Here is a 57,671-nt window from a genome sequence, read left to right as displayed (position 1 = left end):
AGCTCTATCTACAAATAAGCCTGGTGTCAAACCACTGCTGATTAACGGGAAGCCACTAAAAAGCGTCAATCAACTATATAACAAGCGTAAAGCTAAGTACCAAAGTCATCTCAAAGGCAACAGAAAAACTAGCCGGATATATTGAAGCATTAACCTATCACCGAAATCGTTTTGTTTCCAATTATCTGCATAACACCAGTAAGTTAGTGGTTGAATATTTAACCACAAATAATATTGGTACTGTAGTCATAGGAAAAAATGATAATTGGAAACAAGGTGCAAATATCGGCAAAAAAAACAACCAAAATTTTACTCAAATACCTCATGCTAAGTTAATTCAACAGATAACTTATAAGTGTCAACTGGTTGGGGTAAAAGTCATTGAAACAGCAAGATTGTTACACCAGTAAAACATCTGCTATTGACCTAGAAAAACCAATTAAACATGAAAACTATGTAGGTAAACGAGTCAAACGTGGTTTATTCAGGAGTGGAACTGGTATAGTCATTAATGCTGATGTTAATGGCAGTCTTCAAATTATTAGAAAGAAATTCCCAGAGGCATTTACTGCCGAGGGAATAGTGAGCTGTGCCGTACAGCCAGTATTGGTCAATCCAATATCAAGATAAAAGCTGTTTCATTTTTCTACAGTTTTTTTCGTACGGTAAATGACTATGAAAATAACGGCGATCGCCACTATTTACGATCAAATTATCTAAACCTCCATAACGAGTTGCAGCACCTTCTAGCCAAGGAACTGCTTCACTCAATACTTTCTCACCTTGCTCTCCATTGCTAGCAAGCAAGTGAACAATTTGCTCCATCCATGTCGTACCAGATTTAGGATAGGCTACTACAAACGTATCCTGAACGCCGACTCTAAAATCCTTAAGCGCATCCATTTCCTTCTGGGTAATGAACGCAGGAAAGACAATTAGACCTTCTGGGTTTTTACCATCCTTAACCAGTGCTTGCTTATATTGTGCCATGTGTTAAATCCTACTACTTGTTACCAAATCCCAACAACTTTGGGTAGTTGATATAACTAATCTTACCGTGACGTTAGCGTTTGCGATAGCATGACCATAGGAAAGCTTTGCGCCAGCAAACTACACCTGCGTGTTTAGCTAGCAGCGTTTTTTGCTGGTTATTTGGATGTAGTTCCGTTTTGAATCCAAGTAGCATAGATAGAGATTATCATAGATTATACCAGATTATAGCCAACAGTTACTAGCCCCAAACGGGTCGAATTGGTTAAGGCTGAGACGTTTTGATAATTTGATAATTTTATTTATTGGCGGGACTTTGTTACACAAAAGAGGATGAGACGGTATAAATAGCATCAAGAATAGTACAAATTAGTAGATACTCGTGAAGTCCAATAAGAAAAACTTCTGTAAGCTAGAGTTGTAAAAGTCACGAACAAAATCATTTGTTTTAACATTATCTTAAATCTTAAAACAAAGGAACTAGAGTGCCAATGGTGAATTTGATAATTCAGTACAGCCTCACATATAAAATTGGTATTATATAAAGTCTCATTAATTAGAGATAATAAAAATGTGTTCTCTGATAAATTTCTCCCTATTCCCTATTCCCTATTCCCTAGTTCCCTAAAATTTTCATTGTCGATGTTTAAAGAGACATGATATTATAATAAATTGGCTAGTTATTGACTAAAATGGGCTACCGTGCATGAACCGAAAAGCGTTAGTAGTGGGTATCAATCATTATCCTTTGCTGAAAGATAGCTCTGCTCAACCCCGAAATTTGATTAAACCAGCAGCAGATGCAGAGGCGATCGCTCAACTATTAGAAACCTATGGCAATTTTCAAGTGCAGCGCTTTCCAGGAGCTAATATACAAGGTTCTTGGCAAGTAGATCCTCATCCTAAGATTAAAAACTGTGAAATAAATGCTTTGAAAGAGGCTATTTCTAAATTATTTAATCCTCTAGATAATGTTCCTGAAACTGCTTTATTGTTTTTTGTGGGAAATAGTTTATTAGATGAACAAGGAGGGGTACAAGAAGGATTTTTAGCAACCAGTGATACGAACCCTCAAAAAGGAAAATGGGGAATTTCACTACATTGGTTAAGTCAACTATTACAAAAATCTCCTGTCAAACAACAAATAGTATGGTTAGACTGTTACCATCAGGAAAAACAAATTGATTTCTTACAAACAAATCTTAGTAATATAGAATCAACTTATAATGATAGGTGTTATATTTTTGTTTCTCAAGAAGCAGAAGTTTATACAACACAAATAAATTCAGAGCATAGCTTTCTCACAAATTGTTTATTAGAAGCATTAGAACCAGAAAATTATTCAAATGTTTGTGTCACAAATTATAATTTAATAGACTATATCAATCGACAACTAAGTCTTTCTAATCTACATCCAGTATTTAATAATTCTGGTAATGAAATTATTTTGACAGGGGAAAAAGAAGCTACAGCAAATCCAGATTTTACAGCCGGAGTTTGCCCTTATAAAGGATTAGCTGCATTTGAGTTTAACGATAAAGATTCTAAATATTTTTATGGTCGGAAAACTTTGACAAATGTACTTTTAGAAAAGGTTCGTTCTCGGAATTTTTTAGCAGTGGTTGGAGCCAGTGGAATTGGTAAATCAAGTGTAGTAAAAGCAGGGTTATTATATCAACTTAAACTAGGACAAAGATTGTCTGGGAGTAACACTTGGCCAATATTAATTATTAGACCAGGAGAACATCCTTTAAAAAATTTAGCAGCAGCGTTTGTAGATTATCAACTACAGACATTGTTAACGCCGACAACAGAAGAAACAACAACTCCAGAGGAAGAATCATTACAACTTTACACTACTCAAGAATTATCATCAACTTCTCCGCAGCATGAACAAAAAAAGCAACCGCCAAAATCATCTATTCCTTATCCACCTCCACCACCAGCACCAGAAATAAGAGGAACTCGTAGGCGATCGCCAGAAAAAAGAAAGTCCGGTGCTACATTACCTCCTAAAATCAAAAATTCTCACCATGAAAACCTAGAGCAAGAGATAAAAAAGGGGGAAATTGAACGTATAATTTATTCGCCCATAGAAATTGAAGAATTAATAGATCGGGGTGCTAGTGGGTTTAGACAAGTATTGCAAAATACTCAAGCACCCAGAATAGTAATGGTAGTAGACCAGTTTGAGGAAGTTTTTACCCTGTGTTTAGACAAAATAGAGAGACAGCAATTTTTTGAATGTTTGATGGGAGCAATAGACAAAAATTATCAAGATAACTCTCATGCTAGTAAATTTCTGTTAATTATTACTATGGGGGCAGAATTTTTAGGTAAATGCTTTGAGCAGGAATATTCTGGGTTAGCTAGGCAAATTCAATCTCATTTAGTTACAGTAACACCGATGACTAGACTGGAGTTACAACAAGCGATCGCCGATCCAGTCAAACAAGTAGGTATAGAAATTCAGCCAGAATTAGTGGAGCAAATGATTGTAGATACAGAAAGTTACGGTAATTTACCATTATTACAATATACTCTAACGGAACTATGGCGACAGCGACGAATAGACCAATTTACTCTGAATCAATATATTAACTTAGGTGGTGTAAAAGGTTGTCTAGAAAAACAAGCTTATGCAACTTATCACTCCCTCAATGCTAGAGAGCGTCAGGTGGCCAAGCAGATATTTCTCAAACTTGTACAAATTAATGAAGATACAGTAGTAAGCTGCAAACGAGTATTAAAAACTGATTTAATTACCCCTCAACAATCATTAGCAGTTGTGAGTAAGATACTGAAAAAATTAGCAAAAGCCAGATTAATTATAACTACTAAATTCACAAACTATCAAAACACTAATCAAACAGTAACATTAGTAGAATTAGCCCATAATACTATTATTCATCATTGGTCTCAGTTAAGTTTTTGGGTAGAGTCAAACAGGGAGGCAATTAAACAAAAACCTGGTATGGAAGCTGATGCTCAAAGGTGGCTGAAAAAAGATAAATCAGACAAATACTTACTAAGTGGGCGCAAGTTAAGTTTAGCTGAAAGTTTATTAGAAAGTGATGCTGATAGTGCTTTTGTATCTGTATTAGCCAAAGAATTTCTCGAAAAAAGTATCAACCGCAAACGTTTTCAAAACAATTTTCGGTTCGGGAGTATAATAGGATTAATTTTAATTTTAGGTGGGTTAAGTGGATTTTCCTTGATTAATTGGCAAGTGGCAGAAAAGGATAAATTAAATTCCCAACTTAATGCTTTGAGCTTATCCGCAGAAAATCAGTTTACTGCTAACCAACGGTTTGATGCTTTACTTACTGCTATAAAAGCTGGCACAAAGTTACACAATACCTCAGAAGTATCAGCAGATGTCAGAATGCGAGTTTTAATTGCTTTGCGCAAAACTGTTTATGGTGTGAGTACGCGCAGAACTCTTGCAGAACATACACAACCTGTTAATAGCATCAGCGTGAGTAAAGATAGAAAAATAATTGCTTCTGCTAGTGATGATGGTACTGTGAAACTCTGGACTAACTCTGGTAAGGAATTAGCCACCTTAAGAGGACATCAAGGTGCTGTTTACAGTGTTGACTTTAGTCCTAACAGTAAAATGTTAGCTTCTGCTGGTGATGATGGTACTGTAAAACTCTGGAGTCAGAATGGTAAAATATTAGTAACCATGAAAGGACATAAAGGAGCAGTTAATAGTGTTAGTTTTAGTCCAGATGGAAAAGCGATCGCTTCTGGTGGGGTAGATGGAACGATTAAATTATGGAATCTTCAAGGGAAACTATTGAAGTCTATTCAAGCACATCAGGATAAAATATACAGCGTCAGCTATGGTAAAGTATTAGCCTCTGCTAGTGAAGACAAGACGGTGAAATTATGGAACTCTCAAGGCAAACAATTGGCTACTCTCCAAGGTTTTCAAGACAGAGTTTTGAGCGTGAGTGTGAGTCAGGATGGTAAAACTATTGCCACTGCTAGTTGGGATCATACTGTGAGAGTATGGGGTATAGATGGTCAAAAACTAGGTACTCTCAAAGGTCATAAAAGTCCAGTTGTCAGCGTTAACTTTAGTGCCGATGGCAAAACTATCGCTTCTGGAAGTTCTGATGGAACGATTAAACTCTGGACTCATTATGGTCGAGAAATAGCAACTCTCAAAGGTCATGGTACTTTGGTTAGTAGTCTCAGTTTGAGCAATGATAGATTAACTCTTGTTTCTGCTAGTGCTGACAACACAATCAAACTTTGGAATCTTCAAGAACGGAAATTGCCTACTCTCAAAGGACACACCAGTTATATCACAGCTATTAGTTTTAGCCCAGATGCTGAGATGATCGCTACTGGGGGTTACGACCGGAATGTGAAAATTTGGAGTCGAGATGGAGAGGAGTTAGCAAGTTTACAAGGGCATAAACGTGGTATTTATAGCTTGAGCTTTAGTCCGGATAGTCAAACTGTGGCTTCTGCAAGTGCTGATGGCATAGGAATAGTTTGGAATTTAGCAGGTTTAGGAAATGCGACTCTTTTCGGACATAAAGACCGGGTTTATAGTATTAGCTATAGTTCGGATGGTAAAATGTTGGCAACTGCTAGCTTAGATAAAACAATTAAATTGTGGAATATTCGCGGTCAACAACTATTGACTATTCCAGGGGGTATTGATGACCTGAGAACTGTGACTTTTAGACCAGATGGGAAGGCGATCGCTGCTGGTGGTGTTGGAGAAGAGAGCAAGGTTGTGCTGAAAATATGGAGCATAGAAGGTGAGGAACTAGCAAAGTTTGAAGGGTTGTGTAGTGTTGTGAAGAAGGTTAGTTTTAGTGCAAATGGAAAAATTCTTGCTGTAGCTTGTTCTGATAATACAGTTAAATTATTAACTCCTGAAGGTCAAGCGATCGCTACTCTCAGAGGACATCAAGGTCAAGTGAATAGTCTGAGCTTTATGCCTGATGGCAAAATCATCGCTAGTGGTAGTGATGACGGCACGGTAAAAATTTGGACTCTTGATGGTGAAGAGTTGGCGAGTCTAGCAGGTATTCGAGAAGGGGTAATGGATGTTAGCTTTAGTCCTGATGGTAAAATACTCGGTGCAGTTGGTAGAGACCGGGTAGCAATATTGTGGAACTTTGATTTAGATAATTTATTGGCGCGGGGTTGCGATATTGTTCACGACTATTTGCAGAATAGTCCCGATGTTAAAGAAAGCGATCAGCTTCTTTGTGAAGGGAGATAGTTATTCAACAATTAATAATTAATAATTAATAATTAATAATTAATTATTACCTCTCCTTGAAAAGAAGAGACTTTAAATTTTAATTATTCGGAATAAATCAAGATTGTATGATATGGAATCAAAAAAAATATTAATTGCTACTAAAACATACCCTTCAATTAGTCAAAAATATCAAGAAACTGTCTGTACAGCAGGAGTATTGCTGAGTGAAGATGAAAAGCCTCTTGAGTGGATTAGAATTTATCCTATTCGCTTTCGACAATTAGATTTTGATCGGCGCTATCCTAGATGGTCTATTATTAGGGCTTTAATTGAAAAAAATGATAAAGATTATAGACCAGAAAGTTTTCGTATAGATGATTCTTCTATAGAGGTTTTGAGAAAAATTAAAACAAGTAATAATTGGGAGGAACGAAAAAAACTTTTACTGCCACTACAATTTAAGTCAATTAAAGAAATAAAAAATCAAGATAAATCATTAGGAATAATCAAGCCGAAGATAATTAAAAAATATTTTTGTCAGGAAACTGAACGTAATTGGAAACCAAAACAGCAAGCTGTATTAGATCAGTTAGATTTGTTTGAAGCAACAGTATAACTTGAGAAAATACCTTATAAGTTTGGATATGAATTTATTGATGAAGATGGAGATAAACATCGCTATAGTATTAGTGACTGGGAAATTCAAGAGCTTTATCGAAAATGTCGAGATATAATCTTTAAGTTCGACTCAAATAGGAAAGGAAAAAGAGGCTGTAGAAAAAGTTAGAGGTTGAATTTATGAACAAGAAAGACCTATACTTTATAGTAGGTAATTTAAAAAACTACAAAAATTCTTTTATGATTCTAGGCGTAGTTTATCCTCCTATGATTACTCAATTAAGTTTGTTCTAAATAGAGAAAAAATAATGAATATTTCAGAGACATTTTCAAATAAATATATACTGACATTTGGCTACGGAAATCGTAAAGATTACAGTGAATTTTTAGAATATCTACAAAATTTTGATGTTAAGTGTGTGATTGATGCAAGGAAAAGTCCTCGTGCTTGGAGTCGTAGGTGGTATGGAGACAAAATAGAAAATCTTTGCCACTCCAAAAATATTCAATATATATCCAAAGTTTCTTTAGGAAATACATCAGGTAAGGCAAACTGGGTCTCACCTACTCCTGAAAAAGTAGATGCAGATTTGTCTGAAATTGCAGAAATTGTTGCTCAAGGAAATATTTTATTACTATGTGCTGAACTAGATCCAGCTAGATGTTAGATGTCATCGAGTTGAAGTTGCGAATTGTTTGAATAAATTAATTTCAGCTCAAGTAAAGCATTTGAAATAATTAGACCTTATATCATATCCGGTTGAATAGTTTAAATAATAGAGGAGTCAGGAGGGAAGAAGAGGGAGTTTTTTTGTCACTAATAGACATCTCCAAAAATCAAAAATATAGCAATGTGCGCTGGCATATTTACAAATTACAAAAACTGTCCAATAGCTAAAAGTCTTATATTATCTGTTTTTTATTCCTCCAGATGAGCTGTTGCCTGTTGCCTGTTGCCTGCGCACAGCGCTATAAAATCAATTTTTATCTATAAATTATCAATTATTTCTCCCTGTTCCCTTTGTTCTGGAGATGTCTAATACTATGGTGATGTTGAGTTAAGTGGTTTAAGGATAAAATCAAACTGTAGAATTAGTAGAGTTTGAAGATGGCTTTAACAATTTCCGATGAAGGGTTGGAAAATATTCAGGTTTCAGCTGAAGTTCGAGAAAAAGCTTTACAAAAAGCGAAAGAGAGGTATGTAATGGCTTTATTAGAAGTAGGAGAAATTAGTAGTGGCCGAGCTGCACAAATTCTTGGTGTAAATCGTTTTGAAATTATTGAAATGATGAATAAATGGGGGATTTCTATTTTTGATGATTCGCAAGATTTGGAGGAATTACGTCAAGAATTGGAAGAAGCCGAATTAATTTTAAATCAGCAGGTTTCTTAAATGATTATTGTTTCTGATACTACACCAATTAGTGAGCTAGCTAAGGTTAAACATCTTGATTTATTGCCCCAAATTTTTGTAAGCATTCAGCCGTCAGCTATCAGCTATCAGCTATGAATTATTAACTCATTATCTTGGAAGAGGGAGAGGACTGAACATGACAGGAAAACCGGGACATTATGACTTACAAATAGCTTCAATAGCGATCGCTAATAGCTAATAATTTAATATTAGTTACTCATAATGCTGCTGAATTTCAAATATAGCAATGTGCGCTGGCATATTTACAAATTACAAGAACTGTCCAATAGACATCTCCAGAAAAGAGGGAGTAGGGAGTAGGGAGTAGGGAGTAGGCGGAAAGAATTGATAATTTCTGTGGGATAATTGATTTTATTTTTTATTATTGGAGATGTCTAATAGCTAAAAGTCTTATACTATCGGTTTTTTATTCCCCCTGTTGCCAGATGAGCTGTTGCCTGCGCACAGCGCTATAATTACTAAATTAAATATAGAAGACTGGCAAGCTATTTGAAAGTTCATTGATGTGAGAAAAAGTGAGGGCGAATGCCATTCGCCCCTACATATGGCGTTTTCAAGGTGGATTTGCGTAAGTCCTGATGATATTATATTACCAGGACTTGTGTACGGACACTAAATCAAGTGAGGGCGAATGCCATTCGCCCCTACTAAGATTTATGGAAAAAATTGCCTAGTAATAAAAATCCACCAAAAGCAAATAATCCTAAAGTAGTTGTAGGTTCGGGTACTGATTCAATAGTTATCCGTGCGATCTGATAACCTGGAGCGGTGAAATCACCATTAGGTGCTGCTGCTAGAATATTACCACCTTCGAGAAAACCAGGATGAAAGGTGACAACTCCATTTTCATCAACACCTGTGTTAGGAGCGGCTTGAGCGAGAGCTGCAGTATTGCCTGGAATTTCGTCGTTGACCTCTGTACCTGCATCCCACACTCGATCGCCTGTAACAATAAAATCAGCACCCAAGAAGTTGCCATCTTCATCAAAAATTCTTATCCCTAGTGGGTTTTCGTTAGCAATAAAAGCATCGTTACTTGGTAAACCCATTGCTCCATAACTGAAATAACGACTGCTAGCTAGACTACCATCTAGAGTAAATGTCATAGAAGCGCGATCGCCAGCAGTAAGTACCTGAAATGGGCCGGTTGGGCCTAATATTGTAGCTTGAGTATCCCCTGCGCCACTATTAGCAAAAGCAGTGCTGATAGGTCCTGTATTAGCATCTTCTGCTAATGCTTCGAGATATGCGGGTGCTGGTTGGTTTAAGTCAAAAATGTCGAAGTTGCCATCGTGAAAACCTACCCATAATGGAGAGAAAAAGAAACCATTAGTGGGGGCAACATTTTCTACTGTAACTTTTAATCTTGCTGCTGTTGCTGTAGATGTCATAGCAAAGGTGGAAGTTACCGCTATTGCTGTAGCGATCGCTCCACGAATATTTAGCCAAGTCTTACTATTTATATTCATTATTTTTTCCCAATACAATTATTTATCTCTCCGTTAAGTTTCGGATGAGAGCTTAAATTAGATAATAGGAGCTAAATATTTTTTTGTCTTGCTAATTCTTGCGGTCTATATTATATTCTTGCTGAAAATTATCTTAATTCTCTAACCTTCTTAATTTCTCCAGGACTTACGCAAAGCCACTACATATAGTAAATTAAAACTATAGCACTATGGTATATATAGTATTTTTGTCATGAAAATGCGTAAGTCCTCTTCTTTTTATTATCATCTTTTATTATAGATAATTTTCAGCTTAAATCAGACTGTTTTCTGAATTTTAAAAAACTGACTGATTTAAGCTGAATACTGACACAAACTCTATTTGCCACAAATTTTCTGCTGCTAAATCAATATTTTTTAAGTAACGATTAATTTGATTGCTGACGCAAAGCTACGCTATCGTGGCTCACTTTTTCTAGATGGTAAGCAAGGTTTGTGAGAGTGTAATTTTTCTGACTACTTATTAAATAATGACAATATTTTATATAATTAAAGTTCATTCTCAAAGTGTTGACAAATAGTTTGCTTCATACTAATCTACTATAACAACTAAAGTAATTTAAGTTCGATTTTTAAGTTTTTTATATTTTGTTTTTCAAGCAATTGCCAATTATAGATAAACCTTTAAGGGTATGCACTATATATAGTATCTTTGCGTAAGTCCTGACCAAGAAAAATTAGGATTCAACTCAATTGCTTGATAGTACAGAGCGATGGCTTGCTCTAGCTTTCCTTGGCGTTTGAGTTGATTCGCTTCTAAAAAATATTTTGTATTAATAGTCATAATAATATACAGTAAATATTTTTGGTCTTTGAACAATGTTTAAGTTAGTTGTAATAGACTTAAAGAAATGTTAGCATTATCCATAATTAAAATCTAAAAATATTATATGAATAAAAGTACTGTAATTGATTTTTTAAATGTTACTCGTGCAGAAATTGATAAAGAAGCATTATGGGGTTTTGCTATAGATCATCCAAAAAAGGGAAATCAAGCTAAAACCTATACCATAGAAATTTCTGGGTGGGTATTAGGTAAGAAATCAAAAGTGGTAGCAGTTGAGGTTCTCAGTGAAGGCAGAGTTTTAGGACAAGTTCCTGTAAATATTGAACGTCTAGGTGTATCTAAACTTTATCCAGAAGTTTCATGGGCTAAAAGGTGTGGTTTCAATATAGAAGTTGGAGTCATAGGATTGCCATTACAGGGTGAAGTTCGTATTAGAGCAGTTCTTGAAAATAGAAGCACTGTACTATTGGGAATAATCCACTATCATCGCCAACCTCTACATTCTAATTATCAAGCTAAGTTACAACCTCTAGTATTTACATCTTCAGGGCGATCGGGAACTACATGGTTGATGCGAATCTTTTCAGAACATCCATCCATTATTGCTAGTGAATTTTATCCTTATGAGTTCCGAGTATCACAATATTGGATACAGATGTTGAATATTCTCTCACAGCCACGCAATCCTGATAAATTTCAGGGGACTTACTTTTATCAAGAATTTCAATCCATTGGACCTAATCCTTATCATGGGAAACTTAATGGCCATGCTGCCCATGATTGGCTAGGACGTGATTATCCAGAACAGTTTGCAGATTTTTGCCGACACAGCATAGATAATTTATATGAATACATGGGGCGCAATCAAGGAAAAATAGTCTCCGAACTTTCTCACAATACAGATAGTCAGCATCAGCAATTCTACTTTGTGGAGAAGTTTCTGCCAAACCCCCACCGAAAACTTTTATTGGAAGTGTATCCCCAAGCTAAAGAAATTGTTCTAGTTCGTGATTTTCGTGACATTTGTTGTTCGGCACTTGCTTTCAATACTAAGAGAGGATATATGTCTTTTGGTCGTCAACGAGTAGATAATGATATCGACTATATCAAAACTACAATTAAAAATACTGCTGCAAATCTACTAGAGATATGGCGAGAAAGAAAAGAAGAAGCACACCTAGTACGCTATGAAGATTTAATCTTAGCTCCTGAACAAACTTTAAGTGATATTTTTGTATATTTGAATTTAGATAATAGCAGTTCAACTATTTCTAAAATTTTGGAAAAAGCATCCAAAGATACGCCAAAGTTGAAACGTCATAGAACAACTGATAGTCCTGAAGAATCTATAGGACGTTGGCAAAAAGATTTAGAACCTTCTCTACAAGCTCTATCTACTGAAGTATGCAAAGAAGCTTTACAAGAATTTGGTTATAGTCTTACTGGTGAAGAAAAACTATCTCCTTTACCAAAAATTACTAAACCTGAAGTTAAATCTGAACCATCATTGAAACCAACTAATTCTAATTTGGTAAAATCTACAGAATCAGCACGAAATAAATTAGAACAAATGAAGTCTAAGATTCAAAATATTAAAGAATCTTTAGAGAAATCTTAAGTATTAACTTTGATAATTTAAAAAGTAGTTTAATATTTTTACTTGTAACTAAGGAGTGTTAATTAACTTAGTAGATAATCTTTGATGTACTACTTCTAGAGGAGCTGGAAAGTACAAATCTTCACTACTTTCTTGAACAAAGAAAAATCCTGAGTATTGATTGTGATACCATACTTTATTACTTTGTTTTCCTAGAGAATTTTTTAACTGCAGATATTCAGAATTAGAATAGTCCCAAGTTAAATGATATGATTTTGCCTTGATAGTTAGTACTGACTTCATATTTTTTTTTTCTTTGGCATATATATATGATGAACTGTCATGAAAAAAGATTTTATGTTTTTTCCTAAAAGCTATAAATTTTTTCCAATCTGAGGTTCTGAATGTCTTAAAAACCCACCCTGCAATGCGTTCTTTATAGAAATTATTTTCAGATTCTATAGGAACTTTCATAGCTTGTTTCTTGAGGTTAGGAGGTGCATTATTGTAGTGCAGTGGTGTACTCACAGAAAATACCTCTGGAAATTTTTCTAGAATAGTAATTTGCTCATCCAACCAACCCGAATCTGGAATTAAATCCCCATCAGTAACAGTTATATACTCATAATCTAGGTCTAGTAAATTACTATCAAAAGCAATTTCAAAAGCATTAGTACCTATATTTTCTTCAAAAATAAAATGATTTTTAACTAAACCTTTATCCCTATATGAATCTACAACTTTTCTAATCGCATCAGAATTCACACTATTATTTTCTATCACACTTACGTCTATTCTTTCTTTTTCTGGCAACAACCCCTCTAAACACCGTTCTAATATTTCATGAAAATAAAAACTTAGTAGTACACAATGAACTAATTTCTTATTTCTAGGTATTTCTAGTTGAGTTTGCTTAACTGGAAAACATGATAAGTGTTTTAACTTTGCCTCTATTTGTTGTAAAGACTTTCGATGATAGTGTAGAGATTGAGAATAACCTTCCAATTCTAATCTAATTTTTTCGAGATGGGGTGGTAATATTTCGTTTGACATATCTAATTTTGCTAAATATTAATAACAACAAATAAGAGTAATTAATCTCTAGAACATCCAGGCAAACATTAATTAATGACCAGACCTAACATAACTGACATACGATTTATCCAGTAATTTTTGATAAGATAAAACACTAGATTCAGAACGACTTTCACCGCGTTTAGCTTCAACAATCCAAACATTCGGATATCCATTATCAATCCGATAATTACCATGACGTTCGATACCTATCAAATTTGAATGCTGACTTTTTCCATATTCACAAAATACTACTTTTTCCCATGCCAAATTCTCGAGTAGAGATTGCAAAAAATCTTTGGAATAAAGAAATTGATGACCCCATCCATGAAAGGCGCGATTCATAGAAAATGTAGAATCAATTCGCTTTTGTGGGTTAGTTTCCGACAGATTAAAGTGAGTAGAAACTACCCACTCTAGAGAGGGAGTAGAAAGTCGAACTACCCCACCAGGTTTAAGACTTTTCCAAACATTATTGAGAAAAGCGATCGCTCCTTCTAGACTTAAATGTTCGAGAAAATGTTCCCCATATACATATTCTAAACCATTAAAAGGCCAAGGTTTAGTTACATCCATCGCTTGGTCAATACCAGGAAAAGCTCGAATATCCACATTCCACCAATCAGCCATAATATTATGGGGGCCACAACCCACTTGTACTTTTTTAATCCCGTTAGGATGATTTGGAGCTAAACGTTGTGGAGAATTTTTATTACTTGATAACATCCTACTTTCCCTAATAATTTTAACTTCTTATTCTTCTATGATTTTGTATTTTAAATATTAAAAACCCTAGTTTAGAGATTATTTATACAGTAATTTTAAAATAATTTATTACCTGTCTTTCTGACAACAGGATTCTCCATTTTACGTTTTTCTATTACCAAAACACTATCGTAATAATGCATTGAATAAGCAGAGCGAGTGAAATCTGTCACCTGAAAACTTTCTGTATCTTTACTGTGCCAAGCATTTAATTTGTCGATTAGAGTTTTGCTGTACTCAATAAAACTATTGGGATTTCTATAACCTCCGCCAAAGTTAGCCCAGTAGCTAGTATGTAAGTCTTCACAAATGTAAACTCCGTTTTCAGATATATGAGGAAATAATTCCTCAAAGGTATTAATCTGCTGCAACATCCGATGGCCTCCATCATCTATTAAAATATCAATTCTAGGACATAGATTCTTCATCTGTTTGAGGAAGTTTCGATTTTCTTGGTTGCCAATAATTATTTTGATTCTTTCTTCTTCTAATTGTTTGCACTGCTTCTTTATATCTACTCCATATATGTAGGCATTATCACCAAAATATTTCTTCCACATTTGTAGAGATCCACCATAATTCACTCCTATTTCTACTACATGAATCTCCTGGTTTCTGAATCGAGATAAATGGCGCTCATAGATTTCAAAGTAATGCATCCACTTGTGAATTAATCGACCGGGATTATTTTCAAAATACTTTAATAAATCATTGTCATTATTGCGCTCGTTCATGGTTAAAATATCCAACTAATTTTTATCCAGTAATAAATATATCATCCTTTCTACTTTAATCCATGATACATCGGGAGAACGGTTTGAACCATTGGGAAGTTTGAAACAGGTTGAGGAGTCGAATAACTATTCCTAGTTTTGTTTGACGATTCCATATTACAAAATCAGCAATAACAGAAGCATTATAATATTTTCCTGTTTCTCCTCCATTAGGTGGCATTATTGTTATTTTCCTCTGATGTTACGTTCAAATTTAATTTCGGGATTATCTCGGGATAGTTGATAGAATTGGTCGTCGGTACGTTTGAGGATATTGTTAAAGTTGATGGTTATAGCTGTCATGGTTTTGGCATTATAAATAAATTTTTATTATTGCAATTATTAGGTTTATTTACTTGACTTGGGAGGCGATCCAGTTCGTTGAAATTTAAACCATTTATCTTTTAAAGTAGTTTCCTTTCTTCTATATAATTTTCATTCTAGATTATCTGACCATTCTGGCGATAAAATATCCAGTACAATTCTACTATTATCAATATTTACATTACTTTTCAGACTCAGATTTTCTAATTTTTTTTCTGATGTAAACACAGCTAAAAAATTAGGATTTATGGCTCTGATGCTAAATCGCAATAAATTATGATTTGCAAAGTCATGGTGATGTTTTGATTGAAATTGTTCGATTTTAAGCTCTAGTTTTTCTTGGTTAAAAAATTGCAAAATAAATGAGCAAGTATTTCCTGTTTCTACCAGCTTTAGTCTAAATTGATTGTGATTAACTTTTTCTACACTGAAGCTGTTAGGGATATGCAATAAATACTCATATAAATGATTTTTTTTATCTGAAAAATAAGATGGATCAATATCATCAAATGTCACTACATAAGGAAAAGGTTTTCTCACAAAACATAAATGTCTAATGGCAAAATTAGCAGGATTATAATTCTGTAAATTATATGATTCAGTTGCATCTCCTAGAATATAATCAAACACTTCAGAATAATCATATTTTATTATTTTCCCTGATACACCATTTCCTCTTCCTGAAAATCTTTGACCTTTACCATCAATTAAAACTAAGTTATGACCGAGGGAGGATGATGGAGAATTTTCCCTTATATCATTAGCAGCACCAGAGTCAATAATTAGAGGTTGACCTTCAAATATTAATGTAAAAGAATTGTTATCTGATTGGTCGTGAATACCTTCAATATATTTACCACAATTAAAACTAACAATTGTTGCTTCTGATCCGAATTTCTATAGAAAAGCACAATCTAATTTAGCTAGAAAGCAAAGTAAAGCAGCTAGAAAATAAATTGGGTCTCATAACTGGCAAAAAGCACAGAATAAAATAGCTAGATTGCATCAACATATTGCTAGACAAAGAGAATATTTTAATTATAAAACTGCTCATAAGTTAGTTAAAGAGTATGATTTAATTGCTGTAGAAGACCTGAATATTAAAGGTTTAGCTAGAAACACAAAATTCTCAAAATCAATTTATGATGTAGGTAAATAATTAACAATGAATAATGAATAATGAATAATGAATGATATCAAATACGTTTGCTTCGGAGTAGTATAATTCTGTTGATCGTCATACAATCGGTAAGGGTAAATGGCAATTCGCCCCTACAATATAGACTCTTATCTTTAAAGATTAGATAACACCGATGCTACCGGATTTGATATGATTCTTTAATTATTAATTATTAATTATTAATTATTAATTATTTAAGGTGTTCATGTAAGTAGCGGCGAATGGCCATTCGCCCCTACACCCTCATAATACATCACAAAATTGTAGTAATTGTGGTCAAAAAGTACCATTAGCTTTGTCAGTTAGAACTCATTCTTGTCCTAAATGTAAAACAGTTTTAGATAGAGATGAGAATGCAGCAATTAGCATATTAAATAAAGCGTTAAACGAGGTGGGTATCATCTTGTCTGCTTGTGGAGGCTTAGGCATTAGTCAGCCTGTGAGACAAGAAACTTCTGAAACTTGGGTTCAATTATCTTTGTTTTAGAAGCTCCCGTTATAATCTCCGATTTAACGGGAGAGAACTTCACTATGAATCATTCCAGTTATTTAGACACTTTCCACGGGGTAATGATTCATACAAATACCATTCAGCTAAACGGTCTAATTTATCACTATATTTATCATCTAAAAATTCTCCATTAACTTTAATATTTTTCTGGCGACAAATGCGAAGTAAAATTCTTAATATTTTAGAAAAAAATCCACAATACCAAAGACCTTCCCTAGTCATTCCTTGGTCGTTCATTAATGGATAATGGATAATGGATAATTACCTCTGGTTAAAACCGTTACGGAATTGAATATAAGGAAATATCCTAGCACTTTTTTTCCCTTTGAAAGGGTCGGCAGAATAAGCTGAATTATTTAATTAATAATTATTAATTATTAATTATTAATTATTCGGTTATACCATCAATAAAAAAGTCTTCCACGCGACTCATTGCTACATTTAGCCATTCTTGCGCTTCGGGTAGATAATTAAGCAGACTAATAGTAGCGATCGCTAAACCGGAAAAAGCGATTATTCGATGATTCCAAGCATTAAGTTGTTTTTCTTTTCTACCCCAAAGTTTACTGTGAGATTCTTGCCAAGTTTCTCTGGTTTTTTTCTCGATAAATTCTACTAGACAAAGATGTTCTTCTACAGTAAATAATTCGGGAGCTATATCTCTAAACAAGATAATTGCAGTTAACACAAAAGCTCTGTGAATTTCCTCACTAAACAAGTTAGGATACCTAGAATAATTTTGGCTAATTTTATTGACTATATTTTTGGCTAATTTACCGAATAATTAAGGTTTAAAACCTCTCCTTTAAAGGATAAACAATAAAAAATTTTCCCTACCAAGTCAATCCTCTTCTTTTCAAGGAGATGTAATTATTAATTATTAATTATTAATTATTAATTATTAATTATTAATTATTAATTGTGGAACAGCTTCTTTATCTTCTGCCAACTTATAGGCTAAACATAATTCCATCAAAACATTATAAATAACAAATAAGCTGGCAGATTCAGGTGTTTGTAAAATAGCTTTGGAGCCTAATTTTTTCGCATAATTACCAAAAAATTGTGGTATAAAGCCTCCCCCTTTAAGGGAGTCAAAAGAAAAAATTTCCTTTGAGTCAATCCTATCCGTTTTAAAGGAGAGGTAATTCTAAATTCTTAATTCTAAATTCTTAATTCTTAAAAGTTGGCATTTATTTGGGCAAGAATATTTTTGCATGGATAGACATCAGTGAGTTTTTTTAAGGTTGTTATTTCTGTTTCACTAATCAGCAGAAATTCTAGATTTCTGTTTCTTATTTTATGAACTTCCCCAACATTTTTTCCTGATTCAACTTCTCAATAGTTCCTAATATTTCTCTGACTCTTTTCTCAAAAGTATGATTCTCTCGGATATATTTTGCTAACTCTAATTTTTCTTCAATATTCTGACTTTTTTGCTGCAAACAATTTTCTACTACTTTTGGCAAATCTTCCTGAGAGTTATAAGTAGAAATTTTATCTCCAAATACTTTTTCTAAACCTGAAATTTTGTCAGAAATAATTGTTGCTCCACAAGCAGCAGCATCGAATAAGCGATTGGAAATAAATCCTTTTTTTCGCATGGTATCCCAATGGTCGTTTAATAGTACGCCACATTTACTGTAATAACGTCGTAAAATTTCATTGGGAATATATTCTCCTTTTAAATAACCACTGGGCAATAAATTTTCCCAGTTTGTACCATAAACATCTATTTTTAAACCTGCTTCTACAGCATCTTTTACTATCTGGCGATAAACTTTGCGAGAGTTGCCGACAAATAATATTTCTCCTACTTCTTCATAACCTTCTTTGTCTGGATAAAACAAATTTTGGTCAGTACATTGGAGCAAAGTTTGTACCGGAACTTTTATCTGTTTTTGCAACTCTTCAGCGTAGGAATAGGATGCCACAAATATATGGTCATATTCTTCATATTCTGCCAACTCAACTTTATCTGGATGACTAATATTCCAAATCAAATTAATATGATAAGACTTTGGTTGATAACGACTCAAACCACGAATCACAATTGCCACATCATCTCCAAAACTTTTGGGAGTTTCCCACTCTGGCAAAATATCAATTCTGACGGAATGACCTAATATTTCAAACTGTCGTTTCATTGCTAAAGCATAATGATAATCTCCCCATTCTTGCACCTGTTTCCAGTCAGGAACTCCAATTTTTATGCTGATACGGAAACTATTACTCATTTTTTCCCGTAAGGCAGTAAATACTGTTTGGGCGCGATGTTTGTAAGTGTGTTTTTCCTCAACTATTTTCTGTAATTCTGCCACTTTTGTTAATCTTAGTTCCTCATTTGTTAGGTACTCCCGTAATAAATTTTCCAGAGATTCGCGGGAATTATAAGTAGGCAATACACCATCAAAAGATTCTTGATTTCCTAATTCTCCATTTGTCACAACTAACGCCCCAGAAATAATGGCATCAAAAACTCGTGAATTTGTGGAACCCCATTGTTTTGTCACTGAATTTGCATCATCAATTACTATTTTTGTCGAAGCATAAACTTTGGGCATATCTGTATAAGGCAAGAGTCCGCGATTATATTTTTTAAACTTTTCAAATTTTTCCCAGTTATATCCATACAAGGCAAATTGAAAAGGTAAATTATCTGGCTCTAAAAAACTCATAATATCTCGCGGATATTTCCAGAAGCTCCCAGTAAAGCAATAGTCAGATTGATATTTATTCTCTAGTTCAGAATTGACTTTTTCCTGTTGTTCTGAAATTTCTACTTCCGAATTATTCTCTAGTTCACTTTTATCTGCTTCTGGAGTTTTATTATCTAGTTCACTTTTAACTTTTGACTTTTGACTTTTGACTTCTAAATTGACTTCTTCTTCACTTTTAACTTTTGACTTTTGACCTTTGATTTTTTCTCCACTCCTGACTCCTGACTCCTGACTCCTGACTCCTTCTTTTGAATTATTCTCTACTTGACTTTTATCTGCTTCTGGAATTTTATTACCTAGTTCAGAAGGAATTTTTTCTGACTCTTCTAAAACTCCTACTTCCGAATTTTTCTCTAGTTCACTTTTGCCTACTTCTGGAATTTTATTGCCTAGTTCAGAAGGAATTTTTCCTGAGTCTTCTGAAACTCCTACTTCCGAATTTTTCTCTAGTTCACTTTTGCCTACTTCTGGAATTTTATTGCCTAGTTCAGAAGGAATTTTTCCTGAGTCTTCTGAAACTCCTACTTCCGAATTTTTCTCTACTTCACTTTTAACTTTTGACTTTTGACTTTTGACTTCCCTTTCACTTCTGACTTCTTCTTCACTTTTGACTTTTGACTTTTGACTTCTGACTTCTTCTTCACTCCTGACTCCTGACTCCTGACTCCTGACTCCTTCTTTAAATCGTTCATCATTAGTTGCTATTCTAACTACTGTTGTAGACTTAGATAATTTTTGCTGAATATAATCGGCAGATTTTTGAGAAGAACACCAAAAACAATCATAATCTCCTGCCGCTTTTTGAGATGCCCAAATCTCAAACCAATTTCTTGCCCAAGCAACTTTTACTAAACTTGGTTTAGCATTTTCTATTCTTTCTAAATCATAGTCATGGCGCATGACTACAATTACATCTAAGCGGGTCATGTCATACCATTCTTCTCCTTCAGAAAGATAATAAACATCCCACCCAAATTGTTTAACTAATTGTTCTCCTAATTCTACTGCTGTAAAATAATCTCCTGCTGAAGCTGCCATATTTGCCTCAGTTACAGCAAAACCAATTGTTAAGGGATGACCAGTCCAATAAATTCCTTTTTCAAAATAATCTTGTAAATGTTTCCTACGGAGATAATAAGCAAATCTTTGTTCTATTATCGGGCGATTTTTCAAAATTTTCTGGATAAATTCTTTGCCTTTGTTAAATCGAGAAAAACCACGATTATGAAAAGCAGTCAAATGATTGGCACTGATAATTTCTTTCCCTAATTTTTGCCGGATAGTCAAACATAAATCTACATCCTCATAACCGTAGAAATAATCTTCGTTGAAACCTCCCACTTTCTGAAAATCTTCCCGCCGACACATCATTAATGCTCCAGTTACAACGGGTACTTTCCAAGGAGCTGATTGTACTTTTAATAATTGGGGAGCATACCGAACTTCAAAAGGATAAAACGGTTCATTTTGACTGTGGAAATATATCTGCACTCCTAAATGTTGAGTAGGTGGAAAAGCTAAAGACTTGTCACTAACAATATCTAATAATTTTACTCCTACCATTCCTAGATTTTCATCTTGTTGAATCAACTCAACCATTTGAGGAATTATGTCTTGGCAGAGGGTAATATCATTATTCATAAATAACAGTAAAGGAGCTCTTGTTTCATCTACTCCCACATTATTTGAATTGGAAAAAGAATAATTTTCTCCCCTAGCAATAATTGTAATTGGTAACTTTTCGGACCACTCCATACAGACATCAATACTATTATCTGTTGAACCGTGGTCAACTACTACTAATTCCAAATTTTCATAGCTGTTATAAAGTTCAAAGGAGGCAAATAATTCACTTAATAGTTTCGCTCCATTCAAACTCAAAATAATTACTGCTACTCCGGGTTTTTCCCCCCGAACTTTTGCCGGAAGTATCTGACTTATAACTTCTTCTTCAATTCTTAATTCTGACTCCTGACTCCTGACTCCTTCTCCATTTTTGACTTCTTTACTTCTGACTTCTTCTAGCTCTTCACTCCCGACTCCTTCACTTTTGACTTTTGACTTTTGACTTTTGAATTCTTCTTTACTTCTAACTTCTTCTAACTCTTGACTCCCGACTCCTTCTTCACTTTTGAATTTTGACTTTTGACTTTTGAATTCTGAATTTACTTCTTCACTTTTGACTTTTGACTTTTGACTTTTGAATTCTAAGTTGACTTTTGACTTTTGACTTTTGAATTCTTCACTCCCGACTCCTTCTCCATTTTTGACTTCTTTACTTATGACTTCTTCTAACTCTTCACTCCCGACTTCTTCTTCACTTTTGAATTTTGAATTTTGACTTTTAAATTCTTCACTCCCGACTCCTTTTTCACTTTTGAATTTTGAATTTTGACTTTTGAATTCTTCACTCCCGACTCCTTCTCCATTTTTGACTTCTTTACTTCTGACTTCTTCTAACTCTTCACTCCCGACTTCTTCTTCACTTTTGAATTTTGAATTTTGACTTTTAAATTCTTCACTCCCGACTCCTTCTCCATTTTTGAATTTTGAATTTTGACTCCTTCTTTCTTCACTCCTGACTCCTGAGGACTGACTCCTGACTCCTTCTTTCTTCACTCCTGACTCCTGAGGACTGACTCCTGACTTCTTAAGATAGATAAGTTTATTAATTTCTCCCTGACCAAAACTCAGATTAACTTCATGCTTTTTCCCCTTCGGTCCGACCACTAATGATTTAGGAGAATTTTTAAGTTGTTGACCTGTTTCCGTTATCTTGACACTAACTTCAACTAACCCATTACTATGTAAAGAAGGAGGAATTTTCTGAGCAAAAGCATGATATCCGTGAGTATCAAAAGCCTCCGCTAAATCTTGACGATATTTATTCGCTACTAAAGTTCCGATTAAATTATTACCCACAAAAATATCAAGAAATACAACTTTGTCAGGGTCTTTTTTATGTCTCGCCCAACCAGAAACATAATCGATAGTCGCATAATCAAGACAACCTTCAAACTCAGTTTCTCCTAACAAACTCAGACTACCAAACTCCCCTGTTTCGATAATATTTTGTACCGAAGAAACTTCCTCCAACTTTGTCTTCGCCTTAGAAAAATGAGGGTCTATTTCCAAAGCACGACGATAACAAATAATCGCTTCACTTAATGGATTTTTTTTCGTCTTAGCCTCACCTAACTGAAAATGAAATTTTGCCGAATTAGGTCTTAATTCCACAGCTTTCTCATAAGCAACTACCGCCTCATCCCATCTCCCCAATATTGACATAACTTCCCCAATATGGTACTTTACGTCAGCAGATTTAGGGTTAAGTTGACTAGCTTTCCTATAAGCAGCGATCGCTTCATCCCATTTTTCTAGTTGGACTAAACTCTCTCCCAAAACATGATAAACCGCTGCCGAATTTGGATTAATTTCTGCTGCCCGACCATAACAGACCACCGCCTCATCCCACCGTTTAAGTCTACTCAAAGTATGACCTAACTGATGATGAACTTCCGCCGTATTAATACCTAATTCAATAGCTTGACGATAACTGACAATAGCATCATCAAATTTTTGTTGCTGCACCAAAGCTAAAGCCAGACTATGATGAACTTCCGGCAACTTGGGGTTAAATTCCAGGGCGCGACGATAATTAACAATAGCCTCATCCCACTGTTTTTGTGCAGCATAAACTTCCCCTAAATAACCATACACCTCAGCCAAATTAGGATTAAGTTTAATGGCCTTTTCAAAAGAAGCGATCGCCTCATCCCACTGTTTAATATTACTCAGAGCTTTGCCCAAGTCTCCGTAAGCTTCAGCCAAATTAGGATTAAGTTCCACAGCTTGGCGGAGAACTACTACTGCCCAATCATTTTGCTTTAGTTGAATCAAAGCCTCGCCTAACTGATGATGAATATCGGGAGAATTAGGTTGAAGTTCTGAAGCTTTGCGATAAGCTACTACAGCTTCCTCCCATTTTTGCTGTTGAGAGAGAGCATACCCTAAGTAATGATGAACTTCTGGAGAGTTGGGCTGGAGTTCTGTAACTTTGCGGTAAGCTATTGTCGCTTCATCCCATTTTTGCTGTTGAGCCAGAGCATAACCAAGATGGTGATAAACTTCTGGGGAGTTTGGTTGAAGTTCCGTTGCTTGACGATATGCTGAAACAGCTTCATCCCATTGTTGCTTTTGGGTCAGAGCATATCCAAATTGGTGGTAAATAGCTGCTGTAGGAGTAGTGTCTCTGTGACTGCCCAACAAATCAATAGCTCGGCGATAAGCAACAATAGCTTCATCCCACCGATGCAATTTTGCCAAGGTTTCTCCACAATAATGATAAACTGTAGCAAAATTAGGAATTATTTGGCAAGCCTTTAAATAAATTTCGGCAGCTTGATGGAGGTCTCCTAATTTTGTCAGAGCTGTTCCTAACTTTTGATATCCTTCCCAGAAACCAGGGTCAATTTCAATAGCTTTTCGATAACAGATTATCCCTTCCTCAATCTGACCTTGTTTTTCTAAAGCCACTCCTAAGTTTTGGTGAGCAATACTAGAGTCTGGTTCTAGAGATATAGCTTTCTGGAAATGGGAAATAGCCTCATAAAGTAACCCTTTCTCCACTAAAGCTGTTCCTAAACCAATGTAAAATTCTGAAAAATTAGGATTAATTTTTATGGCCTGGGAATAAGAGGCGATCGCTTCATCTAACTGACCTTGTTGTTGTTGGACATTTCCCAAGCTATGGTAAGACCAGGCGGAGTTAGGTTTAAGTTTGATCGCCTTTTGGTAGGCAATAGTTGCTTCTTTCCATTTACCTATCTTGGCTAAAGTATCTCCTAAAGTTTGGTGATAGAAAGCAAAGTTGGGGTTAATTTCGATGGCTTTGTGGTAGAGAGTCAAAGCTTTTTCTAATTGGCCTGCTTCTACAGCTTGGTTGCCTTGTTGAAAGTATTGGACTGCAGTTTGTGGAGTTATGGGAGACAAGGGTTTCATTGATTTTTTCTGCTAATGTTAAGAACTGTTTGATTTAGAGGCTATTTATTTTTGATTAATAAATTAATATTTTTGAGCCAAGCGTTTAGTAAATCACCTTCTTTTTCTGGAAAAATTTAATTTTTAATGAGAGTATCGTAGCATTTTCTGAGGTTATCTAATATTTCATTTTTTCCGGTTATCAGTTTAACCTCAGATCATAATTTTGCTATTTTTTCATTGTGGAGATAACTGGGAATCTCTTGTTCAAAATCTTGCATTAGATTATGAATATAATGCTCTTGATCAAGACCCCTTGGGTTTTGAGTCCCCATCCACTTTTTCTTCCTTCCTTCTTCAATCAAAGTTTGCTAGCAAGGACTATAATATCTTCTACTTATTTTTAGTTTTTGTCTTTAGCCATTAGTTTTTCCTTTTCAACTTTTTTGATAATCTGAAATATTTTTTGATATATAATTTGCCAATCAACTTGATAATTTCCATAAGCTCTATTCTGTAATGGTTTAATTTCTTTGCGTTTCAAAAATAAGGGAGCGATCGAATTTTCTTTCACACGCGACCAAAATTTTTGTTGATTAAGATGACCACGATCGCCATGAGCTACGCCTGGTTTATCACTTAACCATGATGTAATAACTAATCCCGAACCCACTACACAGATATAAGCATCAATTTGGTGCGCCCAAACTATACTTTCATGTAAAGGACAACCCAGGGTATTATATATTTTGACCTGCGGTTTTAGTAGTTTAACAATACTTTCTACTACTTTATTACAATCAATCCAGCCATCAAAAACTATCCCGATATTGGGAAAATCTTCACTTAATTTGTTAATGATATTTGCATATCCTTGTCCTTGTGATTTCCAACTTTTATTGTGCGTCCGAAGGTTAACCCATAACAGAGGGAAAAACTCTAGATTATTTTCTTGATTTGGTAATGCTTTTCTGAAATTTTCACTGCATTTATACCAAGCAACATTATATATTCTAGAAACATATTCTTGAGTGATGAAATGTTCTGCCACCTTCAAACATAAGCAGTTATTTTTTAACAATAACTGAAACTTTTTGATATCTGAGCAATCTCCCAGAATTAACTGTTTTTTATTTTTGAGTTCGGGAAACAATTTTGTAACTTCTAGGTGTTGATAATTTCCTACTGCCAAACAATCTATTCGGTGTAACAAAAGATTTTTGTACAAGTAATATATGCCATTAAGTTATTGCCAAAAAAAGTGTCCTAAATTTCGTCGAAAGCCAACAATTGATGTTAACAATCTTGGCTGCTGGGAATGAATATATTCTTGAACTTCGCTAAAATAAGTAACGAAATAAGCCTTCAAGCTATTATAATTACTTTGAGTTTTTTTAGTAATATAAGGATCTTTGTCTGATAATATTAGCACTATCTCAAATTTAGGAATATACAAAGATAATTTCCAGCCGCCAAAACTACCTGTTAATATGTAGAATACTTCCACACCTACGAAACGATAAATAATTGTGAGGTCTTGAAGATAAAAAGATTCATTAGTTCTAATTAGATTCCCAGCGATTGGATCTATAGCATACATATATTGAAATTCTGCTATGGTCTGGCTAAACTCTACTCCATTATTCAAACGGCGATCGGGAGTAGCTAGTTTACGATGGGGATAATGTTGTGTTCTTTTGAGAGGATGAGCTGGTAATTCTTGATTAAAATAATTGATATAAATATTTTCTAGCTGATTATTTTCTAGAGCAATAATTTGCAGATACTCTAAAGATATTCCTAATAGTTGAAGATGCTCTTGCTCTGATTCTGTGAGTTTGTTTATATCCAATATTAGGAATTCATTTTTAGCAAAATAATTTTGAATTTGATTTGCTTCTGTTTCCAAATTATCAGAATTTATATTTTCTAGCTCTAAATCGAATTCTTTGGTATTTTTTTGATTAAACCAATTCCAAATTCGATCGTAGATTGAATCTGAATAATTACGAGCTATTTTTGGCTTTGGTAATGAGGAATATTGTGGCTTAGGCCATTCCTTAAATAAACTAACTGCTTCTGGAATTAACCCTGATTCTGACAAACTAATACTTAACCAATAATACCACCATAAATTCTGTAAATCTTTCTGAAAAACTCGATGATAACAATCAATAATCTGTTGAATTTTTCCCTGTTTTACTAAATACACTCCTAACAGTTTATCTGTGGATATTTGACTATATTTGCCAGACTTTTTCTCTAGATATAAAATTTTTTCATAGCACAAAAGTGTCGCCTCCCAATCCTGTTTTTCCATCCACAACATCCCTAGTTCATAATAGTCTGAACTTTGAGGCTGAAGTTCAGTAACTTTCTGATAAGTCTCAATTGCTTGTGTTAAATTTCCAGTTTTTTTGTGGTTTTTTCCACAACGACGATAGTCTTCTATTAGACTTTGCTTTTGCTGTGACAATAGAGACTCAAGTTTGGCGAAAAATTGAGATTCTGTAGGTAAATTTTCTAGCCCTTTTTGGTAAATATCTAAAGCTTCACTAAACCTCTCTATTTCTGGCAAGATTTTTCCCCATGAATAATAAGCATCACCATGAGTTGGATTCAATTCAATTACCTTTGAGTAGCAGGCGATCGCTTCTTCTTTCTTACCTTGTTTTGATAAAACTTTAGCTAAATTATCATAAAATCCAGAATTATTTGGCTGCAATTCAATGGCACTTTTGTAGGCATCAACTGCTTCTGACCATTGCTTTTTTTCAGATAAAGCTAATCCCAAATTGTTGTAAAAAAAACCATTTTGAGAATTAAATTATATCGCCTGACGGTAAGCATTAATTACTGCATCCCAATTCTTTAGTTTCATCCAAGTCACACCTAATTTTTGGTAAGACCATAGAGAATTAGGATTGATTTCTATTGCCTGCTCAAAAGCAATAATTGCTGCAGAAAAATCACCTTTTTCTAGTAAAGTTTTCCCTAGTTTTTGGTAAGCTATCCATGTATTTGGTTGGAGCTTTACAGCTTTTTGATAATAACTAATTGCTTCATCCAAACTACCCTGACTTGCCAAAGCATCTCCTAATAAATGATAAGCTCTAAATAAATGAGGATTTAACTCAATTGCTCGGCCATAACAAACGATCGCTTCAGTTAACTTCTGATGGTCAAAAAGAGCTTTACCCAGACTTAAACATTCTAATGCTGTTACCGACTCTGGCTCTAAAGTTAATACCTGATAAGAACACTCAGCAGCTAACTGTGGCTGACCTACCACCTGCCAAACTTTTGCCAAGTTTCGGTAAAATCCAGCAATGTTTGGCTCGAGAGTGATAGCTTTTTGATAAGAGGCGATGGCTAAGTGCCACTGCTTTTGCATGGCATATAGACTGCCCATATTGGCATAGACTTCTGCCCAGTCAGGTTGAGCAGTAAGAGCTTTTGTGTACCAACTCATAGCTTCTTCTTTTTGACCCATAGCCAGACTAATATTTCCTAGTGTTTTGTATGCAGGGGCAAAGTCTGGTAATTGGACTAAGGCTTTTTGACAAGCTGCCTGGGCTAAATCTAATTTTCCTTGGGCCAAATATGTTTCTGCTTGTTGCTGGTGTTCAACTGCTGTGGTTTGTTGATTCAACTGCGAACACATATTCTTTTTCTCCGTTTCATTCTCTGTTTGCAACTAATAAATGACCTGATCAGCTGCGATTATTATAAAGTAACTCTTTCTCCGGTTTTGTCTTCAGTCATTTGTTTTTCCTGTTCAATATTTTTGATAATTCTCAATATTTTTTGATATATAATTTGCCAATCAATTTGATAATTTTTATAGACTCCTTGCTGTAATTGTTTAACTTCTTGGTGATTTAAAAACGTTGGCTCAATACCAGATTCTTTCACTTCCGACCAAAAACATTTTTGTCCTAAATGAGCGCGGTCAGCATGAGCGACACCTGGTTTATCATTTAACCAAGATGTTATTACTAACCCAGAACCTACCACTGCAATATAAGCATCAATATAATTAGCCCAAACTATACTTTCATATAGTTTAATTTTTAAATTAGTATTATAAAAATTTACCTTTGATTTAGTTTTTTCTATTATACTTTTTACACAATCACTAGCATCTGGAGTTCCATCAAAAACAATTCCTATACTTAAATGAGAAAATTAATTGCTCAATTTATCAATGATTTTGGCATAATTTTTATCCTGATCTATCCAAACCTTATTATGAATTCTCACATTTATCCAAATTAGTAAATCATTATTTTATTTGGCTTTTTTCACTTCTTCTATAAACTCTTGATAACATAGATTATATGCAGCTTGATAAATTCTACTACCGATACTTTGTTTAATGAAAGTATCTGTTATTCTTAAGGATAAAAAATTATTTTTTAGCATAAACTTAAATTTTTCTTCATCAGACATTCCTGACATAGCTATATAAGGAGAAATTTTTCATCAACATACAATAAAACTTGTGAGGTGGGTAATGGGAATAAAAAGCGATCGCTTGTTCCAAATTACCTTGATTAACTAGGACTTTCCCAAATTATGATCAGACAATGCAGAAGTTGATTTAATTTCTATGGCCTTTTGATATAATGTCGCTGCTTCTTTCCATTTCCCTACGTGAGCTAGAACATCCCCTAGATTTTCGTAATATAAGGCCAAGTTGGGGTGAGATTCAATGGCCTTTTGGTAGAGGGCGATCGCTTCGTCTGTCTTTTTTGCGTTAGAGCATGGTGAGGTTGTTGAGAAAGTATTGGGCTGTAGTTTTCGGAGTTATTAGCAACGAGTTAATCATACTTGTCTTGATTTGAAATTACTAACTAGGTAGAACATTAGGTGGCAAATTTAAGATACTATAGGTAGCTGTATTTGATTATTTTGGGCTAGCTCATATTTAATTTTGAGGGTCTTCTATAATAAATAAATGATTCTTAGGACGTAGTTCTAGTGTCAGCCACCTTAGTAATTAGGGTTTGCTGAAAAAGTCTTTTTTAAGGAGTAGGGGAGCGGGGGAGTAGGGGAGTAGGGGAATAATTTGTTTTGCCCAACTATCCGCCAGAAATGCGCTCCATGCATGAGCATCAACAGCTGAAAACCAAGGTATTACAGACCTAAAAAGCACTTACCGAATAATTAATCATTAATCATTATTAATTAAATAATTCAGCTAATTCCGTCTCCCCTTTCAAGGGGAAAATAAAGAAATAATATTTCCTTATGTTCAATTCCGTAACGGTTTTAACCAGAGGTAATTATCCATTATCCATTAATGAACTTTATCTGTAAATGCTTTAAGATTTAATCAGCAATCCCTAATTAAATAAAAAGTAAACTCGATCTAATTTTGAGTATCAATTCCAGAAATATTATCAACTTTTTATGACACTGTATATCAAATATAAATTTTTCAATTCAATTAAAGATCATATCTAAAAATATAGAGAGGTTTCATAATATCAAGATGACTTTACCTAGTTTTATCATCATAGGCGCTCAAAAGTGTGGTACAACTTCCTTGTATAACTATGTGATTGAGCATCCACAAATTTTGCCAGCATCAATGAAAGAATTGCATTTTTTTAACTGGCGTTCTAAACCGGGAAACAGAAAAACTGTAGAAGGAGTAGATTGGTATTTATCTCAGTTTCCCACAATTCCTAATGGAAAAAATCTCATAACTGGGGAAGCTACACCAGATTATCTGGTCGATCCACATACTCCCCAGAGGATGTTTAATTTATTACCAGATGTTAAATTAATTGTGCTTTTAAGAAATCCTATAGATAGAGCAGTATCTCATTATCATCATAATCGAGGAATTAGTAAAAAACGAGAACCTTTACCTTTCATAAAAGCAATTGAAAAAGAGTCAGAAAGATTGAATATAGAAAAAGAAAAACTCATCTCTGATGAAAATTACAGAAGTTTATTTCATAGAAACTATAGTTATTTAGAAAGAGGAATTTACATTGAACAATTAGAAAAATGGATGAGTATTTTTCCCAGAGAACAGTTCTTAATTCTGAAAAGTGAAGATTTTTATGCTCGTCCAGATGTCACACTAAAAGAAGTTTTTGAATTTTTGGGTTTGCCCAATTATCAAGTAACTAATAAAAAGAAATATAATGAAATTTATTATCAGCCAATAAATCCAAAAATCCGCTCAAATCTTGCTGAATACTTTCAACCTTATAATCAAAAATTAGAAGAATATTTAGGTAGAAAATTTAATTGGGAAATGAATGGTAACAAAGAACAAAAACAACATATATCCCTGTCTCAAGTCAAAGAAAAATTACATAACTATCAGTCTGAGTTAGAGCAAATTAAGTCAAAAATGGATTCAAAATCAATTTCCAAATCAAGGCAAACTTTTCAGGAAGTTGAAGAGAATGTAATTAACTCTTTTGTTCAATCATCAACAACATCAACAATAGTTGTTGAAAATTATGATGCAGACTCTCACCCAATATATGATGAATTATTTTGGGGATATGAAATTACAGAAATTCAGGAAAAAACTAACAATCAAGATACCATTAATATTTCTGGATGGGTATTAGGAAAAAACAGTCCTGTAGTTGCTATAGAAATAGTAGAATTAAGTAGCATACTGAAAAAAGTATCTGTTAATCAGCTATACCCTGATATAGCTAAACGTTATCCAGAAGCACCCCAAGTAGAAGAAATTGGTTTTAGTATAGACTTCCAAGTCAATAAATTACGACCCAAATTTAATTGGCTAATACAAGCAGTATTTGCTGATAAAACTCGAATGCCAATAGGTTGTATCCGGACTAATAATACTAAATCACTAAACATTAAATCTACACCTTTATTGACAGAAGAAGCTATCAAATTTTTAGAAAATTTCTTGAAGCAAAAGCCTCATGCTAAAGTATTGGAATTTGGTAGTGGAGGTTCTACTATATGGCTATCTAAGTTAACTAAAAATCTGACTTCTATTGAGCATGACGGTAGGTGGTTTCAGCAAGTAAAAAATCAGATTCAGAAACAGAAAAATTGTCATCCAGTAGATATTAAACTATTAGCAAGACCATATCATAAAATATGTGAAAAAATTCCTGAAGAATCTTTCGATTTAATTCTTGTAGATGGTCGCGATCGAATGAAATGCTTTGAAGCATCAATTAAACTTTTAAAACCAGGTGGAATATTGATGTTGGATGATGCACAAAGAGAAAAATATAAACAAGCTCAAGATTTGTTAAGAGATTGGCAATTCACAAAAACTGTTAGCAAAAATCGTCATACTTATTGGTGGCAAAAAACACTGCAAAAAATCACAAATATAGAGCCAAACCAATCACTAAAAAATCAAAAGCAAATATCTCATAAATCGGAAGAAAGTGTAATTATTGCTGGTGTTTCAATGGTGAAAGATGAAGAAGATATTATCTACTACACTTTAGCTGGAAATTATCAACAAGGCATCACAAAATTCGTAGTCTTAGATCATTTATCCTCAGATAAAACGACAGATGAAATTAGACGTTTTGCTGATGATTATCCAGAAGCAATGGTTTATCTAATTGAAGATAGAGACCCTTTATTTCATAAGTTTAGAAAAATGTCTGCTGCTGCTGAGTTTGCTCACAGAATGTGGGGAGCAAAATGGATATTTCCATTTGACGCTGATGAAGTGATTGCTTCATTGGACAAACCTCTACGAAATATTCTCAGTCAATTGGGGCCAAAACACTTTTGTCTAGGTCTCCAGCACAGAAATTATTTGCCACGCTCATTCTACGATTCGTCTGAACCTAATCCTCTCAAAAGAATGACTCACAGAAAGAAGGAAGATACTTCTCTTTTTCGCAGTCAGGGTTACAGTAAGGTTATAGTTCGTTGGCAATTAGGTATGGAAATAGCTCAGGGACATCATCATGTAAAGTTTGAGGGAAAGAAGTTACCTGTCACAGCACTTGGAAAAAATCATGGACTCATTCTCAGACAATACAGATATCGTTCTAGAGAACAGATAAAACAAAAAATTGTGAATGGAGGAAAAGCTTACGAAGTAAGCCAAGATATATCACAAAAACATGGTGGCTTTTGGCAAGAACGTTACAAGCAGTATCAGAAAGAGGGAGAAAAATTTATTGATGAATTTTATGCCACTGAGATTAATGGATCTTCAGATGCTATTTATGATCCTGCCTGGCTTTGAACTCGTAGCCCACCACTATGATTTTGAGAAGTTAGCTTTCTGAAAATACTTAGATATTAGAATCTAATTACCTGTCATAATTTCTATGGTGGACTACTAGGGGTTAGGGGTTCATTAATTGATAATGGATAATTACCTCAGGTTTTAACCGTTACGGAATTGAATGTAAGGAAATATTATTTCTTTATTTTCCCCTTGAAAGGGGAGGCTTCAAGGCGCGAATTATTTAATTATTAATTATTCGGTAAGGTTTGGGTATTAGGGTCATTTCAGTTAGCCTCCTCCGGAGGAACTGCGTTCACCTATGCTTAAAGATGTACTCAAGAAAAAAATTGGAGAAAACTTCCCCATTTCCCTATCCCCTTCGGAATGAAGCGATGATAAATATTTTTATATTCGATATTCTGCACAGCAAAAAAAAATTAATGTCGCTCTAGAAGTAGTTTGTAACTGAGGAGAGATTTCTTTGAATCAGGTAAGAAAAAAAGCCACTTTAAGTGTGTGTGCAATTATGAAAAATGAAGGACCTTATTTGAGAGAATGGCTAGAATTTCATAAGTTAGTTGGTGTGGAAAGATTTTATTTATACAACAACAATAGTGCCGATCGTACTCTTGATATTGTTCGTCCGTATAGAGAAAATCATGAAGTAGTTCTGACAAATTGGCCTGTGCAAAATGGTCAACAAATGAAGGCATATAATCATTTCCTACAAAAGTATAAAAATGAATCGAAATGGATAGCATTTATAGACTTAGATGAATTTTTATTCCCTACAGAAAAAAATGATTTAAGAGAAATATTAGAAGAATTCCCAGATGTTCCAGCTATAGGGGTTAATTGGTTGATTTTTGGCACATCAGGATATGAGAAAAAACCGGAAGGATTACAAATAGAAAATTTTACTAAACGAGGTAAAGAGGATTTTAAAGCCAATCTAAATTTCAAATGTATTGTTCGTAGTGAGTTTACTCTTGAATGTACTACTCCTCATCATTTTGTCTATGTTAATGATGGAGTAGCAGTTAGCGAAAACTATGAAAAATTATCGGCAAAAGTTTCTCCTCAACATTCAGTGAATAAATTGAGAATTAATCACTACTTCACTCGGTCTATGGAAGAAAGTTTAAATAAAATAAAAAGAGGTAGGGCGACTGTTAATAAAAATAGAAAAATAGCAGAAATAAACTATCACGACCGTAATGATGTAGAAGATTTGACTATTCACAGATATATTCCTCTACTGAGAAAATCACTAGCAGCATTTTCCTTGGAGAAAGAACAGGTAGAATCTGCCTTAAAAGAATCAAACTCATTACTAACAATTGGTAATTTAGGTAAAGTAGTAATCAACGATGAACAATTAAGACTAACTGGATGGATAGTTTCTCTAAATCTAATTCCTGTTAGTGGTTTTAAGGTTTGGATTGGAGGTCAAGAGTATAAAGACTTTAAACAAACTCTAGGAATAAAAAGCCCGAGAATAAAAAAAGCACGCCCTAGATTAAAAGGGGCAGAAAAGGCAAGATTTTGTCTAGAAATACCTCTCAATAAAATTCATAGAGAAAGCTATCAAGATATCCTAATTATTTTAATCCCTATGTTGGGAAATTTTGAGGGGTCTGTTTTGATCAATGTCTTTAATCCTTCTGGAAAGATTCCTTCTGAAGAATACATTAGTCAGATTGATAGAAATAGTTCTGTTGACTTTCAGTCTAATGCTTTTAAATGGTTAGGATATTTAATTCAAAGAATAGGTTTCAAACCAACAGATAGTATTCTTGATATTGGCTGTGGAATGGGTGAAATTGCTCATAGTTTGGCTTATTATTTAACACCTAAAGCACGTTATGAAGGTATTGACTTTTCAGAAAAAGTAATTGATTGGGCAAATCAAGAAATTACTTCTAGAAAGTCTAACTTTAATTTTCAATACCAGGATATTTATCATCCTATTTATAACTCAAAGGGAACTTTGCCTGTGGAAAAATTTGTCTTTCCATATGCAGAAGCAAGTTTTGATGTGGTTTGTATTAGCAATCTTTTTCATCATTTATCTAGCTTTGATGTTGGTCATTATCTCCAGCAAATTCAGCGAATTTTAAAAGTAGGAGGAAAGTGTTTATTTGCCTGCTTTTTAATTAATTATGAATCTCAACAATTGATTGCTGATGGCAAGAGTTCTCAGCATTTAGTCTATGAAATAGAAGGTTGTTTTTGTTTAGATCCAGAACTGCCAGAAAAAACAATAGGCTTTCAAGAATCCCTAATAATTGATTGGATAAAAGAAAGTGGTTTAACTGTTGTAGGGAAATATTATGGTTCATGGTGTGGGCGTAAATCTTTTACTCATCAAGATTTGCTAATTCTGCAAAAAAAAACTGAAGTTCAATCAAAATTGAATAACTATCAAACAGTCTTAAAACAATACAACCTTAGATTACAAAAGATTCAAAGAGAATTAGGAAAGTAGAGTTCTATTCTGCTAAAAATATACTCATATAATCGTAAGTATTCAGCATTCAAGTAGTCAGTTAGCCTCCTATGGGAGAAACTAGGTTATCAGCTAGCTTCATAAGATAGGAAGTACAGACTTCAGTTATTAACTTAATTATCTTAGAAGGAGTATTCAAAATTATGTTTATGCAGCATTCCCCAGAGAAAAAAAAGATCACAAGCTAACTTTAGTAAGTCCTATGCGTTCATGCATCTGTTTGCTGAATACTAATGGCTGTTTGCGCAGCATTCTACAGGAAATACTTACATATAATTAACCAGGGAAAGCAAAAATTAGTCTTCAATATTCAACACAAAAATGAGCCAAATCAATCAATTAGAAGAAGTAAAGGCAAAAGTTATTTCAATTCATGTACCAAAAACTGCTGGTACAACATTTAAACAAGTTTTGAAGCAAATATATTATCCAGAAGAGATTTTCTTCGACTATCCTCACAAGGGTGGTTTACGCAATAAAATGTTAACCAATCCCAACCCAGTAATCAAAGTAATTCATGGTCATTTCTCTAGTAATAAATATGATTATAAATTTCCAGAGTTTAGAAAAATTATTTGGCTAAGAGACCCGATAAAACGGTTGATTTCTCTTTACTTTTTTTGGAAGACTTGGCAAATTTTAGTAGAAAGTGATGAACAAAATTTATCACCAGTCAAAGAGTCTAATTTGACATTTATAGAATTCGCCGAAAAACCAGAGATGCAGAATGTAATTAAATCAAAATTTGTTCAAGAGCAAAAATTAACAGAATTTGACTTTGTCGGAATTCAAGAATTTTTTCCTGAAGATTTACATGAACTAAAATTAATACTAAACTGGCCAGACTATAAACTTGAAACCCAAAATACTAATCCCTATCCAGAATATAAGTCATTATTAGAAGAAGTCTTATCTAATCAAAAAATAGTCAATAAAATATCGGCGATAAATCAGGAAGATATAGAACTTTATCGAGAAGCGCTAAGTTTGCGGGAGAACCGGAGAAAAACATCAAAAATACAATACTACACTCAAGAAAATCTCGAAAATTTATCATTTGGAAAACAACAAATTTCCCAGAAAACAACAAAAATTAATCCTCTACTTACTTGGGGTTCTATAGACAGAGCAGTTATTCAAAATCAAGTGTTGTACTTATCTGGTTGGGTTGCTTCCCTTGATGCTGGTATGGTGGAAGGATTTAAAGTTTTTATTGGTAATCAAGTGTTTAGTTTTTTTGAACAAACTCTCAATATACCCAGTCCAGATGTAGAAAAAAATCATCCTAGTTTAGATAGCGCAAGTCATGCTAGATTCCGTCTCAAAATACTTTTAAATCAACAACAAATTAACCAATTAAAGCATTCATTAATTGCTTTAACTCCTCAATTTAAACGTGGTGAGGGGATAATTTTATTAAAGGCATTAGTACCACTTTTACTACTGCCTGAAGAGAAAGATATAAAAATAACTGAGGTTGATGGAAGCGGTCAATTTATTCGTACTTCCTTCAAGTTACTAGGAGATTTAATTCAGAGATTAGGTGTACAACCCACAGACCATATTCTGGATGTTGGTTGTAATATTGGTACTGTTGCTTATGCCTTAGTTCATTATTTACATCCTTCTGGTCGTTACGAAGGTTTTGATATGGTAAAAAATTCGATTTATTGGCTACAAAAAGAAATTACAATACGCAAACCTAACTTTAATTTTAACTGGCATAATATTCATCATCCTCTGTATAACCCCACTGGCACAATATCAGCAATTAACTTCACTTTTCCTTATCCTGATGAAAGTTTTAACTGTGTCTGTATTCCTCATTTATTAACTCATTTACAAAGTCTGGAAGTTATCCACTATCTTGATGAAATATATCGAGTTTTGAAACCTGGAGGGAGGTGCTTATTAATCTGCTTTTTAATCAACTCAGAATCAGAACAGTTGATAGCTAAAGGCAAAAGTTCTCAACAGCTTATTTATGAAACAGAAGATGGTTTTACTAAAGATATTAATTTGCCAGAGAAAGGAATTGGTTTTAGAGAAAATCTACTATTACAGTGGATCAATGAACGAGGGTTTAGTGTTCTAGAAAAATCTTATGGTTCTTGGTGTGGTCGTACCTCATCTTTTAAAGAAGATTTGTTAGTTGTGAAGTCTCTCCCGTTAAATCAAAGATTATAACGGGAGCTTCTAAAACAGAGATAATTGAACCCAAGTTTCAAAAGTTTCTTGCTTCTCAGGCTGACCAACGTCTAAGCCTCCACAAGCAGGCCAGATGATACCCACCTCGCTTAATGCTTTATTTAAAATGTTAATTGCTGCATTCTCATCTCTATCTAAAACTATTCCACATTTAGGACAAGAATGAGTTCTAACCGATAAAGTTTTAGGTACTTTATGACCACAATTTGAACAATTTTGTGATGTATTGTGAGGATGTACGGGCGAATGGCCATTCGCCCCTACCTACATGAACACCGCGTTTAACCGCTACTGCATTCAACTTTTCAATAAAAGTACCCCAGGCTACATCATAAATTGATTTTGATAATTTGCTATTTCTGGCTAAACCTTTGATGTTAAGGTTTTCAACTGCAATTAAATCATACTCTTTAACTAATCTATGAGCAGTTTTGTAATGAAAATCTTCTCTTTGCCTAGCAATATGTTGATGTAATTTAGCTATTTTGTTTTGAGCCTTTTTCCAGTTATTAGAACCAATTTTTTTCCTATCTGCTTGACCTTGCTTTCTGGCTAAATTAGATTGAGATTGTCTATAAAATTTAGGAACAGGAACAGTCTCGCCAGTATTAGTAGTTAAAAACTCTTTTAATCCTACATCAATACCTACAGTAGTTTTGATATTGTCTGTAGGAATTAGACTAGGAACTGACTTGTCTTCTAAACTAAAACTTACATAATAACCATCAGCTTTTTTGGTTATAGTTGCAGTTTTGATCGTAAACCCATCTGGAATATGTCTATGAACTATTACTGGAATAGCGCCAAACCTGCTAATAATAATTTGCTTACCATTAAATTTAACTGCTGCTTTAGGATGATTAACTCTACTAAAACAGAATGATCTTAATTTGCCAGCCTTCTTAAATCTTGGTCTACCAAATCTCTTGCCTGTTTTATCTGGAACTAACCAACGTTTCCAGGCTTTATCCAACCTTTGTAAGTTAATTTGTTGAACTTCGTATGGAGATTTCTTTGTATTCTGGAAAGAGAATTTTTGTTTGTTTAAGTGCTGATTGTTGAAAATAATAATCAGGCTTGCCAGAAATCTCGCCGATAGGACATGACACTATTGAGCATCGGTCTAATTGACACCTAGTTCTATTTAACCAGTCTAGTCTTTGACCATTAGCGTAATTCCAATGCCTCCTGAGCAACTCTAGCCAATAATCAATTTTGACTGACTGTTCAGAAGTGGGCTTGATTTTATAGCAATAAGTAATTATCATATTTTGATTGTACATTTACTGCTATATTATGTCAAGCAACTATAACAAAGGTTTTAGGTCTGTTTATTCTCTTACTGTTCATATAGTATTTGTCACCAAGTACCGAAAAAAGGTAATTACCTCTGAAATACTCCCGCAGTTACATAAAATATTTGATGAAACCTGCCAAAAGTGGGAATGTGAGTTAGTAGAGTTTAATGGTGAAGTTGACCATGTACATTTGTTAATCACATTTAACCCAAAAGTTCAACTGAGCAAATTTATAGCCAATCTCAAAACTGTTTCTAGTAGGTTGATCCGGAGAGACTTTGCTGATTACTTAGCTAGGTTTTACAGGAAACCTGTACTGTGGAATGGTTCTTATTTTGTTGCTAGCTGCGGAGGTGTAACTATTGAGCAATTAAAGGAATATGTTGAACATCAATCGAAACCTACATAACCTTGCTGTCGGCAATTCCCCTCCCGTTAAATGGCTCGATTATAACGGGAGACCCCTTGCCGAATCAGGTTGGAAAAAAATATTTGGCGTTGCTGAATTATTGTATGATATTAATCTTAACTACTTAGAAGTCAGGAGTTATTTCAGTTATCAGTTATCAGTACCTCTGCCTAAAGTATTGGGATTGAAATATTGAACTTTCATTTTCTCTTGGTCGATAGCTAGTTATTTGTTTCTTTTATGCGGAATTATCCTTATACAATAATAAGTTGATTTCCGATCGCTGAAGTCCGCAGTTATGACCTTATGAGGCTATTTGACTGCTGTTTTTGCAGCATTATAGAGAAAAATCTTACCTATAATCAAACTAATAAATGAACTAAAATTTGCTCAGTTTATCGTACTATTGAGGGTTTACAAAAAATAATTTAGCAGAATCTTATCAATATGGAAAAAGTTGAAATAGTACAGAAAGAACCTACACAACTAGCAGCAACTACAGGATTTTTAGACCAAGTAGCAATCGAAAATGAAACTGTTTGTTTGAGTGGATGGGTTCTCTCGTTCGAGCCTGAATCTGTAACTACTTTTAAGGTTTTATTTGGCAGTCAACAATTAATAGGATTTGAATTAACTCAAGGTCTTCCTAGCCCTGGAGTGAAAAGAGCACATCCAAATATTTCTGCTGCTAATAACGCTCGGTTTATTATTAGATTGCCAATGAATAAACAGCAGCAACAACAATTTAAGGATGCTCTGATTATTTTAATTCCTCTTGTTGCTGACCGTGAAGGAGAACCTTTATTAAATGCAGTTAATCCTGCTTTATCTGCTTTAGTTAAAACACCAGAAGCAAATAATTTACCAATCCAAACTCCTCAAGTAGAACTTATTTCTGTTCATGTGCCAAAAGCAGCCGGAACAGCTTTCAGACAAGTTTTATTACAAGTTTATGGAACTCAGGGAGTTTTGACAGATAAAACTAATATGTTTGAAGATAATATGCCAGCTACTATTCATTGGCAGACTAAAGTTATTGAGGGTCATTTTCCCGCGGGTAAGTACGATAAATTATTTCCTGAGACTAAGAGAATTACATGGTTAAGAGAACCTATCCACAGATTAATTTCTGATTATTGTTTTCGCCACATATCGAATCCTACAAAAGATTATCTAAATAAACAAGGTTTACTGAAGTTTGCTCAAAGTAACAGTAATCTTATGGCTTATTGTGTGAATGGTAACTCTCTGGATTATTTTGATTTTGTCGGAATTACAGAATATTTTGAAGAGGATTTACTGGCACTAAAAAATCTTCTTGGTTGGTCAGATTATCAAGTTATTTATCAAAATAGAAATCCTTATCCTGAATATCTTGACTTTCAGAAAGAGGTTTTATCAGACAAAAAATTAATGGATGAATTGGCAAATGCTAATAGTCAAGATATGGAACTTTATGCAGCAGCTTTAAAATTACGAGCTGAAGGAAGAAGGAAGAAGGAAGAAGGAAGAAGGAATGAAGTTAGAAGTGAACAAAAAGAAGGAAGAAGTGACATTAATTTACCAGCAGAAAATATAGTTAATAATCAAGGAAGAAGGGAGAAGGAGGAAGGCAAAAGCCAGAAGTCAGAAGTTAGAAGTGAACAAGAAGTTAGAAATGGCATGAATTTGTCAGGACAAAATATAGTTAAGAAGGAGGAAGGAAAAAGTGCAATTAATTTACCTGAAAAAAATGTAGTTGATTTTGAGCTATATACAGTGCCAGAAAAAACAAAAATATTAGCAACATTGGGTTCTCTGGATAAGGTAGAGTTTGACCGCCAAGAATTATTACTAATAGGTTGGGTAGTTTCTCGTAATTTAGGAGCAGTCAAAAGCTTTCAATTAACTATTGCAGATACTGAAATAGAAAATTTTGAAACTGCCTTAAATTTACCAAGTCCAGATGTGAGAAAATTACACCCCAATCTCAATCATTCTGACAAAGCAAGGTTTCGTATTAAGGCATTTCTTAACTCCGAACAAATTTCACAATTCCAAAATACTGAGATTGCTTTAACTCCTATATTTAAAGACGGCAAAGGTCAGGTTTTGTCTAAAGTAAAGGAAGGAAGAGAGAAGAAGCGGTGCGACCCCGCGTCGGCGAAAGACGCAAGCGGTCGGACCCCGCGCCGCCGACAGGCGCAAGGGAACGCCGACCAAGAGAGGGAATGCGCACCAAGAGAGGAAGAAGGAAGAAGTAATGAAGTCAGAAGTGAACAAGAAGTTAGAAGTGAGGAGGAAAAAGTCAAAAGTAAAAAGTCAAAAGTTAGAAGCGAACAAGAAGTTAGAAGTGAGGAAGAAGGCAAAAGTGCAATTGATTTACCTGAAAAAAATGTAGTTGATTTGGAGCCATATACAGTGCCAGAAAAAACAAAACCATTAACTTTTTCTGAAGCACCTATAGCTCAAGAACAACCAAGATTCATCCTGCCAATTGAACCAATTACAACAACGGGTCATCTAGATCAAGTAGAGAAAGCCAATCAAAAATTAATCATATCTGGATGGGTAGGTTCTGAGAATTTTGGTTCTGTAGAAAGCTTTAAAGTTTTCATCGGCAGTCAAGAATATACTTCTTTTGAACAAAAATTAGGTTTACCTAGCCCAGATGTCGCAAAAGTTCGGACTAAGCTTAATAATGCTGAAAATGCTAGATTTAGTCTGGAAATACCTCTGACAAAAGCAGAAATTCAAAACTGTCAAAATACTCTAATTACTCTGACTCCAATATTTCAAGGAAAAGAGGGAGAAATTTTGTTTCAACTCTTTAATCCATCCCTGCCAATTCCTGACGATAAATATATAGAAGGAAAAGCAATTAACTTTATTCAAAGAAGCTGCAAATTTTTAGGTGACTTTATCCACAGAGTAGGTCTTCAACCCACTGCTGAAGTTTTGGAAATTGGTTGTGGAGTCGGGAATATTGCTTATGGTCTAGCCTATTATTTAAAATCTCCAGGTCGTTATGAGGGGAATGACTTTTCTGAAGAATTAATATCTTGGGCACAACAGAATATTAGCAGTCACAAACCACATTTCAATTTCCGTCAGATAGACTCTGATTTGAAACTTCCCTACGACGACAAAAGTTTTGATTTTGTCTTTATCGGTTCCAGATTTACTCAGGTAGGTGGGAGTAAGATTCGCGATTATTTAGATGAAGTTTATCGAGTTTTAAAACCAGAGGGTCGTCTCTTATTCCAATGTTTCTTAGTTAACCACGAGTCAGAACAATTAATATCTGAAGGCAAGAGTTCTCAACCTCTTATTCATAGAGTTAAGGAAGGTTTTACTAAAAACCTAAATTCACCAGAAAAAGGAATGGGTTTTCTGGAGTCTTTATTGTTGGAGTGGGTGATTAATGCTGGTTTCAATGTATTAGGAAAATATTATGGTTCTTGGTGTGGACGAGTGGGTAAGAGAAGTTATCCAGATATGGTAATTATTGAGAAGGAAGAAGTCAGAGTAAGGAAGGAAAAAATTGAGAGTTTGCTTAGAGAAGAAGTAGGAAGTAAGCAGTCAGAAAATTTACAAGACTTGGAAAAAATAGATAGCGATCGCTCCTCCGAAAAACTCAGAGTAAATCAGGAAAAAATTGAGAGTTTGGTTAGAGAAGAAGCAGGAAATAAGCAGTCAGAAAATTTACAAGACTTGGAAAAAATGGATAGTGCTCGCTCCTCCGAACAACTCAGAGTAAATCAGGAAAAAATTGAGAGTTTGCTTAAAGAAGAACCAGGAAATAAGCAGTCAGAAAATTTACAAGACTTGGAAAAAATGGATAGTGCTCGCTCCTCCGAACAACTCAGAGTAAATCAGGAAAAAATTGAGAGTTTGCTTAAAGAAGAACCAGGAAATAAGCAGTCAGAAAATTTACAAGACTTGGAAAAAATGGATAGCGATCGCTCTGAGGTGTTGCAGAATAATTTACCATCAGAATCTACTTTAAAAATTACTCCTGAATCTAAGTCTTCTGTCTCTCCTTTACTAGCGGAAATAATGGCAGATTTGGAGAAATCGCAAACAGAAATCCAAGAAATTCAAGCAGATTTAGAAAAGTTCAAATCTCAAAAGGAAGATATTCCTGTCAAGAGTCTATTTCCTGTAGAACCAGATACCTCAACTACGGCTAAAAAAAAACTTCTAACTAAACCCTTAGAAGAAGTTACTCAAAAGTCAAAAATTCCTACTCTCCCACCGAAAGAAAAACAGGAATTATTGGGTTTATCCGGAGTAACAGTTGATAAATTCTGGGAAATTATTTTAGTAGAAGGAAGAAGTAAGAAGGAAGAAGGAAGGAGGTATTTTTCTGATATAGAAGGAAGAAGGAAGAAGCAAGAAGCAAGAAGGGATTTTTCTGATATAGAAGGAAGAAGTAAGAAGCAAGAAGGAAGAGGGGATTTTTCTGAATCTTTAGTAGAAGGAAGAAGTAAGAAGGAAGAAGGAAGAGGGGATTTTTCTGATATAGAAGGAAGAAGGAAGAAGGAAGAAGGAAGAGGGAATTTTTCTGAATCTTTAGTAGAAGGAAGGAATAAGAAGGAAGAAGGAAGAAGGGATTTTTCTGATATAGAAGGAAGGAGTAAGAAGGAAGAAGGAAAAAGGGATTTTTCTGAATCTTTGATACAAGGAAGAATAGATGACTGTAAACCTTCTATTAGTATTCTTACTCCAACCTGGAATTCATCTTTAGATTGGTTTGTGGAAACTGTTTTAAGTGTTCTTAACCAATCTATCCCTAACTGGGAATGGTGTATTGTTGATGATGGCTCGAAACAACCAGAAATTAGAAATGTTCTTGCAGGTTTAGCTGAAAAAGAACCGAGAATTAAAGTTCTACTTTCAGAAGACAATGGTGGAATTAGTGCTGCTACAAATAAAGCTCTAAATATGGCTACAGGAGAATATATTTGTTTATTAGACCATGATGATACTCTGGCTCCCACAGCATTAGAAGATAGTCTCAATAAACTGGCAGAAGGATTTGATGTGGTTTATTCCGATGAAGATAAAATTGATTTTTCTGGGTTAAATTATATCGTTCCATTCTTTAAACCTGACTGGTCTCCTGAATATTTTCGTGGTGTAATGTATGTCGGTCATTTATTATGCGTCCGCCGAGAAATAGCTTTAACTGCTGGTGGTTTTAAAAGCGAATTTGATGGAGTACAAGACTATGAGTTTATGTTACGAGTTTCCGAACAAACTAATAAAATTGCTCATATTTCTCGACACCTTTATCATTGGCGACAAGTTAAAGGAAGTATTTCGGGAGATGCCGATGCTAAAGCAGGTATTGAAGTAGTACAACAAGCTGCTGTTAACTCTCATTTACAAAGAATTGGTTTGGCAGCAAAAGCAGAACCAGGGGTAGGTAAACATCGGATAAATATTAATCCTTTACCTAGAAATAATCATCCTTTGATTAGTCTGATTATTGCTGCTCCTGATATTTCAGAAAATATCGATCAATGGTCGAAAAATCTTTTGTCTGTTTCAACTTATCCCAAAAATGAAGTGATTTTAGTTGGTGGGGAAAAAACAGAAAATATTATCGAAAATTCTGCGGTGAAAGTTTTAAATCTATCAGGGCAATTTAATTATTCTCGTGCTTATAATCTAGCTGCCAAAACTGCCAAAGGAGAATATTTTATTTTCCTCAATACTAATTTGGAAGTTGTTACTGAAGATTGGCAACGACATCTTTTATATTACGCCGAACAATCTGATATTGGTGCCGTGGGAGGACTATTAATTTTCCCAGATGGAACTGTTGAACACGCAGGCATTGTATTAGGAAAATCTGGAAAAGTTGATTATGTAATGCGAGGTTTTCCCACTAACCATGATGGTTATGCAGGTTCTTTAGTTTGTGCAAGAGAAGTATCTGCTGTAAGTCGAGATTGTTTGATGGTGAGTAGGCAAAATTTTGAAATGGTTGGAGGCTTTAATGAACATTTTTTCTCCGATTATCAAGATGTTGATTTGTGTTTGAAGTTGAAGAAAAATGGCAAGCGAATAGTCTTTACCCCCCGTAGTGTTTTAATTAACCATCGATCAGAGAAACACAGACAAAAAAATTATGATGTGGTTGACTATATGTTGCTATTAGACCAATGGCAAATTTGTATGGATTTGGGCGACCCATATTACAATCTAAATTTTGATATTCAACGTAACAATTACACTGTCGTTTTGTAGTTGTAAACCTACTTTTTATTCATCACTCAAAACCCATTTGTTATCTATTTTGAAAATCCCCTCTTGATAATCAATCATTGTGACTGCTGCCAGAGTTTCAATCCATACAGTGGCACCACAACTATGAGGTTTCTTTGGTTGGTAGACAATCCGACAGGGGCCGTGAATTTCAGCTTCATGGCCAGTCGCTAAATTGCTGCTGCCTTCTTTGACCGAAAGAATGGTTAAATCAGTATTTTTCTTGGTTGTATTAATTCCAATGTGGTTGCGGTTGAAGTGAACTGTGTTCTTGCCACAGCGCTGATGGGAACTCCAACGCGGTTTGGGACCTTTTCTTCGGCTGTGTATTCTGGGCATTCCTTCATGCAAGGGAATTATCCAAACTCGATTATTGATTTTTCTGGCCCCTTGTATGCGGCCTTCCTTAAGCAACACTCGTACTCTTTGAGTAGATATACTTAAAAGACTTGCTGCTTCTGTGGTGCTTACAAACATGATTTTTTCTATTGCGACTGTAGCAATAGTAGACTATAGAGCTAAAATTGTAGTTAGTGGGAAGAAATTTACTGGAGATATGGGAGTGTGAAAAATGAGAAAATGATTTTCCAGATAGATTATAGATACTCGCAGCTTAAAATCTGTGGCCCAAGGTAGATGATAGAATAGAGAGTAGTTTGATTTGATTTGGTGTCAGATGAATCGGCAGCAAATTGAATGAGTTCGATGCCCATTAAATTTGCATGCCATCCCAGCAGAAGCTTTCGCCCTAGTTGAAAAACTTGTATGATTATCTTGCAATAACCCCGGAAATTTTCCACCATGCGCACTGCCTACCAATATAAATTAAGGCCAAATAAAGAACAGTTAGCCACAATAGAAATGTGGTTGGAATTGTTGCGTCGGCAGTACAACTATCGGTTAGGCGAGCGGTTCTCGTGGTGGTCAGAAAATCGCTGTCCGGTTAATGCTTGTCCCTTGGTGATGCCCATTCCTCAACTCAGAGATAATCCAGACTATTACTCTCAAAAACGAGATTTGGTCAATACCAAAGACAAGTTTCCGGAATACAAGCTAATTCATTCTCAGGTTTTACAGGATTGCATAAAACGGGTAAAACTTGCCTTTGATAGATGGTTTAAAGCAGACAAGAGTGGACAGAAATTAGGAAAACCAAGGTTTAAAGGAAAAGGGCGTTATCGTAGTTTTACTTATCCTCAAATCAAACTTGACTGCATAGAAGAAAATCACATTAATTTGCCCAAAATAGGAAAGGTAAAGTTAATTCAGCATCGTCCAATACCAGAAGGTTTTATAATTAAAACAGTGACGATTAGTCGTAAAGCTGATGGTTATTATGTGACTTTATCCCTAGAAGACAAATCAGTTCCAGCTTTGACTTTTAATGTTGAACCTACATTAAAAAACACTCTGGGAATCGATATGGGACTGAAGGAATTCTTAGTAACAAGTGAAGGAGAATCTGTCCCCATACCTCAATATTATAGAAAATCTCAGAAGCGATTAAAGACTCTACAAAAACGTTTATCTCGAAAGAAAAAAGGAAGTAAAAGGAGGCTAAAAGCTGTTAAAGCTGTAGCCAAACAACATAAAAAGGTAGCCGATAAACGTAAAGATTTTCATTTTAAAACAGCTAATGAATTGTTATCAAAAGCGAATGTTATCGCCCATGAAAACTTAAACATTAAAGGGCTAGCAAAGACTCATTTGAGTAAATCAATTAACGATGCTTGATGGGGCCAATTCTTGTCTATTTTAACTGTCAAAGCCGAAAATGCTGGACAGAAAACCATAGGAGTTAACCCCAAAAATACCAGCCAAGATTGCTCAAATTGTGGTGAAAAAGTCGATAAAGAATTAAACATACGAACTCATTCTTGCCCACACTGCGGTATCGTCATAGACCGTGACTTGAATGCAGCAATAAATATAAAAAATAGGGCGGTGGGGCATCCCGTCCTTAAAGCTCGTGGAGTCCGATGCAGTAGCAGGACTGCGAAACGAGAAGCTCACACTATAGCATTAGCTTAGTGTGGGAGTATGTCACGCGACCCATATTATAATCTCAATTTTGATATTCAACGTAACGATTACACTATTTAAAGTTTGTCAGTCCATGACTGGGCTATTAATAACAACTTCTTCCTGCTATGCTGTCGCCAGAATTGTAAGATATTGTCTCAAGAACAGAACCAAAAGTTCCATTTGAAAATTCTTCCCTTTTCAAAGTCTGTTGACGCAAAGTATATTCAGCAACACCATTATATAAAGTCCAAGAAGAAGAGTATTTGTCGAGACGGCTATTTGAAACCGTTGTTGTGCTACGTACACCACCAAATCTATCGCCAAAAAAATCCTGCACTCTAACAACGGTTTTTTGACCATCGTAGAACATATATGATGCTCTGTTTGTTTTTTCGTCCCAGTCCCAACCAAGAATACTGTCACTATTTGAAATTTTAACAGTATGTAATTTTCTCTCAAATCCTCTTTCTGGAGTAAATTTCTCTACAATTACTTGTGATACTTGACCATTAAAGATGACATAACTAGCGATTGTTCCACCTTTGTAGCTCCAACCACGAACAGAACGAGAGTTAGATATAGTATAAGTCTTACCACCAACAGATAGTTTAGAGGTATTTCCTGAATAAAAAACTTCGGTACAAGTTTGTCGAGCAAGAGCTGTTTCAGAAGATAATAGGGAAACTCCAAATAGTATAAAACTTGGAATTAGTTTCAAGAAAATTCTCAATTTTTTTGTCATATTATTACCTTATTTGTTTACCATTTTTACGCGGATAAGCATATAATTAATTGGTATTAGTTATGTTGAGTTTGTCCTACGGATAAGCTATGAAGAGCGTTACCTCAACCCAACCTATAACCTTCAAAACTTCAGCGTATATAGCGCATATCTTGCAAGAAATGATAACGAGAAGGTGATGTAACTCCACAAATATTACTACCTTTATTATCACTCCAGTAAAAGTCTAGATATCTTCCACTAGCTTCGCTCTCTCTAGCCATTTGTAAAAATTCTGGTCGGTTAAGACCATGACCAGGATAAGTAGAGTAAACAACAAAAGTGCTTGGTGCTTTACCAGTTTTATCATCAAATACTCTAGCAACTGCTAAGTCATGACCTTTCAAAACACCATAGTTTTCTGTACAAATATCGATAGAAATTACTCTTGCTTTCAAAGGACCTCCAGCATAAGCAGAAATTGCTGATAAGAAAGTTACAGCAGATGTAGCAGCAACAGTTAAAGTTAGAGAACGAACCAAGCTTTTTTTTGTTGAATTGATAAATTCTGTAACTACTTTTGACATTTTATTACCTTATTTATTGAATCTTTTTACCCTATAATTAGGCATCTAATGCAATTCTAATTCCCTCATTTTCATATCTACAAGCCGGAAAAGGACGGATAAAAACGGAGGTTTTATTAAAAAAATATTAAAAGGACGGATAAAGAAGGATAAGAGCGGATAAGCTATTCAGAAGAATTAATTCTAAAAAAATGGACTGGCAAGCAGTTTTAAACTCAATTGATGAGTTGGTCTTTCAGCAAACGGGAAAACACCTCAATAATCTACAAATGGGAATTTTGAAAGGTGTTCTGAATAACGAAAAATATAGAGAAATTGCAGAACAATATAAATGTTCTAATGGTCATGTTAAAGATGAAGGATACGAACTCTGGCAACTTTTATCAGAGATTTTTGGAGAGAGGTTAAATAAATCAAATTTTGTCGCTACAGTCGAACGTTTAGGATTTGCAAATTCTCAACATCAAATTATTGTTAATCCAGTACAAATTGGTAATCTCAATCTTTTCCCTAATTCCGAAACAGCAGAATTAGAAAATAGTAATACTGCAAATACTCAATCAAATTACAAAAAGACAACCTCTTGCCAACCCATCGTTGAAAATGTCTTATACAAAACTAAATTAAACACTGTTTCTAAATTAATCAAACTCGGTTTAACAGCAGAGCAAGTTGCTGAAGCGGTAGATTTACCATTAAATGAAGTACAACAACTAATGGAATAAATTTGTCAGTATGATAAGTCAGGCAAGTTTAGCGATCGCCTCTCGTTTACCTAAAATATTTTTATCAGGCTCTCTCTCCTTACCAAAAAATGAGGTCCAAAGCCTCCCCTTTTAAGGGGATGAAAAAGCGGTCGAGGGATGGCGAGGTTTCCTCGCCATATCCAATCGACCAAGAGAATATTCAATCCAGTATTTTCAAGCCTCCGGCTTTAGTGGTCGGTACTGATAACTGATAACTGATAACTGATAACTGAAATGACCCCCCTTTTTTTAAGGATGAGTAGTATATTATGTTTACTTCAGTAGGGCAAACAACAAAAGCTGACGGCTCATAGCTAATTAGCTTATTGACTTACAATTATTAAAAAATCAGATATTCAAAGATATAGTTTTAATGAAAAATATTTTATTTGTTCTGTACGAAGATTTTCATTCTAATAGTGCCCTTCATGTACATCATTTTGCTAATAATTTAGTTAAATTGGGCTTTGATTGTGTTGTGGCTGTTCCTAGAAATAAACAGACTGTTTCTCAGGTGGGAGAACATTTAACACATTTATATAATGTGACAGAATATGGTGAATTTTATCGGCTGAATCAATTATTTAAAAATCAGAAAGGTCCGGATGTGGTTCATGTTTGGACTCCGAGAGAAGTTACGCGAAATTATTGTCATAAACTCCGGAAAGCTTATGATTTTAAATTAGTAATTCACTTAGAAGATAATGAGGAATATGTCCTGGAAAAATATTTAAACAAACCTTTTAAAGAAATAGCTAATGCTAATGGGTCTCTCGCAATTCCAGATAATGTTTCTCATCCCCAGAAATATCGGGAGTTTCTAGCAAGTGCAGATGGAGTGACAGTAATTATTGAAAGGTTAAAAGAATTTGTGCCGAATAATGTACCGAGTTTAGTTTTATGGCCTGGTGTAGAAACCGAGTATTTTTATCCCAGAAATCCCAATCCAGAAATAGTAAAAAGGTTTAATATTCCTGAAAATACTTTAGTTTTCTCCTACACCGGAAATGTTCATGCTGCTAATACTCATGAAGTGAGAAGTTTGTATTTAGCTGTAGCAATGTTGAACCGAGAAGGTAAACCTGCGGTGTTAGTTAGAACAGGTAGAGATTTCTGTAATTTTTTGGGGGATGATGATAATTGGGCGCGGAAATATGCCATTGAATTAGGATATGTAGACCGGAGTTTAATGCCAGAAATTTTAGCTTTGGCAGATGTGTTAATTCAACCAGGTAGACCAGATAAATTTAATGATTATCGTTTCCCCTGTAAATTACCAGAATTTTTAGCAATGGGTAAACCTGTAATTTTGCCTGGGACTAATATTGGTTTGGTCATGGAAAATCAAAAAGATGCTTTGGTTTTGCCTGTGGTTGATGCAGTGAATATTGTTGAATCGGTGGGTAAGTTGTTTGAGGATAACTCTCTATCTGAAAAGTTAGGTCAAGGTGCAATTAATTTTGCCAAAACTCACCTTAACTGGGAGGAAAATACAAAATTACTGAAATCTTTTTATGAAGATATTGGGTAGTTTAGTGTTATAGCAATCAGGAATCAGTTGTGAGAATTGAGATGTTCCTTAAAAGTATAGAATATAGTAATTATTATATTCAGATGATACATTTTTTTCTTCTTCTCTATTCCCTATTCCCTAAAAGTTTTCAATATCTCACAACTCAAATCATATTGCTATATTTAACTTATTCAACATAAATCCTCCTCAAAGATCGTCGAATAGGATAGTTTTACAGCGATAGAAATCTGTTTCGCTTTCCTACATAATGCTACGCAAACCCGTTAGCGGAGCAAGTGTGGCAAGTATATCCATCGGGTTGTAGAAAAGGAAAATCAATCTAGAGTGACATCTCCCACACTATAGCGCCAGCTTAGTGTGAGCTTCTCGTTTCCCAGCCCTGCTATTGCATCGGGCTCCACGAGCTTTAAAGACGGAATGCCCTACCGCCCTATTTTTGATATTTATCGCCGCATTTAAGTCGCGGTCCATTACTATGCCGCAATGTGGGCAAGAATGAGTTCGTATGTTTAATTCTTTGGGGACTTTTTCCCCACAATTTGAGCAATCTTGGCTGGTATTTCTGGGGTTCACTGCTATGGTTTTCTGTCCAGCATTTTCAGCTTTGACAGTCAAAATAGACAGGAAATTTCCCCATCCTGCATCATTAATTGATTTACTCAAACGAGTCTTTGCTAGTCCTTTAATGTTTAAGTTTTCATGGGCGATAATTTCAGCTTTTAATAACAATTCATGGGCTGTTTTGAAATGAAAGTCTTTACGTTTATCGGCTACTTTTTTATGTTGTTTAGCTACAGCTTTAACAGCTTTTAACCATCTTTTACTTCCTTTCTTTTTACGGGATAAGCGTTTTTGTAGAGTCTTTAATCGCTGCTGAGAAGAGCGGTAGTATTGAGGGATGGGGATAGATTCTCCTTCACTTGTTACTAAGAACTCCTTCAATCCCATATCAATTCCCAAAGTATTTTTTAATGTAGGTTCAATTTCACAACTCAAAGCTGGAACTGATTTGTCTTCTAGGGATAAAGTCACATAATAACCATCTGCTTTACGACTAATTGTCACTGTTTTAATTTGAAAACCATCAGGTAGCGGTCGATGTTTAATCAACTTGATATTGCCTATTTTTGGCAAATTAATTTGATTGTCTTCAATGCAGTCTTGCTTGATTTGAGGATAAGTAAAACTGCGATAACGTCTAATTCCTTTAAATCTTGGTTTTCCTAATCTAGTTCCTTTTTTATCTGCCTTAAACCATCTATCAAAAGCAAGTTTTACCCGTTTTATGCAATCCTGCAAGACCTGAGAATGAATTAGTTTGTACTCCCGAAATTTGTCTTTGGTATTAACCAAATCTCGTTTTTGAGAGTAATAATCTGGATTATCTCTTAGTTGAGGAATGGGCGTTACTAAGGGGCAGGCGTTAACTGGACAACGGTTTTCTGACCACCACGAGAACCGCTCACCTAACCGATAATTGTACTGCCGACGCAATAATTCTAACCACATTTCTATTGTGGCTATTTGTTCTTTGTCGGGCCTTAATTTATATTGGTAGGCAGTGCGCATGGTGGAAAATTTCCGGGGTTATAGCAACATAATAATACAAGTTTTTCAACTAGGGCAAAAGCTTCTGCGGGGATAGTATGCAAATTGAATGGGCATCGAACCCATTCAATTTGCCGCCGATTCATCTCACGCTCCTCTTAAAAATTATGGCGTGAGGCTTCTCAGCGATTCAGCTAATATTTATTGTGTAGCGGAAACTAATTTTTCTTTGTAAAAAAATATAGTAGATACAGCAAAAATTAAAATTTTTTGATACAAAAATTGCCTATAAAAAACTTAAGGTGAGGAGCAAAACAGGCAAAAATCCCATCGCTATTCCATTTCTGTTGGTTTAAGTAGTAACTCTACTCCCTCTAATATTTTTTCTACTCTCTCCGGCGAAAGAGTACCTATTTTATCTGTCAATTTTGTTTTTTCTACTGTGAAAATCTGGGATATATTCACAACTGTTTGATCTGGTAAATTTGCCTCACCTACTGCCAAAACAATATTACCAGGAACAGCAGCAAGCTTGAGATTAGAACTTAAACTACAAACAACCACAGTCTTAATCAAACTAAAATTAAAAACATTGTTCTGAATTACAACATGAGGATGTCTGTAAGTACCTTGAGAACCGGATGGTTCATCTAATTCAATCCAGAATATATCACCTTGATTAATTAGCACTCGTCCTCTATTATACTCCTATGGTGTCCACTAATACTATTTATCGATGTTGATGCTTCTGTATCAGAAACATCCTCATAAGCAGCATTTATTTTTTCTAGCAATAGTCGATTTTGATGCCGACGAATAAACTCTTCTAGAGCGATCGCTATTAAACGACTTCTAGATATTTTCATTTCTGCTGCTAGTGCTTCAGCTTGTTCAAACAGATACTCTTGTAATGAAATTGCAGTTTTGACAGTGGCCATATAATTATAATTTAACTTTTATGTTAGTATAATCACAGGTTATATTGCTGTCAATACTTATTCAAAAAGGTCTCACCTCTTGAATTTATTGAGACATTTAACTCCTCCTGATACTGAAACTCAAAATCATCCTATATTCTAGATTTAATTTGGAGTCAATTTGTTTCAAATAATTCCAGAGAAAATCTTAAATTCGGGAAAAATCTAAAATCTAACAGTGAAAAATGCAGAGGCCAGAAGGAAAAATTGCTTGGGGTTTGAATCTTAATCCAGCTTGATTCGGCAAGGGGTCTCCCATTATAGTGACAGCTTAACGGTGAGGGGAATTACCGACAGTAAATTAAACTGGTGTGGATTGATGTTCGACATATTGCTTTAATTGCTCAATAGTTACACCACCGCAACTAGCAATAAAATAGGAACCATTCTACAGTACAGGTTTCCGATAAAATCTTGCCGGGTAATCAGCAAAGTCTCTCCCGAGCAAACTGCTAGAAACAGTTTTGAGATTAGCTATAAATTTACTCAAGCGAGGTGGGTATCGTCTTGCCTGCTTGTGGAGGCGTAAGACGTTTGTCAGTCTGTGTTTGCCTAGAGTTGCGCCAGCACTCGCAAGAAACTTCTAAAACTTGGGTTCAATTATCTTTGCTTGTGAGCTTCCCGTTATAATTTCCGATTTAACGGGAGAGAACTTCACTTGCAGGAAGTGAGAAATATCCAGTATTCCAGCCTTCATGGCAAAAAGGCAAGAAGTTCTATGTGTCTAATCACAGAACCTTCAGTTTCTGCCATCCTATAACTTCTGCCACTGAAGTAAATATTTTATTTCTACTCAATTTAATCATAACTATGGAAACTTTTCTGACTTTACTTTACGAAACTACTCAATATGCAAATACCATAGTGAAGACTCAGCTCATACATCTAAGTTGGGTTAGTTTGATAATTATATTTGTAGCTGGTTTACTCACCAGTTTGACGCCCTGTATGCTTTCGATGTTACCAATCACTATTGGCTATATTGGCGGATATGAAGCCAAGAGTCGTCTCCAAGCTGCTGCTCAATCTACTTGGTTTTCTTTAGGATTAGCCACAACTCTTGCTGGTTTAGGGATTGTAGCATCATTGCTGGGAAAAGTATATGGTCAAGTAGGTATAGGATTGCCAATTATTGTTAGTATAGTTGCTATTTTAATGGGTCTTAATTTACTAGAAGCATTGCCATTACCTATGCCTTCTTTTGACAGTATGGGATGGATATCTCAAGATTTACCTAAAGGAATACGTTCATATTTATTAGGTTTAACATTTGGTTTGGTCGCATCTCCCTGCAGCACTCCCGTATTAGCAACATTATTAGCTTGGGTTTCTACAACTGGAGACTTGGTTTTAGGAGGAATTTTATTGTTATTTTATGCCCTTGGTTATGTAACTCCTTTGATATTAGCAGGTACTTTTATAGCTAATATTAAAAAATTTTTAGAACTGCGAAAATGGTCTAGTTGGATTACACCTGCTAGTGGTATTTTATTAGTTGGTTTTGGTGTATTTTCACTGTTATTTAGAATAGTACCAGTTACTTAAAGAAGCAGTCAGCACCTCAGCACCTCAGCAATCAGCAGATTTTCTTTGAGACCCCCTCGTTTGTGGAGTATTCCGGAACGGAAAGGAGATTTCAACTGCTCCAAAGGCCATCAGGCTGATAAGAAGCTGGGGATTTTTACCCGGAGCTGCTAAAAGCTGTTAGCGCAGTTCCTCCGTTAGGAGGCTAGCTGATAGCTAGTAAAAAAAAAGGTAGTCTGATAGATAGTAGTAATTTATGGTTGAGGTGACGAATAAAAAACAGTCAAAATAGGTGAAAAATATGCTCGAAAGTTTATACAGTAATGGTTTCACCTTGAATTAACTATTTTTTAGATATATCTAGTAGCGCGTCTAGCTTTAAAATGTGGGTAAAGCAATAGACATCTGGTGGAAAATAAATAAACCTTTTAATTAGATCGGTTTAGGAAAGAAAAAATCGCCCTAAAAAATCCTTTTTCTTTTTTGTAAAAATATCTTACCTTTTGCCTGTTGCCTTTCGGAGCTGTTGCCTACTCCTGGAAAAAATCTATATCTTTTTCACGCCTAGGTCTAATTGCTAAGAAGGCAGTAAATTCAATATTATCGGCCTGTATTTACCCACAATTTTAGTCTGGACAAACTACTAGTGCCACTACGCGGAAGTTAAAAGTCATGCATTTAAAAGTCAATCATTTTTGATTTGTAATTGTTTTAAGATTTTGTAACTGGTTAGTTATTTCCGCCATCCTACACTAGGTTTTCCTAGGTCATGCTACACAAACAGCCATTTTTAGACTTTTTAGGTATTCCCCTTGCTAATACAGGATTTAAAGTCATTTTCGGTCTCAAAAATCTCAAAGTACTGTTATGACCAATGGTTTAGAATTGCTGTACTTGACTTTTTCGAGGGAATATTAATACTTGTACACCACGATTAAAAAATATTAAAGCTGATAGGAATTAAATTAATGGATGCTAAAGATTCAGGATTAGGCTCGTTCAATCCTCTCAAAATATTTAGAAGAGAAATATTGCCATTATTGGCTGATTTAAGATTAGCGATCGCTCTACTATTAATAATTGCTATAAGCAGCATTTCTGGCACAGTTATAGAGCAAGGTGAATCAATAAATTTTTATCAGGAAAATTATCCTGAAAAACCAGCATTATTTGGATTTTTGACTTGGAAAGTAATTTTGTTATTGGAGTTAGACCATGTCTACCGTACTTGGTGGTTTTTATCAATATTAATTTTGTTTGGAGCAAGTTTAACAGCTTGTACTTTTACGCGACAAATGCCAGCTCTAAAGTCTGCTAATCGCTGGAAATTCTATAATAAGAAACAACAATTTGAGAACTTAGCATTAAGCACAGAAATAGAAAAAGCTTCCCTAGATTCCCTAGAAAAAATATTACAGCAACGTGGTTATCAGGTATTTCAAGAAGGAGATAAACTTTATGGGCGAAAAGGAATTATTGGCAAAATTGGCCCGATAATAGTTCACGCTAGTATGTTGATTATTTTAGCAGGGTCAATAGTTGGTTCAATGACCGGATTTATCGGTCAAGAAATAGTGCCGAGTGGAGAAACATTTCAAGTTAAAAATATTGTGGATGCTGGAATTTTTGCCGAATCGCAAATTCCTCAAGATTGGTTGGTGCGGGTAAATCGTTTTTGGATTGACTATACTCCAGAAGGAGCAATTGACCAGTTTTATTCAGACCTATCAATATTAGATAAAAATGGCTCCGAAGTCGATCGGAAAACTATATTTGTGAATCAACCTATGAGATATCATGGGGTGACAATGTATCAGGCAGATTGGGCGATCGCTGCAGTTAGAGTCAGGGTTAATAGAAGTCCTGTTTTTGAGTTGCCAATGGCCAAGTTAAATACAGCGGTCGGGGGCAGAATTTGGGGAACTTGGATTCCGACTAAACCAGATTTGAGTGAGGGTTTATCTTTACTGGCAAGAGATTTACAAGGAACTGTATTAATTTATGATGCTACTGGTAAATTAGTTGCTAGTGTGCGGGAAGGAATGTCTACAGAAGTTAATGGGATAACGCTATTTGTTGACAAGATTATAGGTAGTACGGGTTTACAAATAAAGGCTGACCCTGGAATTCCTATTGTTTATTTAGGTTTTGGTTTATTGATGTTGAGTGTGTTGATGAGTTATGTTTCTCACTCGCAAATTTGGGCTTGGCAAGAAAGCGAGCGGGTTTATATTGGGGGTAAAACTAATCGCGCTAGTGTGGCCTTTGAACGGGAAATGTTGGATATTTTAGATAGATTAGATATTGAATCACCAAAAAGCGATCGTCATCTATCTCCTGTTTCTAGCATTAAGACGGAACACCAGATATGATTTGATACTCTCATTTATCAAAATAACATGGGTCGCGCAACCCCGCCTTTTAAGGTGATCGGGTTTTTGGAGCGGGGCTTAAATCCCCTACTTCCCCTCCACCGGAGGGGTTAGGGGTGGGTTAACTTCTGACTTCTGACTTCTGACTTCGTTATAGATCTCATTTGGGATTTATTTAAAAATAGAGGGGGAGATGAGGGGATGGGAAGATGGGGTGTATAGAAGTATTTTTAATAGACTTCTCCAATAAT

At 34.8% G+C, this 57,671-nt stretch carries 45 protein-coding genes and 4 pseudogenes (1 of these 49 only partly in view); 21 read left to right on the top strand and 28 right to left on the bottom strand.

Annotation, left to right across the window (positions count from 1 at the left end; all coding sequences use genetic code 11):
- The 3 genes from F6K23_RS18905 to F6K23_RS18895 all read left to right on the top strand — a co-directional run.
- Positions 1-145, top strand: partial view of a transposase gene (locus F6K23_RS18905; RefSeq protein WP_293158670.1) — the final stretch only. It extends 578 nt beyond the left edge of the window; the window shows 145 of its 723 coding nt (coding positions 579-723); its start codon lies off the left edge, out of view; its stop codon occupies positions 143-145.
- A gap of 61 nt (positions 146-206) precedes the next feature.
- Positions 207-410 (top strand): IS200/IS605 family accessory protein TnpB-related protein, encoded by a 204-nt coding sequence (locus tag F6K23_RS18900; RefSeq protein WP_293158668.1) that lies wholly within the window; start codon positions 207-209, stop codon positions 408-410.
- Complete coding sequence (locus F6K23_RS18895) at positions 382-630, top strand: hypothetical protein (RefSeq protein WP_202223739.1); 249 nt, start codon at positions 382-384, stop codon at positions 628-630. Before F6K23_RS18900 ends, F6K23_RS18895 begins: the two co-directional genes overlap by 29 nt.
- On the opposite strand, the gene F6K23_RS18890 is transcribed toward F6K23_RS18895, so the two are convergent.
- Together F6K23_RS18890 and F6K23_RS41925 are read right to left on the bottom strand one after the other, a co-directional pair.
- Positions 622-990: a sulfotransferase domain-containing protein gene (locus F6K23_RS18890; protein ID WP_293158665.1), complete on the bottom strand. Its 369-nt coding sequence runs from the start codon at positions 988-990 to the stop codon at positions 622-624. The two genes, F6K23_RS18895 and F6K23_RS18890, sit on opposite strands and share 9 nt — an antisense overlap.
- Before the next feature lie 73 nt (positions 991-1,063).
- A complete protein-coding gene (locus tag F6K23_RS41925; RefSeq protein WP_367267749.1) occupies positions 1,064-1,186 on the bottom strand; it encodes a helix-turn-helix domain-containing protein in 123 nt (40 codons plus the stop codon).
- A 510-nt stretch (positions 1,187-1,696) separates the two neighbouring features.
- Here F6K23_RS41925 and F6K23_RS18885 point away from each other — a divergent pair.
- The 4 genes from F6K23_RS18885 (at position 1,697) to F6K23_RS18870 (ending at position 8,234) form a co-directional block, all read left to right on the top strand.
- Positions 1,697-6,241 carry a caspase family protein gene (locus F6K23_RS18885; RefSeq protein ID WP_293158663.1) on the top strand — a complete coding sequence of 1,515 codons (4,545 nt, stop codon included), beginning with the start codon at positions 1,697-1,699 and terminating at the stop codon, positions 6,239-6,241.
- Positions 6,242-6,353: 112 nt separating this feature from the next.
- Positions 6,354-6,839 carry a hypothetical protein gene (locus F6K23_RS18880; RefSeq protein WP_293158661.1) on the top strand — a complete coding sequence of 162 codons (486 nt, stop codon included), beginning with the start codon at positions 6,354-6,356 and terminating at the stop codon, positions 6,837-6,839.
- Between the two features lie 310 nt (positions 6,840-7,149).
- Positions 7,150-7,509, top strand: coding sequence for a DUF488 domain-containing protein (locus F6K23_RS18875; RefSeq protein WP_293158659.1), 360 nt, complete (start codon positions 7,150-7,152; stop codon positions 7,507-7,509).
- 440 nt (positions 7,510-7,949) lie between these two features.
- Positions 7,950-8,234: a UPF0175 family protein gene (locus F6K23_RS18870; protein ID WP_293158657.1), complete on the top strand. Its 285-nt coding sequence runs from the start codon at positions 7,950-7,952 to the stop codon at positions 8,232-8,234.
- Between the two features lie 689 nt (positions 8,235-8,923).
- Here the strand turns inward: F6K23_RS18870 and F6K23_RS18865 are convergent.
- Complete coding sequence (locus tag F6K23_RS18865) at positions 8,924-9,745, bottom strand: spondin domain-containing protein (protein WP_293158655.1); 822 nt, start codon at positions 9,743-9,745, stop codon at positions 8,924-8,926.
- Between the two features lie 676 nt (positions 9,746-10,421).
- The gene (locus tag F6K23_RS18860) at positions 10,422-10,568 is read right to left on the bottom strand and encodes a tetratricopeptide repeat protein (RefSeq protein WP_293158653.1); all 147 of its coding nucleotides are present in this window, start codon (positions 10,566-10,568) and stop codon (positions 10,422-10,424) included.
- A 106-nt stretch (positions 10,569-10,674) separates the two neighbouring features.
- On the opposite strand from F6K23_RS18860, the gene F6K23_RS18855 reads away from it, so the two are divergent.
- Positions 10,675-12,189 (top strand): sulfotransferase, encoded by a 1,515-nt coding sequence (locus F6K23_RS18855; RefSeq protein WP_293158651.1) that lies wholly within the window; start codon positions 10,675-10,677, stop codon positions 12,187-12,189.
- A gap of 48 nt (positions 12,190-12,237) precedes the next feature.
- Here F6K23_RS18855 and F6K23_RS18850 read toward each other — a convergent pair whose 3' ends face one another.
- The 6 genes and pseudogenes from F6K23_RS18850 to F6K23_RS41915 form a co-directional block, all read right to left on the bottom strand.
- Entirely contained in the window at positions 12,238-13,221 is a 984-nt protein-coding gene (locus F6K23_RS18850) for a glycosyltransferase family A protein (protein WP_293158649.1), read from the bottom strand.
- 72 nt (positions 13,222-13,293) lie between these two features.
- Positions 13,294-13,968, bottom strand: coding sequence for a hypothetical protein (locus F6K23_RS18845; protein WP_293158647.1), 675 nt, complete (start codon positions 13,966-13,968; stop codon positions 13,294-13,296).
- A 95-nt stretch (positions 13,969-14,063) separates the two neighbouring features.
- Positions 14,064-14,741, bottom strand: coding sequence for a class I SAM-dependent methyltransferase (locus F6K23_RS18840; RefSeq protein WP_293158645.1), 678 nt, complete (start codon positions 14,739-14,741; stop codon positions 14,064-14,066).
- 55 nt (positions 14,742-14,796) lie between these two features.
- Complete coding sequence (locus tag F6K23_RS41920; protein ID WP_367267748.1) at positions 14,797-14,961, bottom strand: hypothetical protein; 165 nt, start codon at positions 14,959-14,961, stop codon at positions 14,797-14,799.
- Between the two features lie 254 nt (positions 14,962-15,215).
- Positions 15,216-15,734 (bottom strand): hypothetical protein, encoded by a 519-nt coding sequence (locus tag F6K23_RS18830; RefSeq protein WP_293158643.1) that lies wholly within the window; start codon positions 15,732-15,734, stop codon positions 15,216-15,218.
- Positions 15,735-15,779: 45 nt separating this feature from the next.
- Positions 15,780-15,980 (bottom strand): annotated as a pseudogene (locus tag F6K23_RS41915) (heparinase II/III family protein); the annotation flags it as partial.
- A 79-nt stretch (positions 15,981-16,059) separates the two neighbouring features.
- Here F6K23_RS41915 and F6K23_RS18825 point away from each other — a divergent pair.
- A complete protein-coding gene (locus tag F6K23_RS18825) occupies positions 16,060-16,263 on the top strand; it encodes a transposase (protein WP_293158701.1) in 204 nt (67 codons plus the stop codon).
- A 271-nt stretch (positions 16,264-16,534) separates the two neighbouring features.
- A pseudogene (locus F6K23_RS18820) lies at positions 16,535-16,771 on the top strand (zinc ribbon domain-containing protein); the annotation flags it as partial.
- 42 nt (positions 16,772-16,813) lie between these two features.
- On the opposite strand, the gene F6K23_RS18815 reads toward F6K23_RS18820, so the two are convergent.
- The 9 genes and pseudogenes from F6K23_RS18815 to F6K23_RS41910 all read right to left on the bottom strand — a co-directional run.
- The gene (locus F6K23_RS18815; protein WP_293158641.1) at positions 16,814-17,032 is read right to left on the bottom strand and encodes a hypothetical protein; all 219 of its coding nucleotides are present in this window, start codon (positions 17,030-17,032) and stop codon (positions 16,814-16,816) included.
- A 151-nt stretch (positions 17,033-17,183) separates the two neighbouring features.
- Positions 17,184-17,483, bottom strand: a complete 300-nt coding sequence (locus F6K23_RS18810; protein WP_293158639.1) for a hypothetical protein — start codon at positions 17,481-17,483, stop codon at positions 17,184-17,186.
- 607 nt (positions 17,484-18,090) lie between these two features.
- Positions 18,091-24,516: a tetratricopeptide repeat protein gene (locus F6K23_RS18805; RefSeq protein WP_293158637.1), complete on the bottom strand. Its 6,426-nt coding sequence runs from the start codon at positions 24,514-24,516 to the stop codon at positions 18,091-18,093.
- 382 nt (positions 24,517-24,898) lie between these two features.
- Complete coding sequence (locus tag F6K23_RS18800) at positions 24,899-25,708, bottom strand: hypothetical protein (RefSeq protein WP_293158635.1); 810 nt, start codon at positions 25,706-25,708, stop codon at positions 24,899-24,901.
- Positions 25,709-25,741: 33 nt separating this feature from the next.
- Entirely contained in the window at positions 25,742-27,289 is a 1,548-nt protein-coding gene (locus F6K23_RS18795) for a tetratricopeptide repeat protein (RefSeq protein WP_293158633.1), read from the bottom strand.
- A 33-nt stretch (positions 27,290-27,322) separates the two neighbouring features.
- Positions 27,323-28,159, bottom strand: coding sequence for a lipopolysaccharide assembly protein LapB (locus F6K23_RS18790; RefSeq protein ID WP_293158631.1), 837 nt, complete (start codon positions 28,157-28,159; stop codon positions 27,323-27,325).
- A gap of 62 nt (positions 28,160-28,221) precedes the next feature.
- The gene (locus tag F6K23_RS18785) at positions 28,222-28,512 is read right to left on the bottom strand and encodes a hypothetical protein (protein ID WP_293158629.1); all 291 of its coding nucleotides are present in this window, start codon (positions 28,510-28,512) and stop codon (positions 28,222-28,224) included.
- A gap of 273 nt (positions 28,513-28,785) precedes the next feature.
- Complete coding sequence (locus F6K23_RS18780; protein WP_293158627.1) at positions 28,786-28,947, bottom strand: hypothetical protein; 162 nt, start codon at positions 28,945-28,947, stop codon at positions 28,786-28,788.
- Positions 28,948-29,055: 108 nt separating this feature from the next.
- A pseudogene (locus F6K23_RS41910) lies at positions 29,056-29,250 on the bottom strand (tetratricopeptide repeat protein); the annotation flags it as partial.
- 742 nt (positions 29,251-29,992) lie between these two features.
- Here F6K23_RS41910 and F6K23_RS18775 point away from each other — a divergent pair.
- The 3 genes from F6K23_RS18775 to F6K23_RS18765 all read left to right on the top strand — a co-directional run bounded on the left by F6K23_RS18775 (position 29,993) and on the right by F6K23_RS18765 (position 37,403).
- Complete coding sequence (locus tag F6K23_RS18775) at positions 29,993-32,722, top strand: sulfotransferase domain-containing protein (protein WP_293158625.1); 2,730 nt, start codon at positions 29,993-29,995, stop codon at positions 32,720-32,722.
- Positions 32,723-33,221: 499 nt separating this feature from the next.
- Complete coding sequence (locus F6K23_RS18770) at positions 33,222-35,195, top strand: glycosyltransferase family 92 protein (protein WP_293158699.1); 1,974 nt, start codon at positions 33,222-33,224, stop codon at positions 35,193-35,195.
- 342 nt (positions 35,196-35,537) lie between these two features.
- Complete coding sequence (locus F6K23_RS18765; RefSeq protein ID WP_293158623.1) at positions 35,538-37,403, top strand: methyltransferase domain-containing protein; 1,866 nt, start codon at positions 35,538-35,540, stop codon at positions 37,401-37,403.
- A 9-nt stretch (positions 37,404-37,412) separates the two neighbouring features.
- Here the strand turns inward: F6K23_RS18765 and F6K23_RS18760 are convergent.
- From F6K23_RS18760 to F6K23_RS18750, 3 genes and pseudogenes are all read right to left on the bottom strand, one after another.
- Positions 37,413-37,604 (bottom strand): annotated as a pseudogene (locus tag F6K23_RS18760) (zinc ribbon domain-containing protein); the annotation flags it as partial.
- A gap of 13 nt (positions 37,605-37,617) precedes the next feature.
- Positions 37,618-38,490 carry a transposase gene (locus F6K23_RS18755; protein WP_293158697.1) on the bottom strand — a complete coding sequence of 291 codons (873 nt, stop codon included), beginning with the start codon at positions 38,488-38,490 and terminating at the stop codon, positions 37,618-37,620.
- The gene (locus F6K23_RS18750; protein ID WP_293158621.1) at positions 38,408-38,707 is read right to left on the bottom strand and encodes a helix-turn-helix domain-containing protein; all 300 of its coding nucleotides are present in this window, start codon (positions 38,705-38,707) and stop codon (positions 38,408-38,410) included. Before F6K23_RS18750 ends, F6K23_RS18755 begins: the two co-directional genes overlap by 83 nt.
- Positions 38,708-38,720: 13 nt before the next feature.
- Between F6K23_RS18750 and tnpA the strand changes: the two genes are divergently transcribed.
- Positions 38,721-39,131: an IS200/IS605 family transposase gene (gene tnpA, locus F6K23_RS18745; protein ID WP_293158620.1), complete on the top strand. Its 411-nt coding sequence runs from the start codon at positions 38,721-38,723 to the stop codon at positions 39,129-39,131.
- A 447-nt stretch (positions 39,132-39,578) separates the two neighbouring features.
- Positions 39,579-45,368, top strand: coding sequence for a glycosyltransferase (locus tag F6K23_RS18740; RefSeq protein WP_293158618.1), 5,790 nt, complete (start codon positions 39,579-39,581; stop codon positions 45,366-45,368).
- 15 nt (positions 45,369-45,383) lie between these two features.
- Here the strand turns inward: F6K23_RS18740 and F6K23_RS18735 are convergent, their stop codons facing one another.
- Complete coding sequence (locus tag F6K23_RS18735; RefSeq protein WP_293158616.1) at positions 45,384-45,863, bottom strand: DNA-binding protein; 480 nt, start codon at positions 45,861-45,863, stop codon at positions 45,384-45,386.
- A gap of 324 nt (positions 45,864-46,187) precedes the next feature.
- On the opposite strand from F6K23_RS18735, the gene F6K23_RS18730 reads away from it, so the two are divergent.
- Both F6K23_RS18730 and F6K23_RS41905 read left to right on the top strand, forming a co-directional pair.
- Positions 46,188-47,120 (top strand): RNA-guided endonuclease InsQ/TnpB family protein, encoded by a 933-nt coding sequence (locus F6K23_RS18730; RefSeq protein WP_367267747.1) that lies wholly within the window; start codon positions 46,188-46,190, stop codon positions 47,118-47,120.
- A gap of 12 nt (positions 47,121-47,132) precedes the next feature.
- Positions 47,133-47,417, top strand: coding sequence for a zinc ribbon domain-containing protein (locus F6K23_RS41905; protein ID WP_367267746.1), 285 nt, complete (start codon positions 47,133-47,135; stop codon positions 47,415-47,417).
- 97 nt (positions 47,418-47,514) lie between these two features.
- On the opposite strand, the gene F6K23_RS18725 is transcribed toward F6K23_RS41905, so the two are convergent.
- On the bottom strand, positions 47,515-48,129 hold the full coding sequence (locus F6K23_RS18725; RefSeq protein ID WP_293158614.1) for a hypothetical protein: 615 nt from the start codon (positions 48,127-48,129) through the stop codon (positions 47,515-47,517).
- A 155-nt stretch (positions 48,130-48,284) separates the two neighbouring features.
- Positions 48,285-48,719, bottom strand: coding sequence for a hypothetical protein (locus F6K23_RS18720; RefSeq protein WP_293158612.1), 435 nt, complete (start codon positions 48,717-48,719; stop codon positions 48,285-48,287).
- A gap of 191 nt (positions 48,720-48,910) precedes the next feature.
- Here F6K23_RS18720 and F6K23_RS18715 point away from each other — a divergent pair, with 191 nt between their 5' ends.
- Complete coding sequence (locus tag F6K23_RS18715) at positions 48,911-49,444, top strand: hypothetical protein (protein WP_293158610.1); 534 nt, start codon at positions 48,911-48,913, stop codon at positions 49,442-49,444.
- Positions 49,445-49,838: 394 nt separating this feature from the next.
- The gene (locus F6K23_RS18710) at positions 49,839-50,996 is read left to right on the top strand and encodes a glycosyltransferase (protein WP_293158608.1); all 1,158 of its coding nucleotides are present in this window, start codon (positions 49,839-49,841) and stop codon (positions 50,994-50,996) included.
- Between the two features lie 342 nt (positions 50,997-51,338).
- Here the strand turns inward: F6K23_RS18710 and F6K23_RS18705 are convergent, their stop codons facing one another.
- From F6K23_RS18705 to F6K23_RS18695, 3 genes are all read right to left on the bottom strand, one after another.
- Positions 51,339-52,568, bottom strand: coding sequence for a transposase (locus tag F6K23_RS18705; protein ID WP_293075737.1), 1,230 nt, complete (start codon positions 52,566-52,568; stop codon positions 51,339-51,341).
- A 312-nt stretch (positions 52,569-52,880) separates the two neighbouring features.
- On the bottom strand, positions 52,881-53,237 hold the full coding sequence (locus tag F6K23_RS18700; protein ID WP_293158606.1) for a type II toxin-antitoxin system PemK/MazF family toxin: 357 nt from the start codon (positions 53,235-53,237) through the stop codon (positions 52,881-52,883).
- Positions 53,231-53,485 (bottom strand): hypothetical protein, encoded by a 255-nt coding sequence (locus F6K23_RS18695; RefSeq protein WP_293158604.1) that lies wholly within the window; start codon positions 53,483-53,485, stop codon positions 53,231-53,233. Before F6K23_RS18695 ends, F6K23_RS18700 begins: the two co-directional genes overlap by 7 nt.
- 849 nt (positions 53,486-54,334) lie before the next feature.
- On the opposite strand from F6K23_RS18695, the gene F6K23_RS18690 reads away from it, so the two are divergent.
- Complete coding sequence (locus F6K23_RS18690) at positions 54,335-55,069, top strand: cytochrome c biogenesis protein CcdA (RefSeq protein ID WP_293158695.1); 735 nt, start codon at positions 54,335-54,337, stop codon at positions 55,067-55,069.
- 947 nt (positions 55,070-56,016) lie between these two features.
- Positions 56,017-57,420 carry a cytochrome c biogenesis protein gene (locus F6K23_RS18685; protein ID WP_293158602.1) on the top strand — a complete coding sequence of 468 codons (1,404 nt, stop codon included), beginning with the start codon at positions 56,017-56,019 and terminating at the stop codon, positions 57,418-57,420.
- Positions 57,421-57,671: the final 251 nt, after the last annotated feature.

It is taken from the genome of Okeania sp. SIO2C9 (assembly GCF_010672455.1).
Lineage (GTDB): Bacteria > Cyanobacteriota > Cyanobacteriia > Cyanobacteriales > Microcoleaceae > Okeania.
The sequence above is the reverse complement of the archived record's forward strand: the minus strand, read 5'-3'. Positions and strand labels throughout refer to the sequence as shown.

Bases quoted from the DNA above. Each gene is read 5' to 3' on its own strand.
- F6K23_RS18890 (WP_293158665.1), bottom strand. From the start codon at position 990: ATGGCACAATATAAGCAAGCACTGGTTAAGGATGGTAAAAACCCAGAA.
- F6K23_RS41925 (WP_367267749.1), bottom strand. From the start codon at position 1,186: ATGCTACTTGGATTCAAAACGGAACTACATCCAAATAACCAGCAAAAA.
- F6K23_RS18885 (WP_293158663.1), top strand. From the start codon at position 1,697: ATGAACCGAAAAGCGTTAGTAGTGGGTATCAATCATTATCCTTTGCTG.
- F6K23_RS18880 (WP_293158661.1), top strand. From the start codon at position 6,354: ATGGAATCAAAAAAAATATTAATTGCTACTAAAACATACCCTTCAATT.
- F6K23_RS18875 (WP_293158659.1), top strand. From the start codon at position 7,150: ATGAATATTTCAGAGACATTTTCAAATAAATATATACTGACATTTGGC.
- F6K23_RS18870 (WP_293158657.1), top strand. From the start codon at position 7,950: ATGGCTTTAACAATTTCCGATGAAGGGTTGGAAAATATTCAGGTTTCA.
- F6K23_RS18865 (WP_293158655.1), bottom strand. From the start codon at position 9,745: ATGAATATAAATAGTAAGACTTGGCTAAATATTCGTGGAGCGATCGCT.
- F6K23_RS18860 (WP_293158653.1), bottom strand. From the start codon at position 10,568: ATGACTATTAATACAAAATATTTTTTAGAAGCGAATCAACTCAAACGC.
- F6K23_RS18855 (WP_293158651.1), top strand. From the start codon at position 10,675: ATGAATAAAAGTACTGTAATTGATTTTTTAAATGTTACTCGTGCAGAA.
- F6K23_RS18850 (WP_293158649.1), bottom strand. From the start codon at position 13,221: ATGTCAAACGAAATATTACCACCCCATCTCGAAAAAATTAGATTAGAA.
- F6K23_RS18845 (WP_293158647.1), bottom strand. From the start codon at position 13,968: ATGTTATCAAGTAATAAAAATTCTCCACAACGTTTAGCTCCAAATCAT.
- F6K23_RS18840 (WP_293158645.1), bottom strand. From the start codon at position 14,741: ATGAACGAGCGCAATAATGACAATGATTTATTAAAGTATTTTGAAAAT.
- F6K23_RS41920 (WP_367267748.1), bottom strand. From the start codon at position 14,961: ATGCCACCTAATGGAGGAGAAACAGGAAAATATTATAATGCTTCTGTT.
- F6K23_RS18815 (WP_293158641.1), bottom strand. From the start codon at position 17,032: ATGAACGACCAAGGAATGACTAGGGAAGGTCTTTGGTATTGTGGATTT.
- F6K23_RS18805 (WP_293158637.1), bottom strand. From the start codon at position 24,516: ATGAAACCCTTGTCTCCCATAACTCCACAAACTGCAGTCCAATACTTT.
- F6K23_RS18790 (WP_293158631.1), bottom strand. From the start codon at position 28,159: ATGTGTTCGCAGTTGAATCAACAAACCACAGCAGTTGAACACCAGCAA.
- F6K23_RS18780 (WP_293158627.1), bottom strand. From the start codon at position 28,947: ATGTCTGATGAAGAAAAATTTAAGTTTATGCTAAAAAATAATTTTTTA.
- F6K23_RS18775 (WP_293158625.1), top strand. From the start codon at position 29,993: ATGACTTTACCTAGTTTTATCATCATAGGCGCTCAAAAGTGTGGTACA.
- F6K23_RS18765 (WP_293158623.1), top strand. From the start codon at position 35,538: ATGAGCCAAATCAATCAATTAGAAGAAGTAAAGGCAAAAGTTATTTCA.
- F6K23_RS18750 (WP_293158621.1), bottom strand. From the start codon at position 38,707: ATGTACAATCAAAATATGATAATTACTTATTGCTATAAAATCAAGCCC.
- tnpA (WP_293158620.1), top strand. From the start codon at position 38,721: ATGTCAAGCAACTATAACAAAGGTTTTAGGTCTGTTTATTCTCTTACT.
- F6K23_RS18740 (WP_293158618.1), top strand. From the start codon at position 39,579: ATGGAAAAAGTTGAAATAGTACAGAAAGAACCTACACAACTAGCAGCA.
- F6K23_RS18735 (WP_293158616.1), bottom strand. From the start codon at position 45,863: ATGTTTGTAAGCACCACAGAAGCAGCAAGTCTTTTAAGTATATCTACT.
- F6K23_RS18730 (WP_367267747.1), top strand. From the start codon at position 46,188: ATGCGCACTGCCTACCAATATAAATTAAGGCCAAATAAAGAACAGTTA.
- F6K23_RS18720 (WP_293158612.1), bottom strand. From the start codon at position 48,719: ATGTCAAAAGTAGTTACAGAATTTATCAATTCAACAAAAAAAAGCTTG.
- F6K23_RS18715 (WP_293158610.1), top strand. From the start codon at position 48,911: ATGGACTGGCAAGCAGTTTTAAACTCAATTGATGAGTTGGTCTTTCAG.
- F6K23_RS18710 (WP_293158608.1), top strand. From the start codon at position 49,839: ATGAAAAATATTTTATTTGTTCTGTACGAAGATTTTCATTCTAATAGT.
- F6K23_RS18705 (WP_293075737.1), bottom strand. From the start codon at position 52,568: ATGCGCACTGCCTACCAATATAAATTAAGGCCCGACAAAGAACAAATA.
- F6K23_RS18695 (WP_293158604.1), bottom strand. From the start codon at position 53,485: ATGGCCACTGTCAAAACTGCAATTTCATTACAAGAGTATCTGTTTGAA.
- F6K23_RS18690 (WP_293158695.1), top strand. From the start codon at position 54,335: ATGGAAACTTTTCTGACTTTACTTTACGAAACTACTCAATATGCAAAT.
- F6K23_RS18685 (WP_293158602.1), top strand. From the start codon at position 56,017: ATGGATGCTAAAGATTCAGGATTAGGCTCGTTCAATCCTCTCAAAATA.